Below are 57,671 nucleotides of genomic sequence, written 5' to 3' on the forward strand. Positions count from 1 at the left end.
ACAACTGTCGTGATACGTTGAAAAAGTTAAGTGTTCATGTTCAGCCGGAATAAGTGTTCAACTTCGTCGGAATACGCAATTGTCGGCTATGCGCACTTATCCTTATTTGTTTAGGCATTTAGCTTGATACTAAACTTTCGACTCTAGCTGCCACTCATGCTGAGGATCAGGTATAAATGTTGTGCCACTGCCTTGATAGGTAGCACCCCACCACGTTATGAATAGCCAGCCTCCATGTACTTTCGCTCTCCAAGCATCCCGCGGTCCGCCTTCATTCTCAATACGTTCCCACTTTAATGTCCCTACTATTTCTGATTTTGAGAAAAAGCCCATTAATCTTTCCTTTTATGATTCTATTATGCCTAATGCAGTGTAACCCTGTTTTTAAACGAACCTATCAACGACTTCTGGCTGAAGGAAAAACCAAAAAAATGGCGATTATCGCCTGTGTCAGGAAGATGGTTATCATCCTCAATTCCAGGGTGAGAGCATACTAACTTATTCATTCAGATAATAAACACTTAGTATATTTGTTGAACTCAAAATTTTTCATCTTCTCGGCAATTTTCGTAAAAACTGGCCTAGATTTTAAGCTCGTTCACCACTTGAACAAGAAGTGAACGAAGTATGCTCGCGCCCTATCCTCAATTCTATGTTACGCGATGGCGTCTTATGGAATGAAAAATCAGCATGATTTTAACGATTGACGCCATAGTCGTTTGTTAACTGTACTTATGCACCATGACACTTTTTATATTTTTGACCACTACCGCAGTTACAAAGCTCATTTCTAGACTGTTTTAGACTTAATTTTGGATTACGGAGAGAGTCAACTCTCTGCTTTAACGTTGTTACTAACTCACTAGATTTAGGGTCAATACGTAGCATCTCATCGTAATGCGTGATTGCCTTATCATGCTCACCTAAAAACTCTGATAAATGACTTCCCAGAGCCATATGAGCCTCAAGGTAATCGGGGTTTAATTCTATTGCTTTCTCGTAGAGCTCTACAATTTTTAGTTTATTTTGCTTATTATTTTTACCGCGATCTTTATAATAATTAACCAAATTAGCATAGGCTCTAGATTCTGCTGGATTGTAAGATATTATGGCTTCATATTGCTCTTTTGCTTGTTCATAAGCATCAAAACGTCTAGTCAATAAAACCCCTAAATTTAGCCTTGCTTCAGTTAGGTTAGGCATGACTGCTATTGCTTTTTCAAATAACTCTTTAGATTTTTCATGCTCAATATCAAGCCTGTACAATAGAAATCCATAATTATTCAAAGCGTAAGCATTATTTTCATTTACTTCTAAAGCTTTATTAAAATTAATCTCAGCTTTTTTTATGTTTCCTCGCTCTGATGCAATACTAGCTCTGATTGAGTATGCATCAGATGTAGGTTCATAGTCTTCAAACCATTGATCAAGTTCAATCTCTTTTTCATCGACATCGTCGATGAAAGAAATATTCAAAAGCTTTACTAAATGAGTAATATTTACGCCACCTAAGCAATCCAAGATTGAAGAATAGCTTTCTGATTTAAGTTCTTCAAAAGTTAAGTTTTTATTATCGCTAATGTATGTAAGGAAATCATTAATTTGAGATGTAATAGTTTCGACCGTCTTTAGCTCAGAGATTTCGCTAACGACAGATGTGGCCGGTAAAGTGTTGATAACCTCCTTGAGGTTTTCTTGCTCTTCTAACCAATGCCTAGTGTACGATAGTCTACCTGCAGTCGAGTAAATCTCAGTTCCTTTCACAATAACGGGTAAGATCTTATCTTCGTAGTCTCTGTCTTTTAGCAAGTGCAAAACTTCTTTCATGCAATTTTTTGAACGCAAGTAACTATCACTAATTAACAAGATTGCAAAGTCAGAATCACGTATTGATTCCATGAAGTCTGATATGCTGTTTTTATAAGCTAAATCCCTTACATCTCTTCGTAAGTTAAGTTGTAAACGGCTTAAGTCCTCTTCTATTTGATCAGCAATCTTCATGTCTGACCATGAGTACGATAAAAATATATTTTTATTCATTATTACCAACTAATCGTAAAATTACTATTTGACTTCGATGTACAGCTAACGAATGACATGGACTCCCCCTCATCAGGTTTTGCCACACTTGGTAAGTCTTATCCTGTCTACCGGAGGCCACCATGTCTCAATTTGTCTATGGCATTGATTTAGCAAAACATAGCTTTAGTATCCACGGTGAAGATCATCGAGGCAAGGTGTTGATTCACAAACAATAACACGGTCAAAAATCCTCTCGACATTTGCCAATATCTCGCTAATCATTATCGGGATGGAAGCCACTGGAATCTCTCATTACTGGGCCTGAGAACTAATTAAGCTCAGCTATACGCCAAAGATCATGGCATCAAAATACATGGCGCTTTCAGCACAACGAACAGAACAAGAAAAATGGCCGCCACACAGCAAGCGAAGGAACACACTACAGCCGACAGGAAATCATGTAACCAATTGAATTTATTAGCCATACGATAGCTTATGGGCTTACTGCGCCTGATAAAAACAGTCCGCATCGCCGCCTTTTGGCGTTCAACCAAACTGTTTCCATTATAATGCCGCTTCGGGCTTGTCCAACACCCGGATAAAGTGTCGGCTACGCGACATTTTTCCTGATTTATTAGCTTACAGGTTTCCACATCGTTTTTGATTGCTCTTCAAAGCCTAACTTGGCATAAAACTTTTGAGCATTGCTATTGAATGACATAACTTCAAGCCTCATCTGTTCTGCCCCTTGAGACTTTGCCCATTCCGTACATTGAACCATTAACTGTCTTCCAACGCCTGACACTCTGGCATTTTCATCGACAACGATAGTGCCAACTCTACAAATGGGAGTTTTTACCAAGAAAGGAACGGCTTCATTTTGAGTTACCGTCGCAGTAACAAACCCAACCACTTCGCCCAAAACGTCAGCAACCAAAAAGAGCCTAGATAAATCGTTCAGTGCATTTAGAAGGAACTGTCTTTCTTCAGATGAAGGTTTAACAAACGCTTCTGGGGCATTTTCGAAATGCAGAACACCAATTTGTTGATTTAAAAGTAACAGCGAATCTATATCAGATTTAAGAGCTCGCCTAATTTCCATATTATTCCTCTGAAACAGATTGTAAACTAACGCCCGCAGCATGCGCGGCTTTGAAGTGGGGCGAAACCTTAATGGAAAAGACGTCGCCGTGCCTGCGATTGTTAACTGCTTTAGATCCAAACATCATTTTCAGCTGTTTGACTCCCAGTATTCTCACCTGTATTCACAGCTCCCCGCGCCTCAATAAGCAAAACTTTCGCCTCATTTTCCGCAAAAGGCTTGTGTTCAATTCCCTTAGGAACAACGTACATTTCGCCCTCAGAGAGATTCACATACCCATCTCTGAAATCTATTCTGAGACTACCCTCAAGCACGATGAACGTTTCATCTGTATCTTTGTGGTCATGCCACACGAACTCGCCTTGAATTTTAACGACCTTGAACTGATAGTCATTCATCTCAGCAATCACCTTAGGTGACCACTGCTCATTAAAAAGGCCCAACTTGTTTTTGAAATTTACCGCCTGATAGTTCATCCGAACTCCTGTCCGATTGCAGTTAACGCCTTAAGCATGCGGCGTCCTGCTGACTTAACTTGTTGAACCAAGCCGCTGCGCGGCAGAGCTACAGCAGCCCACATACTGATCTCTGAACCCTGCCATCCGGGCAGCGGACTGGAGACCGTATCATGAACGCCCAACAGCAGCGCCATTTCGACGCGCTATACCAGCAACACCTTGATGATCTTATCCTAGAAGGCAAGCACCCGGCGACCGTTGATGCCTACAGCCGTGCGGTACGTCGTGTTTCCGCCTTTTTCGACTGCCCGCCTGACACGCTGACAACCGAGCAGTTACGTGCCTACTTCCGCCAACTCATCCACACTCACTCATGGAGCACCGTCAAACTCGACCGCAACGGCCTGCAGTTCTTCTACCGCTATACCCTCAACAAACAGTGGACATGTCTCAACATCGTCAACTGCCGTGCGGTCGGACGGGGGTACCGGCATTGCAATACCTGTCGCGCTACCTCTACCGGGGCGTCTTGCCCGACAAGGATATTATCCGACTCAATGACCGTCAGGTGACCTTCCGTTATAGCGACAGCCAGACCCGGCAACCGGCAACACGTACCCTGCCGGTCGTGCAGTTCTTGTGGCTGATCTAGCAGCATGTGCTGCCAAAAGGGTTGCAACGGGTGCGGGACTACGGCTTGCTGCATGGCAGCGCACGAACACTGCGGCTCACCATCCAACAGATATTGCTCAGCTTGCCGACATGGCAGTTGTCTGTGAAAACCGAGCCACTGAAAGCAACACGGGACTGCCCAAGCTGCCAGCAAGCAATGCACTGCGTCGGCATCACCCGACCGGGATAGCCGGAAGGCAAACACAATAAGGAGAATGGCGTAGCATCATCAACGAGGAGAAAGCCAACGCAAGACCGAATTCAGGCGGTAACCCATTGAAGTGAAACACACCGTGGTCACTTCCCGGCTGCGCTCGCCCTGAAGAAAACCGCGGGCGCGACCCCCACCGAATCCCAACCGACCAATTTGCTTAATAAGGTTGTCCGGGCTTGTCCAACACCCGGATAGAAGTGTCGGCTGCGCGACACGTATCCTTATTTGTTAGATTTATACCCTGAAATAAAGAAGACTCGACACATATCGAGCCTTCAAATGCTAAAAATGAACAGCTAATCAGCCTATATATACGGAAACTATACTTACGTTACCGATCGCACCACTGTCTAGATTTCCACCCGTAACTTGAGTTATAAAATTAGAGTTATCATTAGTCCAAGTCGATGTGTTTGTCTTACTTCCCCATGGACAATCCCAGTAGTAGTTACCTACGTGCGTGTCATCTCGATATATATCAAAAGAACCTTCAGTTCCAGAAGACGCATCCGAACGACCACATGAAGATATCGTGAATTTTTCACCAGCTTTTACGACTCGACCATCAATATCTTCTGGAGAGATTTCGTGGTCCTTACTTCCTTGATAAAATTTGCCCCAATCACTATGAATATTTTTGATAGTGACGTCATAATTTTTAGGTTCAATTGTAATGCTAATCCATTGTGCATAAGCCATATTATATACCCTTTTCATGAATGATAAGTCTACTTATCTGTTCTCATAGCCAACTTGAGATAAGCAAATTTAAGATAGACCATCAAATATAATGCATCAAGGCTCATAAAAAATATAACATTTTATTCAACGACATGGTTTCACATAACTCTGTCATATAACTCTTTCAATCATAAAAAACTTAAGCGATTGATTATATTGAACTAAATGCGCTTAACCAAATAGATCTATCAGTAGGATACACGACACTATGTCGTGTATCCTACTCAAGCTGCTTCTGTTAACCAACTGATATTTCATACTTTTTTTGTATTTTATGACTAACCCCAAAAATCAGCGACACTTCGTCTTGTGAGAAAAGCGACATCAGTCACTTACCCTGTACAGAGAAGCCATAGAATCGCACTCGCCACATGGATTCCCGCCTGCGCGGAAATGACGCTAAGCAATTGAATTATAGTTAACTTAAATAGATTTTGGCGTGTGCTATAAAGCAGAAATGAGAAGATCGAGGCTTGCCTCTCCCCCAGGGAAAAATTCAGGACGAATTTTTAGGTTGTCGGCGCCGGGAGCGCCTACAACCGACCCGAACCACACCAAAGAACAAAAAGGCATTTCTGGGTACTCTTTTTGCCTCAAAAGAGTATCTGGCGCGCTGAGTACACTGCGAAGGGATGCTTCAGACTCAAGCGCGACATACAAACGAATTCAAAAGTGTTAATGCACCACTTACGTGCGATATAAAACCTTAATCACATGATACCCAAACTTGGTCTTCACCGGGCCAATCGGTTCCAGCACTTTGCCGGTAAACACGGCTTTATCGAAAGCCGGCACCATCATGCCTTTGCGAAATTCACCGAGATCGCCACCGCGCTTGCCGGATGGACAGGTTGAATATTTCTTTGCCAGCGTCTGAAATTTTGCGCCTTTTTTCAGCTGCTGCAAAATATCATCAGCTTGTTCTTTATGCTTCACCAGAATGTGCAGTGCCGCTGCGGTAGAGGCCATAATACCCGCCTTTATTGTCAGAATCTTGATGGGCGGCAAGTGTGCGACAAATCACATCAACTGGCAAGTTCTCGCTTTATTTACGCTCTCTGCACGCCGTCTGTCATGGCCAGAAGATCAGGTTCATCATTCTGAGCACAATAGCCAATATCACGGCGGCCACCCCGGAACGGTAAAACTTGAACTCGATGGCTGTCATGCTGACGCGCTTGTAGAACATCGTCATTACCCCGCCCCAATTACGGGTGCGGCGTCCGTATTGCACCATACTGGTCAAGATCAGGATCACGCCGCTCAGCAGCAATAGCCATTCGGCCGATTTTGATGCCATTTCCAACATACTGACTCCTTGAATAGCGTGGAAAGTGTCTTTTCTCATCACAGTGACGAAAACCCGGTACGCTAACAATTAGACTAAGGTTTGAATGCCTGATAAGCGGGAGCTGGATCACCGAATAACATGCACATAACTGTGCTTTGGTGTACACTCCTGCCCCCAATGTTTATTGCCAGTGATATCGAGTGACCATGGACTTACTAGAAGCCAGACTCAAAAAAATTGACCGTCGTAATTACCGCAGCTATTCCAGCCTGCGGGGTCAGTACAACTTTGTTGATTACGATTTCTTTATCGATATCCCTCAGTCGGATCCTTTCGCGCCTGCGACACGCGTTCGCGCCCGGCGCCAGTGGTCACTCACGGATCTGGCCTGGCTGAAAGACCAGTCGGCAGACTATCAGCGCGCAGCGCGTGATTTTATCGCCCGTCAGTTTGCCGATCTGGCCAGAGAAGTGAACGAGATTCAGATTGACCGTCCGGGTCAGGCCGTTTTGGACCGCACTGCTGTCGTTTTCGACGACGATGCCATTGAACTGCGTTTTCGTGTCGATCTCCCTGCTGACGGCCGTACCATCATTGCCAAGAAAGCGCTCAACCTGCTGACCTTCACGCTGCCGAAAATCATCCGTCGTGCGACGATTGCACGTGAACTGCCGATGGACGATCTGCGCCGCCATTGTGAAACCGTTGAAGATCAGGTGGCACTGCGTTCGCAGCTCAAAGAAAAAAACCTGATTGCCTTCGTGGCCGATCACAGCGTGTTACCACGCCTTGCCGGTAACAGCGAGCAGCCAATGCCTGACGCTGTGCCCTTCATCAGCCCGGACAGCCTGGCTGTTGAATTAAACGCGCCTCACGCTGGCAAACTGCGCGGTATGGGCATCCCCACCGGTATTACCATGATTGTCGGTGGCGGCTTTCACGGTAAATCGACCCTGCTGAATGCGGTCGAGAATGCTGTGTATGATCATGTCCCGGGTGATGGCCGCGAATATGTGGTTGCCGATGAAACTGCCAGCAAAATTCGTGCAGAAGATGGCCGCTGTGTTCACAGCGTCGATTTGTCGCCCTACATCAATAATCTGCCTATGGGTAAAGACACCACCTGCTTTAGCACACAAAATGCCTCCGGTTCGACCTCGCAGGCAGCCTGGTTGCAAGAGTCGCTGGAAGCTGGTGCCCAAACCCTGTTGATCGATGAAGATACGTCCGCTTCAAACTTTATGATCCGTGACGAGCGCATGCAGGCATTGATTGCGAAAGAAGATGAACCGATCACCCCGCTGGTTGATCGTATTGCTTTGCTGCGCAATCACCTGAACGTCTCTGTCATGCTGGTGATGGGCGGCTCAGGGGACTACCTGGATGTCGCTGATACAGTGATCCAGATGCACAACTATGAAGCGGTTGATGTCACCGCTAAAGCGAAAATTGTCGTGCTGTCGCACCCGACGCAGCGCCAGCCGGAAGGCAGCGATACCATTGAGCAACCGCGTGTTCGCCAGCTGAACCGCTCCGGTCTTCAGGCGCAGCTGGAAGAAGGTAAATTCCGTATCCAGGTCAAAAATAAGCAAAGTCTGCGCTTTGGTCGTGAGTTCGTGGATCTGCAGGCCTTAGAGCAAGTTGCCGATGCCAGCCAGCTCCATACTATTGGCTGGTTATGGTGTCAGCTGGCGCAGCTCAAAGGCTGGGAAAAGCAACCCGTGACCGCCTTCCAGAAAATGCTGCAAGATGAATGGTTCCGCACCATGCCAAACTATGGTGATTTAGCCAAACCCCGCGTTGTCGATGTCATGGCCGTCTTGAACCGGATGCGAAAAGCCGAGTTTAAATAATCGGTCCTATACAGAAACAGAAACAGAAACAGAAACAGAAACAGAAACAGAAACAGAAAGGGCATACTCAGGTATGCCCTTTTTAATACTCTTTTACTACCTAAGACCCGGGGCTGTGAAATTTACACCAATGCTGCCAGTGCTTTTTTCACTTTCTCGATGCCTTCGGCAAGGATCTCATCTTCAATCGTCAGGGCAGGCAGGAAGCGGATCACGTTTCCTTTCACGCCACAAGACAACAGAATAACACCTTCTTCCCGCGCCTGAGCCACCAGCGATTTGGTCAGATCAGCCATGGGGGCACCGGACTGAGGATCGACAAACTCAACAGCAATCATCGCGCCCAGATTACGTACCTCACCAATGACAGGGAAATCAGACTGAAGCGCACGGAAATGGCTGGTCATCACTTCGCCAATTTTCAGGGCTTTCTCGCACAGCTGCTCTTCATCAATGATCTTGAGCACTTCCAGACCTGCGACACAACCCAGAGGTGAACCGGCATAAGTCCCGCCCAGACCGCCGGGGCCAGCAGCGTCCATGATATCGGCTTTACCCACCAGGGCTGAGATTGGGAAACCACCTGCAATCCCTTTTGCCATGGTCATCATATCCGGCTCAATACCCAAGTACTCAGTAGCGAACATTTTGCCGGTACGGGCAAAACCGGTTTGAATTTCGTCAGCAATCAGCAGAATACCGTGTTTGTCACATAGTTCACGCAGCGCCTGGGCAAACGCAGGCGGCGCCTGGTAAAAGCCCCCTTCGCCCTGAACCGGCTCAAAGATAATGGCGGCAACACGTGACGGTTCAATATCACAGGCGAACAGATCGTCAATCGCCTGCAGGCTGTCTTCAATACTGATGCCGTGGAACGCATTCGGATAAGGGGCATGATAGATTTCGCCCGGGAAGGGACCGAAACCCGCTTTGTAAGGTGCCACTTTACCGGTCAGCCCCATGGTCATATTGGTCCGGCCGTGGAAACCGCCTTTAAACGCAATCACGCCACTGCGTTTGGTGTGCGCACGGGCAACTTTGATGGCGTTTTCGACCGCTTCTGCACCTGTGGTCAGAAAGACGGCTTTTTTCGCTGTGTTACCAGGGGCGCGTGCTGTCAGTTGTTCCGCCAGTTCCACAAAGGACGTGTACGGCGTCACCATGGCACAGGTATGGGAAAAATTATCCAGCTGCGCTTTGACCGCTTCGACAATACGCGGGTGTGAATGGCCTGTGTTGTTCACCGCGATACCCGAACCAAAATCAATATAGCGATTACCTTCGATATCCCAGATTTCGGCATTCTTTGCAGTTTCTACATACAGCGGATTCAGGTTGCCCATTCCCTGTGCGATCACTTGTTGCTTACGTGCTTGCCATGCTTGATTGCTCATCACTTCCCTTCCTTATGCTTGAATGCCGCCAAAACAGAGGTATTTAATGTCCATGTATTCGTCGATGCCTTGCTTGGCACCTTCACGTCCGATACCGGATTGTTTCACCCCGCCAAACGGGGCCACTTCGGTTGAAATCATGCCTTCATTAATGCCCACCATGCCGTATTCCAGTGCTTCTGCCACTTTCCAGATCCGGTTGATGTTCTGGCTGTAGAAGTAAGAAGCGAGGCCGTAAATGGTATCGTTGGCCATGTCGATCAGCTCGTCATCCGTGCTGAACCGGATGACAGGTGCAATCGGGCCAAAGATTTCTTCCTGCACGATATCCATGTCGTGCGTGACATCCGCCAGAATCGTCGGCTGGACAAACAGGCCGTCAAGCTGCTGCCCGCCCGTCACCAGTGTTGCGCCCTGAGCAACAGTGTGATCGGTCAGGTGCATGATCTTTTCTTTGGCCGACGCATCAATCACAGGACCGATAGTCACGCCGTCATCCAGCCCGTTGCCCACTTTGAGCTTTTCGACTTCAGCTTTGAATTTGGCAACGAAGGCATCGTAAATACCGTCCTGCACGTAGAAGCGGTTGGCACACACGCAGGTTTGGCCGGCATTACGGAATTTAGAGGCCAGCGCGCCTTTGACCGCCAGATCGATATCGGCATCGTCAAACACGATGAATGGCGCGTTGCCGCCCAGCTCCATCGACGTGCGCTTGATGCTGTCGGCACATTGCGCCATCAGCAGGCGACCGACACCGGTGGAGCCGGTAAAGGACAACTTACGGATCAGCGGACTGCCGGTGAACACCTTGCCTACCATGCTGGACGAGGCATTCACGACTAATTGAAGCGCGTCGCGCGGAATACCGGCCTGATAGCCTAATTCCGCCACTGCATAGGCTGACAAAGGCGTCTGATTGGCAGGTTTGCAGATAAAGGTACAACCCGCCGCCAGTGCAGGCGCGGCTTTACGGGTGATCATCGCAATCGGGAAATTCCAGGGAGTGATAGCACAGGCCACACCGATGGGCTGCTTGATCGTCACGATGCGTTTATCTGTCGTCGGGCCAGGAATGGAATCGCCATAGGTACGTTTCGCTTCTTCCGAGAACCACTCAATAAAACTGGCACCGTAGGCCACTTCGCCTTTGGCTTCGGCCAGCGGTTTGCCTTGCTCTAAGGTCATCAGACGGCCGAGATCGTCCTGGTTTTGCATAATCAGATCAAACCAGCGACGCAGGATCACCGCACGCTCTTTAGCGCTGGTTTTCGCCCAGGCCTTTTGCGCGGTATTGGCGCGTTCAATGGCAGAAACAATTTCCGCTTCATTCTGAGTCGGAATATGACACAACACTTCACCGTCAGCCGGATTGGTCACAGCCAGTGAGGTGTCGGATGGCTCGCACACAAAAGCGAGCAAAGTGCGGTTCTTAATTTGCTGCATAATAAAACCTTTTCATTTGACCAGACCTGTCAGCCCTGTTTGCAGGCAAGTGCGTCAGGGATCTGCTGAGTAATACAATGGATATTGCCGCCACCCAGCAGCACTTCCCGGGTCGGTATACCGATAATCTGGTAATCCGGCAGTGCCGCTTGCAGTATATCCATGGCTTGCTGATCACTGGCTGAGTCCAGCAAGGGCAAAAATACGTTTTTGTTGCACATCAGGAAGTTGGCATAAGAGCCACCCAAACGTTCGCCAGCTTCACGTTTCATTCCGCCTGAAGGCTCAATACCGGCCGCTTCCTCTTGTGTTAAATATAGCGGACCCGGGATCGGCAACTTGTGCACCCGGATACGCCGCCCTTTGGCATCGGTGCTGCTCTCCAGTACATCAAGCGCCCGGCGGGAGATCGCATATTGCGGATCCTCAGGATCGTCACACCAGCTCAGGACCACTTCACCCGGCGCAATCACGTGCAGCAGATTATCAACATGGCCATTGGTCTCATCGTTAAACAAGCCCTCCGGCAACCAGATCACCTTGCTGATGGACAGGTAATCGGCCAGATACGCTTCGATCTCTGTTTTACTGAGATGCGGATTCCGTCCGGCAGACAGCAGGCATTCTTCCGTCGTATACAGGGTGCCTTCGCCATCGGTGTGAATGGCTCCCCCTTCCAGCACGAAAGGTGCGCGATAGTAATCCAGCCCGAGGTGGTCGCAAATGGTCGCCGCCACCTGATCGTCGTCATTCCAGGGCGCATACAGACCATCGACTTCTCCGCCCCATGCATTGAACTGCCAGCTGATCCCACGGCGCTCACCGTGATGGTTCACCACAACGGTCGGGCCGATGTCTCTCATCCAGGCGTCATTGAGCGGCATTTCAACAATCTCAATGTCTTCCGGCAACATGAGTGCTGCCGTCAGATACTGACTGGGGCTGACTGCCGCGCAGACTTTGGTATGTTGGCTGATGGCCGTCGCAACCTGAGTAAAAGCGTGCTGCGCTGGCTTCGCAGACTCACGCCAGTTATCAGACCGCTCCGGCCATGCCAGCCAAACCTGTTCCTGCGGCGCAAACTCCGCAGGGAAATAATAGCCGTGCTCTGAAGGGGTGCCCTGTCGTTCCATGGCAGACTTCCTTTATTGAATCCGTGTGAATTACTTGCCCGTCAGGGAATTGATACGTGTGTACAGATCCGGACGACGGTCACGGAACAGCCCCCAGCTGTAGCGGGCTTTGGCTGTTGCTTCCAGATCGATGGTGGCATAAATGATGGTTTCTTCATCACGCCCCGCTTCGGCCAGTTTCTTGCCGGTATGATCGGTAATAAATGATGAGCCATAGAAGGTGGTTTCAATGCCATCGTCGGTTTCCACGCCGGTGCGGTTGGCGGCGATCACAGGTATCAGGTTGGCAGCAGAGTGGCCCTGCATAGTGCGCTGCCAGTGATCGCGTGAGTCCAGCGTTGGATCCTGAGGCTCAGAGCCAATGGCGGTCGGATAGAAAATCGCTTCTGCGCCTGCCAGCGCCAGACAACGTGCCAGCTCCGGGAACCACTGATCCCAGCAGATCCCTACCCCAAACTTGCCAAATTGGGTTTGCCAGACTTTGAAGCCGGTATCACCAGGGCTGAAGTAGAATTTCTCGCTGTAACCCGGACCATCAGGAATGTGTGATTTACGGTAGTTGTCCATCACAGTGCCGTCAGCGTCGATCATCACCAGAGAGTTAAAAAAGCTGTTGCCTGCACGCTCGAAGTAACTCACCGGAATCACGACATTAAATTCACGCGCCAGCTGGCTCATGTGAGCAATTAACGGGCTGTTATCGGTTTCTTCTGCCAGATCGAAATACCTGGCTACCTGTTCTTTACAGAAGTAAGGAGCAGCAAAGAGTTCTTGCAGCACCACAACGTTCGCGCCATTGTCAGCGGCTTCTTTCACCGCCTGGCTGATCTTTTTCAGGTTATTATCGATATCCCACGACATCGAAAGCTGCACTGAAGCAAAAGTCACTGTCTTTGACATTGTTCTCTTCCTTTTCCGATCCTTAGATAGCGAGCTTGTCGCGTAAGTTGTAGTAAGCGGCCCCAAGCGCCGTAAACGGCACCTGGAAATGGCGCCCGCCCGGGAAGGCGTAATGACGCAGAGACGCAAATGCATCAAAACGCTCAGCATGTCCGGTCAGCGCTTCAGCCAGCAGTTTGCCGGCAAGATGCGTACAGGTAATGCCATGGCCGCTGTATCCTTGCAGGTAGTATATGTTGTCAGCAAAACTGCCAAATTGCGGCATACGTGAATAGGTCAGCAGGAAGTTACCGGTCCAGGCAAAATCCAGTTTCACGCCTTTTAACTGAGGGAAGACTTTTTCCATCTTCGGACGGATCAGTTTCTCTACGTTGGCCGGATCACGTGCGCCGTACACCACACCGCCGCCAAACAGCATCCGGTTGTCGCCGGTAATGCGGAAGTAATCCAGCAGGTAATTGCAGTCTTCTACGCAGTAACGTTGCGGCAGCAGCTCATCGCACAGTGCATCTGACAGTGGTTCTGTCGTCACCACCTGTGTGCCGCATGGAATGGCTTTATTGCTGATATTCGGCGCCAGACCACCCAGATAAGCATTGCCGGCCAGTACCATATATTGCGCTTTGACTGAGCCCTGGCTGGTGTGAGCAACAGGTTTGGCGCCTTTTTCAATCCGGGTAACGGCTGACTGTTCAAAAATCTGTCCGCCCATCTGAATAATGGCTTCGGCTTCGCCCAGCGCCAGGTTCAGTGAATGAATATGGCCGCCACGCATGTCCAGCAAACCGCCTTCGTAAACGTCAGTGCCCACCATAGTTTGCAGCTCAGCTTTATCGAGCAGTGTCAGATCTTTATTGCCGTAGCGCTCCCAGTTGGCTTTATGGTGTTTCAGCCCTTCTAACTGTTTGTTGTTCACCGCAGTGAACAAACCGCCCTGACGATGATCACAGTCAATATTAAATTCTTCAATCAGGCCGCGAATAATATCGCCGCCTTCAAAAATCATGCTGCACAGCACATCCGAGGTTTTTTTGTCGTAACGTTTCTCGATGACATCGACATCACGACTGTAGCTGTTGACGATTTGGCCGCCGTTACGGCCCGTTGCGCCAAAGCCCACTTTGGCACTTTCGAGAACCACCACTTTAAAGCCTTTTTTCGCCAGGTGCAGCGCCGATGACAGACCGCTGAAACCCGCCCCCACGATACACACATCGCACTCGATGTTATCGGTCAGGGTTGGAAACTCGCGCGTATAGTTCGCCGTAGCGGCGTAGAAAGAACCGGTATGATTAATCACAGTAAACTCCTTTTAGTACGACTCAAGACGAAGCCAAGTGGTTTTCACCTCTGTGAACTTCTCCAGGGCATGCAGTGATTTATCCCGACCATTGCCGCTTTGTTTAAAGCCGCCAAACGGAACTGTCATGTCACCTTCGTTGTAGTTATTAATCCAGACCGAACCTGCCTGAAGCTGACGGGCGACCCGGTGCGCACGGTCCAGATCGGACGTCCATAGCGCGGCACCCAGCCCGTAGGGGGAATCGTTGGCGATCGCAATCGCTTCTTCTTCTGTGCTGAACGGAATCACGCACAACACAGGACCAAAAATTTCTTCACGGGCAACCGCCATGTCATTGCTGACATCACCCAGCACCACGGGGGCAACAAAGGCGCCTTGCCCTGCAACATCACCGCCGCACAGCACTTTGGCGCCGGCCGCTTGCCCTTTGGCGACATAGTCCAGCACTTTGGCTTTGTGCTCCTGATCGATCAGTGCGCCCATCGACGAAGCAGGATCGAGCGGATCTTTCGGGGTAAAGGCGTTTGATGCCGCGATAACTTTGGCGACAAACGCATCTTTGATGCTTTCATGTACCAGCAAGCGGGTGGCTGCCACGCACACTTCGCCCTGGTTATAGAAACAGCCCGCTGCGGTTTCCGCCGCGGCCTTGTCCAGGTTTTTGTAATCGGCGAACACGATATTGGCATTTTTACCGCCCGCTTCGGCCCAGACACGCTTCATATTGGATTCACCCGAACACACCATCAGTTGGCGGGCTACCCGGGTTGAGCCGGTGAAGGTAATGCAATCCACATCGTCATGACGGGCGAGCGCATCGCCCACTTCATGGCCGAAACCCGGCAATACCTGGAATACGCCGTCCGGAATACCGGCTTGTTTGGCCAGTTTGCCAAGGTGGATCGCGGTTAACGGGGATTTTTCAGAGGGCTTGAGAATCACGCTGTTTCCGGCCGCCAGTGCTGGCCCTAATTTCCAGCACGCGAGCCAGAGCGGAAAGTTCCAGGGCACTATGGCAGCAACGACGCCAATGGGCTGATGCGTGATATAGGCATGCACATTGACTTCAGTGGGCGCCACTTCGCCATAGGTTTTATCAATTGCTTCGGCGTACCAGCGAATAGCTGCGGCAGCGCCGGGAATATCAGTACTGAAACTGTGACTGATAGGTTTACCGGTATCCAGGGTTTCCAGCAGGGCCACGGTTTCCCGATCCTGATCGATCAGGTCGGCGAACGCCAGTAACACCTTTTTTCTCTGTGCAGGGCTCTGATCTTGCCAGTCTCCGCGGTTAAAGGCACTTCTGGCCATCTCAACAGCAATTGCTGCATCCTTTGCGTCACAGCGGGCAACATCAGCAAGATGCTCGTCTGTCGCCGGGTTGATCACCGCAAAGGTGTTACCGCTCTGGGCATGCTGGTATTCACCGTGAATGAATGCCCTGGCTTCAATGTCTATCTGCTGTTTTAGTGCTGTCCATTGCTGTTGAGTGTTCATACGCCTTCCTTTTGGGTGTGGACGTCAGAAACTAGCCGGGGTATGTGCGCTGACAATCCGGCAAAGTTTGTCCGTTCTGTTGGTAAACTTGTGAGGAATACTGGTATCAAACAGGTAACTTTCGCCTTCGCCGATGACATAGGTTTTGTCACCCAGCGCCAGTTCTATTTCACCTTCCAGTACCGTTCCGCTTTCCTCACCTTCGTGTTTGATGCTAATCAGTCCTGTGCTCGAATGAGGCTGGTATACCTCAATCAGAAAGCCCATTTGTCTGTCTTTGCGGCCGTCGCAGACCAGTTTCATTGAGACCTGTTCATTGCCCATTTCAATCAGCTGTTCAGGTTTAATCACCACCGGACGCTCATCAAATGCCTGATCTTGTGTAAAAAACTCAGACAAGGACATATCGAACACTTTCACTATCTTGTGTAATGAACTGACCGACGGACTCACCTTGCTGTTCTCGATTGATGAGATAGCGCTGTGGGTGATATCGGCTTTTTCTGCCAGTTCACGCTGAGACAATTTGTATTCTTTTCTTAGCTGTGCGATTTTTTTACCAATTGAGTCAGTTTCCATCATGGAGGCTCCTTCGTTTTGAAGCCGATATCATAAACTGATCAAACAAAATTCGTGAAAAATGGTTTTCAGTCGCTTGCCATTCTGGGTGCCACTGCACACCAATAAAAAATGGATGCGCCTGTAAACTAAAGGCTTCAATCAAACCATCCGGTGCAACCGCTTCCACAGTAAGACCCGGCGCCAATTGATTCACACCCTGGCCGTGCAATGAGTTCACTTCAATGTTGTCCAGCGGCGCCAGCCAGTCGGCAAAGGTGCCGTTGTCAGAAATATTTACCGGATGAGCCGTTGAATACTTGATGATCATGTCATTGAGCGGGCTTTCCCTGTGGTCGTTAAAGCCTTCCACTTCATGCACTTTCGGGTGCAGTGATCCGCCAAGCGCAACATTCATCTCCTGAAATCCGCGGCAGATACCGAGAATTGGCACGTTCTCTTTGATACAGGTGTCTATCAGTGCAAATGACAAGGCATCACGGCCTTCATCTTTTTTCGGTTCATCATGCTCTGCACCGTAACGGGCAGGTGCAACGTTTGAATGGCTGCCGGTCAGCAGCACGCCGTCGACCAATCCAATCAGTTGCTTAATTTCCTCAGCCGTAGAGCCAGACGGAAACAGAACCGGGTTGGCACCAAACTGCTTGATCGCATGGAGATAGAACTCATTAACACTTTGAATGCCATAGCCTTCCAGTGATTTTTTGCAGCATACAACGCCAATTACCGGTCCAGCTTTTGTTGAGTTCATCATGGTCTCTCCTGCCATCAGTGTTCGATTTATTGAACAAACCTAGCTTAGAGCACTAAGGGAAATCAACCTGCAATTTACAAAAATGTTACTAAAATTTGATCGACGTTCGATATTTCGAACATTTTGAACACAATTATTGCCATTTTGCGTTCATCTGTTAAATATAAGTTACAGGATGTATCCACACGAGGTGTTTCGTGAATGAACGGATTTAAAGAAGAAGTTAAAAATTTTAAACAAAAGTGGCCTGAGATCCGGTTCGTTGATTTGCTCTTTACCGACATCAACGCAACCCCGAGAGGCAAACGTATTCCAGTCGAAGCGGTTGAAAAAATTGAGAAAGGCGTTTACTTACCTCTCTCTACTATCTCGCTGAGCATTGAAGGGAATGTGGTTGAAGAAGCGGGACTCGGCGAGGCACTGGGTGAACCAGACCATATCTGTTACCCGGTACCGGGCACACTGACCACCACCTTTAATCCTGAAGTCGGCCAGGTCATGCTGACCATGATGGATGAGTATGGCAGCCAGCCGACAGACCTTTGTATACGCTCTGTTCTGGTGAACCTGCTTGAGCAGCTTCACCAACGCGAGCAGTTTCCGGTTGTCGCCATTGAGCTTGAGTTTTATCTGCTGGATAAAAACCGCGGGGTTAAGGGCGCTATCCAGCCGCCTCTCAACCCCATCCACCATGACAGAGAGTACCGTTCAGACGTGTACAACGTAGAGAATCTTGATGATTATTCCGCGTTTTTGCGCGATCTCAATGACGCTGCGGTTGCCCAGGGACTGAATACCTCAGGCGCACTGTCTGAATCGGCACCAGGTCAGTTCGAGATCAACTTTAACCACCAGCAAGATGTTATTAATGCCTGCGATCAGGTCATTCTGGCTAAGCGGTTGATTCGCCAGGTTGCTCAGGCCCATGATTTCGATGTCACTTTCATGGCCAAACCCTATGCTGACGAAGCCGGTAACGGCAAACACATGCATCTGAGCGTGGTAGATAAAGATGGCAAGAACCTATTTTCCGATAAGGAAGGCGAAGCCAGCCCCTTCTATTACCAGACGCTGGCTGCCATGCTGTCCATGATGCCGGATTCCATGGCACTGCTTTGCCCGAACGTGAATTCATACCGCCGCTTCTCGGCTTCTATGTACACGCCCACCCATGCCAACTGGGGAGAAAACCACCGCGGGGTTGCACTCAGAATCCCAATGAGTGACAGCCACAACCGCCGTATTGAACATCGTATCGCTGGAGCAGATGTCAACCCGTATGTGCTTGCTTCAGTACTCTTGGCTGGCTTGCTTGCCAGCGAACGTTTTACTTTTGAGCAATGCCCGCCACAACTGGCCGACAATGCGGTAGAGTTACCTCTTCGCATGCCGGACGCACTAATAAAGCTTGCATCAAGCGAGCTAATGTCGATGTACCTACCGCAATCATTTATCTCGCTTTATCTAGCATGCAAGCAACGTGAACTGGCGGATTTTGAAAAAGCCGTCACGCCACTGGAAATTGAGTGGATGCTTCATTCAGCGTAACTGAAAGATAGGAAAGGAATTCTTGTATGACAGTGAAAACACCTGCATTAGATGCGCCGCAGAAGCCTAATGCGAAGAGCATGTCGGTTATTCTGGCAATTGCCGGGATCATCGGGACTTTTGCCATTATTGGTAACACCCATGAAACAGGGACGCCCTATGGCTGGTACAGTTTGTTACCGACCATTTTCGTTCTGGCCGTGGCGTTGTTAACTCACCGAACCGTCGAGGCCCTGTTCAGTGGCGCTATCGTCGGCCTGATCATGATAGATCCTCAGCAGATCGTCGGGAATGTCGTCGATGTGTCGATGACAGTCATGATGGATGAAACCATTGCCTGGCTGATTCTGGTCTGCGGCTTGATGGGCGGATTGATCACCATACTGGAAAAAGGCGGCAGTATCCTGAGTTTCAGTGAAGCTCTGGTCACTAAAGTCAAAAGCAAACGCCAGTCAATGGTGCTGACCTTCGTGCTGGGTATTCTGGTCTTCATTGATGACTACCTGAATGCAATTGCGATTTCATCATCGATGAAGCGCATTACAGACAGCTACAACATCTCTCGTGAGAAACTGGCTTATCTGGTCGACTCCACCGCCGCACCGGTTTGTATCCTGCTGCCTATTTCCACCTGGGCCATTTTCTTCAGCTCGCTGCTGGAAGATAACGACATTGCCGCATCCGGCAAAGGGATCAGTGCCTATATTGATGCGATTCCTTATATGGCATACGGCTGGGTAACACTGCTGGTTGTGTTCCTGGTAGCCACTGGAAAAATCCCTGATCTGGGTGCGATGAAAGCGGCAGAGAAACGGGCACAGAATGGTCAGGTGCAGCCTGACGGTGGTGTTGACATTGCACTGGGTGAAGATGTGAAAGCGCATCCAAACTCAACCATTGGTGTGCTGAACTTTGCCCTGCCTATGATAGTGCTGGTTGCCGCAAGCTGGTATTTCGATATTGATTTGCTGGCTGGTGTCTTCGTTGCCATGATTTTCACCATGTTCCTGTACGGCGTACAACGTCTGATGCCGGTGAACACCATGTTTGAGGCTGTCTATGACGGTATCAAAATCATGATGCTGCCTCTGGCAACCGTCATCGCCGGTTTCATGCTGAAAAACGTCAATGACCAGTTGGGCCTGACACAGTATGTTATCGAAACTGTTTCGCCTTACCTGTCGGCGCAGATGTTCCCTGCAATCATCTTCCTTGTGATGGCCGCGCTGGTCTTTGCGACCGCCTCATCCTGGGGATTGTTTGCGGTCGCCATGCCGATTGTATTCCCGCTGGGTGCGCACCTTGGTGTGCCGGTCTCTATCACTATCGGCGCCCTGTTGTCAGCATCGGCGGCCGGCAGTCACTCATGCTTCTTCAGTGACTCCACGGTACTGTCTGCACAAGGTAGTGGCTGTACCGCTATGCAGCACGCTCTGACCCAAATCCCTTATGCACTGATTGGTATTGTTGCAACCGCCCTGTTCTTCCTGTTTATCGCCTGATAACAACGCAACACCTAACTCAAGAAAAACCTAGCCCAAGAAAAACCGCCACCTTGAAAAAGGTGGCGGTTCTTTTTATGGTTCAGCGCGGTGCGAAGAACGGTACAGGAAAAGCCGGATCGTTAACTGACTTTTTCCAGCGATTTCACTTCTTCATCGTCATCCATCAATGCTTCATCAATCAGATGCGGGGAGCTTTTACTGCGTGCTTTCTGTTCCTTACGCTGCTGACGATGAGCACCGAGCGCCAGCATGCAAGGGGTTATCACCAGCGTCAGAACCGTTGCAAACGCCAGCCCACCCGCCACGGCTGTGGCAAGTTGTGCCCACATTTGCGTGGACGGAGCGCCAAATTCCACTTTGCGCTGTATCAGATCCACATTCACCATCAGTACCATTGGCATCAAGCCTAAAATGGTGGTGACTGTGGTCATCATGACAGGACGCAAGCGCTGGGCACCGGTGCGAAGAATCGCCTCAATCGGCTCCATGCCCTGGTTTCTGAGTACGTTATAGGTATCAATCAGAACGATATTGTTATTCACGACTATCCCGGCCAGCGAGATGATCCCAATCCCGGACATCACTATGCCGAACGGCTGATTGAATACCAGCATCCCAAGCAGTACGCCGACCGTTGAGAACAAGACCGCAGTCAGGATCAGAAAAGCCTGATAGAAAGAGTTAAACTGGGTCACCAGAATAATCGCCATCACAGCCATCGCAATCAGGAAGGCTTTGCTCAGGAAAGCCGACGCTTTCTCCTGCTCTTCGTTTTCCCCTCGGAGCGTAATCTGAACCCTGGGATCCAGCCCCAGCTCGGGTAAACGTGCCATGACTTCAGGAATGACTTTACTCAGATTGTAACCGGGTGCCATGTCAGCCGTTACCGACAGCGCCTGGCGTCCATCCACTTTCTTGATGGTATCCAGCTTGTTGGCGGCCTCTAAGGTACTGAAGTTACTGAGCGGAATCTGCCCCTGCGCTGTTTTCAGCCGCAGCTCTTCAAGGCGGGTAATATGCCGGTACTGTTCCGGGAACCGCACACGGATATCCATTTCATCATCAACGTCGTCAGCCCGGTATTCGCCGAGCGTTAACCCTGTGGTGACAAACTGGACATTATTGCCGACCAAGGTGGCGTCTGCGCCAAATCGCGCGGCATCGGCCCGATCCACTTTTATCTGCCATTCGATACCCGGTTTAGGGCCGGTATCATCAATGTTGGTAAAGGCAGGGTTGGATTCCAGTTCCTTACGGACTTTCGCGACTGAGTCTTTCAGCAGTGCAGGAAAGCGTGAGCTGATTTGCAGGTTGACATCTTTATCACCGGTTGGTGGGCCAGCCTGATCCTGCCGCACTTCAATTTCCAGCCCGGCAAGCCCGGCGGTGCGCTGCTTAATCTCTTCAATCGTTTCCGCCGCCGGACGTCTGTCTTGCCAGTCGATCAGGTTAACCCTGAGCATACCAATCCGGTCATCGCCTCCCGAGCGCGCATACAGGGTTTCTACCTCAGGCAAGTTCAATAACTGGCGTTCCACCTCTTGAATCAGATGATCTTTCTCTTCAATGGATAAATCGCCCTGCGACCGAACAACGATATTAAACCCTTCCGGCTCAACCTCAGGGAAAAATTCCGTCCCGTTACCGGCTTTGCCGTACAGCAGGATAACCGCCAGCGAGAACACTAACGCGCCGAATAACACCTTCCATGGCCGCTTCACCGCCGCTTTCAGTACCCGGACATAATTACCGGTGAAACCTGGCAGGTGCTCAATATCGCCCTCTTCGGCTTCAATCAGTTGCTGACGTTTTTCGGCAGAGATGGGACGCGGCTTACCAAACAAACCACCTAATGTCGGCACAAAAATCAACGCCATCGCCAAAGAGGCGACTAAGGTCATGATCAGCGTCAATGGCAGGAATTTCATGAACTCGCCCATGATACCCGGCCAGAAGAGTAACGGGCCAAAAGCGGCCAGCGTTGTTGCCGTGGAAGCAATGATCGGCCAGGCCATACGCTTTGAGGCTTTTTTGTAAGCTTCATAGCGTGGCGTGCCTTCACTCATTTCACGGTCGGCGTATTCAGTAACCACTATGGCGCCGTCAACCAGCATGCCAACGGCCATGATCAGGGCAAATAGCACCACCATGTTGACCGTATAGCCTAGCACCGCCAATGCCAGTATCCCGGTCAGAAACGAGCCGGGAATGGCAATCCCCACCAGCAAGGCCGTACGCGCACCAAGAATAGCTATAATCACAATGACCACCAGCAAAATGGCAGACAGCACGTTATTTTGCAGGTCGTTCAACATGGTTTTGACATGTTTTGACTGATCGCCGGTGTAATCCACCGCAATGGTTGGCGGCCAGAATTCGCTCTCTTTTTCAATCAGTGCTTTCACGCCTTCGACTGTCTGGATGATATTTTCCCCAGGCCGCTTTTTGACTTCCAGCGATACCGCAGGTTTACCGTTCACCCGGGCATAAGACTCGGCATCCTGAAACGTCCTGCGAACGGTAGCGACATCACCAAAGGTAATTACTTTATCGCCAGACACCTTAACCGGCATTTCCATGACGTCTTTAATATTGTCGAAGACAGAAGGCAGCTTGATCGGGAAACGCCCCTGCCCGCTGTCGAGTGTCCCTGCCGCCACAAGCCGGTTATTACGGGATATCAGGTTATAAATATCTTGCTGATCCAGGTCATAGCTTTCCATCAGCAGCGGATCAACCAGAATCTCAATCATGTCTTCCCGATCACCACCAATATCGACTTCCAGCACTTCGCGCATGCTTTCCAGCTTATCTTTAAGATCACGCGCGATGGTAATCAGCGCCCTCTCTGGCGCAGTGCCCGACAACATAACTGTGATAGCCGGGTTTTCAGAAGCCATAGTGACTTCATTCACCGTCGGCTCGTCTGTGCCGTCCGGTAATTTCGCCTTAGCCAGACTCACTTTCTCGCGCACATCCGCTAAGGCACTGCTCGTATCGGCCCCGGCCACAAATTCCAGTAACACCGAACCATGGCCTTCACTGGCGGTTGAGGTCATTTCTTTCACGCCATCTATGCCACGCAATTCCTTCTCCATGGGCCGCAGCAACAAGCGTTCAGCATCTTCCGGTGAAATACCGCTATGGGAAATCGAGACGTAAATAAAAGGAATGGTAATATCCGGTTCCGCTTCTTTAGGAATGCTCTGGTAACTCATGTACCCGGCAACCAAAAGAAGCAGCAGAATAAGGACAACGGTACGGGTACGATGCAATGCGGCATCTATCATCCCAAGCATTCTCAGTTCTCCATCCTGATAGCTTCCACACGATCACCCGGCCGGACGAAACCCTGACCAACGGTGATCACATCCACCATGCCTGAAAATCCACCCAGCCAGGTACCGTCACCATCACTTTTCACGACGCGCACCGGCGTAAAGACCACATGATCTTTCTCTACGGTTTTAACACCGAGATTCCCGGCCTCATCCAGAGCCAGTACGGCAGGCGTGACTTTAATGGCTTCCGTTTCTTCAATCGGTACCACCAGCTCAGCGCTGGTCCCTGCCAGCAAGTTCAGCTGATCATTGTCGAAAGCGACCTCAATACGGAACGTATTCGTGGTTTCATTGGCCACTTTCGAAAGGTAGCGAACCTTGCCTGTGGCAGCATGATTTCCTACCAATCTTGCCTCCGCTTCCTGACCCAAACGAATATGCTGAATATCCGTTTCAGTGACATCAGCCCGGACTATCAGCGGATCGATATCCGCAATATTGCCGACCGGATCGCCCACCTGGACATAATCGCCCACTTCTACCATCCGCTCATTCAAGATACCGCTCAGTGGTGCCCGGATGGTGGTTTTTTCCAGCTTCAGCGTCAGGGTCGCTATAGTCGTCTGTGCATCAACAAGATCGGCTTCGGTTTGAGCTAACAGAACACGCCCCTGAAAGCCTTTTTCATTCAGTCGCTTCGCACCGTCGTATTCAATCTGCCGCTGTTTGAGCACGGCCTTTGCCCGCTTTAACTGCTCCGGCCAGTCATCCTGAGCCAGGCGGGCAATGATTTGTCCTTCTTTCACTAACGAGCCACGCTGCGCAATCACCTCAATCACTCGCCCAGCCACTTCGGCTTTGATTGTCGCCTGGCGGCTGGGTTCTGTTTTACCGTATAAGGTCAGACTACGAAATACAGGCTCGGCTGCGAAGGTGGTGATTCTGACTTTAGGTACCGGCGCCTTATCCTGAGTCTGAGCCTGAACAGGCACACTGTTTTCATTACCCGACGACTGCATTGCGGCGCTGTCCTCCTGAGACTGACCACCAGACAGCATCCAGCCAAGAATCAGAACGGTAATACCAATGGCATAGATATAAGGCCTGGCCGCCAACCACCGTAACACGGTGTGTAGTCCTCTCATCATATTCTCCTTTTTTATGACGAAACGTCACCAAACGCTACCACTCAAGTCTAATGCAATTTTTCTGGATTCATTTTGTTATTGGCCCATAAAATGAAACTGCAACTGTGAGCTTTAACATTTAAAAGTAACGAATAATTCACGCTGAATTCTACTTATGTGTGTGTGAGATAAAAAGCAGAGCTTACTTGTTTCAACTGTATTGTTCTGAATATGTTAACTCTGATGAAAAACGGGATTATTAACCTGTCTGCATTTAATGAATTAACCCATTTGCAATATACCTTATTCATAGTCGGTACACGCATATAGCAAATCACATACCAAAAAATATTTACGCTATAATTCAATCACCTACAGAAAAACCAAACTCAGAGCATGGCGAAAACAACCAATATCTGGCGAATTGTTTACTTTTTTATTCACACGGTTATGCAATTCACTACACCGGCTGGGGGTTAATTTATCTGCTGTTAACTCTATATATAAGCAGACTTTTCTCTGATACACTCCGCCGAAAATACAGGTGGTGCTTTAAGGAATAAAGCGATGATCGAATGGAGTAAAGATCGAATCTGGTATCAGGATATGCCGTGGAAGCGTTATGGCGTGCCTGTTGGCTGCCGCATGACAGTGATACGGCTCAAAAACGATAATCTTCTTATTCATTCACCGGTTCAGCTCACTACTGGCATTCAGCTCCAGTTAGCTAAACTCGGCCGTGTCACAGCCATAGTGACACCTAACCTGAATCATCATCTTTTTTTGTCCGAGTGGTGGCTCGCCTACTCCCAGGCGACCTTTTTTGCCCCTCCGGGGCTTCAGCTCAAGCGCACAGATCTGGTCTTTGATGATGCGCTGGGTGCTGAAACGCCTGCGCTGTGGCGAGGACAATTATTACAGACGCTATTAAGAGGCAGCGATCGTGTTGAAGAAGTGGTGTTCTGCGATCCCGAATCACAAACCCTGATCCTTGGCGATGCCATGGCCTGGCTGCGAAACAGTCACAACCCGGCCACCGTGGCCTTAGCCTTAGCCAATGGCTGCTATTTTCATCCGGCAATGCCACTCTACTGGCGCCATAGCTTCCACAACAAAACCCGGTTACGCCAGTCCTTGCAGGAAATTCTGACCTGGCCGTTTGACAAAATCCTGTTTGCCCATGGGCAAGTGATACCCGAGAACGGCAAACATATCTTTTCTCAGGCTTTTCGCTGGGCACTGGCCTAGAACAATAACGCGCTCAGTTGCAATAAAGCTGTCAGCTTTTCACTCCACTATGAACCATGATAAGTGTATACCTAAACTACTTGATGATGCAGGTAGGCGGCAAGTGAATGAATCCCCATGAACATAGCTGAACTATGTGATTGGGCCGGGCTGGCGTTCCAGTGAATGAATGTAGCCAACACCGCTGCAGCTTCAAGTAGGACAGGGATAGTGATGATGAAAACAGGGATTCAATGTGACTATTACCGAGCGTTTGCCTGAACTGATACAACTTGAAGCACTGATTGAAAGCGAAGCGAAAATCAAGAACCGCATTAGCCTGCAGGCCAGTGAGTTAATCCGGTTACCTTTTCATGATCAGCATCTCCCCATTTATGAGTGCCGTTTAGGCAACCCCGCTCCCGGCCTGCCCTGCCTGTTTCTGGTTGGCGGAGTGCATGGCCTTGAGCGCATTGGGACCCAGGTTTTGCTCTCACTGCTGACCAGCCTTTGTCAGCGCCTGGCTTGGGATAATAACCTGCAACGCACGCTCGAAAAGATGCAGATAGTGGCTATTCCGCTGCTCAATCCGGTGGGTATGGCCATGCAACGCCGCTCGAACGCCAGGCATGTTGATTTGATGCGCAATGCCCCTGTCGAAAGCCAGGAACGCACAGCCTGGCTGGTCGGTGGTCACAGAATCAGTCCCCGTTTGCCCTGGTATCGCGGTCCGGCAGGGCGCCCAATGGAAGCTGAAGCACAGCTGCTGGTTGATCAGGTACTAAAGCAGACCCGGCAGAGCCCGTTTACCATGGCGCTGGATTGCCATTCTGGCTTCGGGCTCAGAGACAGGATCTGGTTCCCTTACGCCAAAAGTACCCGCCAGCCTGTTTCGCGACTCGGCAGTCTGTTTCGGGTGCGGGAAATGTTTTTTCAGGCTTACCCTCATCAAAACTATGTTTTCGAACCACAGACAAAACACTACACCTGCCACGGTGACTTGTGGGACTTTTTGTATGATGAAGCAGAAGCCCAGGGAAATACCCTGCTACCGCTCACGCTGGAAATGGGCTCCTGGCTGTGGGTGAGAAAAAACCCGTTACAACTCTGGCATCCGCTCGGATTATTTCATCCCATTAAAAAGCACAGAGTGCAACGGACACTCCGCAAACATCTCGTTCTGTTAGACTTTCTGATAAATGCGACCGAAGCTTATACCAATTGGTTCAGTCACAGCGAAGATACGGCCGACTGGCACCAGGCGATGTTGCTCTGGTATTCATCAAACCATCAGGATAACTGCTCATGACTCACTGCCAACGACCTATTATCCTTTTGCGGGGATTACTTCGCGAGCAAAGACACTGGGGCAATTTCACCCAACAGTTAAGATCGCACTTTCCTTTCCGTAAGGTGATCGCTTTGGATCTGGCCGGTAATGGCCAGCGGTTTCTCGAGACATCCCCCTCCACCGTCAGCGCCATGGTTGATGACCTCCATCAGCAGTTACATTTTTTACACGCCCGGGAACTTGAGACAGAAAATAAAATAGAAGCAGGAACCTATGATCTGCTGGCGATTTCTATGGGGGGAATGATTGCGCTTGAGTGGGCAAGATTGTACCCGGAGGAAGTGAAATCACTGGTGCTGCTCAATACCAGTGATGGCAAACAATCCCCCTTTTATAAGCGATTACGCTGGCGGCAGTACCCCAATATCATCAGATTGCTGATGAGCCAACCTGAAGAGCAGGAAAAGCACATTCTTCGTATGACCTCAAACATGTACCCCGAAGACCCTGACATACTGAAAACATGGATTCGATGGCGCAAAGAGTGTCCTATCCAAAGGAGTAATCTGTTCCGGCAACTGAACGCCGCCTTGAGCTTCCGGTATAAAGATGTTCCGGATAAACCCGTACTGCTGCTTGCTTCGCAATATGACGAGCTGGTCGATGTTTCTTGCAGCCGTACGCTTGCCCATTACTGGCAGTGCCCCATACACATTCACCCCAGTGCCGGCCATGACTTACCACTTGATGATCCCGACTGGGTTTGCCGTTACTCGCTGGCATTCTGGCAGGATGTGAAATGAAGCCAGCTTGATAGCGAAATTTACTCAGCAGCCAGGCTATTCAGCTTATTGTAAAACCACACACTTATTCGTTGAGACAAGAAGAAGTCTGTGACGTCTCAGTGTTGATACGTCACAAAAGAAGCATTACCGATATTCTCAAAGATGACATTGCATACGTTGAGATTTATGCAGGTGCATAATCATCGTAGGAGAATTTTCATGTCTTACAATCGCAGCATTTTTATCACATCGGTTACCGTTCTGGGCCTGATTTTACTGCAGGGCTGCAGTTCCGGTGACGATGAAACCAGCACACAAGCCCCCACGGCTTCGCCCATCGATAAGACGATGAACATCTATTTACCGGCAAGAACGGATAAAAAACCCAACACTAAAAATCCGGTCTTCCAGTTCACCAATGTGGCCTATTTCCGTGAAAATTTAGAGTATGACAACCCTGCTCAGTTTACGATCTTTGATGATGGCACTTGGGAATTTTATGCCGAGCGTATCATTAACAACAAAGTGACAGGTGGTGAAGACAATTCCGGCGGCGCATGGACCCAGACGTTTTATGTGAAGTATTACAGTGACTGGGATCAGTATAAAAAAACCTGTGCTGGCTCTATACTCCATTCCAACAACTATGATTTAGCCACAGCCAAATACAATGTTGAACTGAGAAATTATAAACAAAGCGGCTTCGATAATGTGCTAAAACAAAAACTTCCTCAGATTCGCTGCATTGATGCTTACCAGCAATGGCATCAATAACATCCTAAGATAGCGCTAAACTTTGCCCGGCAACCACCAGGCAAAGTTTGGCTTAAGCTCTGAGCTTACTTCGGCGAGGCAAACACTTGGGTCCAGTAAATGCCGTAGGTACTGCCTGAGTTGGTGTCAGACGCAGCGCCCATCTGCGTGAAGCTGCCGTTCATGATGTTTTTGCAATGTCCCGGACTTTCCAACCAGCCCTGCATCACAGCAGATACCGTTTTCTGGCCTGCCGCAATATTCTCACCGACTGTTTTCCAGCTGTAACCTTGTTCGGTTACACGCTGACTCGGTGATGAGCCATCCAAACCTGTATGGCTGAAGTAATCATAATTGGCCATATCGCTCGAGTGCAGAAATGCCGTTTGTTCTAAAGTGGCATCCCATGTCAGAGGAGCAACTGCTGGCATCCAGGTGCCGCCGCAAGTCTGTCCCTGTGCCCGCGCAGCGTTTACCGCTGTCAGCATTTCATCAGCCATAGATTGATTTGAGCTGCCAGAATCGGCCTGGTCTGAACCACCTGTGTTTGAACCAGTGCCTGTTCCTGTTGAACCTGATCCGGTAGAACCCGAGCCCGAAGAACCACCTGTAGTCTGACCGCCATCTTCAGTCGTTGGACGCTCTGAAGAACCGCCATTCGATACTGAAGAGCCGTTATGAGAAGTAGAGCTGTTACCTGAACCACCGTCTGAACCGCCACACCCGACAAGGGCAAACATAGATAGAATCAATACTGTAAGAATTCGCATGGGTACATCCACTTAATAATAATAAGATCCTGATTTATAACGCAGAGGCCAGAATAATCAGTAGCCAGGGATAAGTCTCTGCAATGTGCAACCTTTACAGCTGCAAAGATAAAATCAGCCAACAACGGGAGAGGAATATACTGACTGCGAACATCTGCTAGCAATAGCTGACGTTTAAAAAATGCACATCCTGACAATCATTTGACACAAAAATATGCCAGTTTTTGAGCACACGGCGGAACTTAATCTCAATGAAACAAGCAGATAAACCACCCGCACATTGTTCAAAATATGCACAGCCCGATCAGGTTATTTTTTGTTCGATTCTGACAAAAGTCGCACACGGTAAAATGGGTGCTAGCAATATATCAACAAGGGGAATGAGAAGAAGGTTAGGACACCAAGGAGTTGGTCACTCAGGCCAAATCCTGCTGGCTCAGGCTTACGCCTTTGATTTGCGCATACAGGTTATCGCCGACATTGAGGTTCAGTTCATCTGCTGCCCAGGGCGTGATATTGGCCGTCAGGATTGACGTGCCAACAGCTAAACGGAGCACCACGATATCAGAGTGATATTTATGCTGCTCTATGCCTTCGACGGTCGCGGGCAACACATTCCGTATACTGGTCTGCGCGGGTTTGATTCGGGTGACGGAAATGTCATTCGCGTGAATTCTCACCCTGACCATTTCCCCGACTGGCCGCCGCACTCTGCTGACCCACAACGGCAGATCTGGCCCGATACAAAGCTGGGTCAACGGATAGGAAGGATGGTGTTCAGTAACTATTAGCTGCAACACTGAGCTTTGTTCTCTGGCGCTGAGCCAGGGACGCATCACAGAGGAGGCCCACACATCTGTCAGCGCGCCATTTCCAATCACCTTCCCCTGATCCAGCACCACCATGTGATCCGCCAGGCGAAGTATTTCATCCAGACTGTGACTGACATAAAGCACAGGAATACTGACACTTTTAGCTAACGATTCCAGATAAGGCATCAGCTCTTGCTTGCGCGGTAAATCCAGTGAGGCCAATGGTTCATCCATCAACAACATATCGGGTTTACTCAGCAACGCGCGGCCAATGGCAACACGCTGCTTCTCACCGCCAGATAAACTGGCAGGATAACGACCTAGTAAATGCGATATATCCAGAAGCTGAACGACTTCACTGAACAATTCCGGGTCAGGCTTGCTGTGGTTTCCGTACAGCAGATTACCTTTCACCTTATAATGCGGAAACAATCTGGCATCCTGAAAAACATAGCCGATACGGCGCTTTTCCGGTGGTAAATTAATGCCCTGCCAAGTATCACAAAGCACATGCTCGCCGAAAGCGATGTGGCCTTCATCCGGCTTACTTAACCCGCTGACGATATTAATAAAAGAGGTTTTCCCTGCACCTGATCGGCCAAAAATGGCAGTGATACCCGACGCAGGTAAGCGCACGTCGACATTCAGTCGCATTTGTCCAAGTTGCTTGACAAAATTCAGCTCTAACATCAATTACCCAGCCTGTTTCGTGCAATGCGAGCCAGCCACTCTGCGATCACCAGAGACAGCAAAGCAATAATAATGGCTATCACGCACAAGCGGGCAGCTTCCACTTCGGCTCCCGGTGTCTCTATGAATGAGAACATGGCCAGAGGGATAGTCTGCGTTTCGCCCGGTATATTCGAGACAAAGGTGATGGTGGCGCCGAATTCGCCCAGCGCCCGGGCGAAGGCCAGTACGGTACCCGTGAGTATACCGGGTAACATAAGCGGTAATGTGATGGTAAAAAAGACTTTAACCGGGCTGGCCCCGAGTGTGCGGGCAGCCTGTTCCAGCTTAGGATCGACATTTTCCAGTGCAAGCCGTATCGATCTTACCATTAACGGAAAAGCCACCACAGCGACAGCCAGAACAGCACCACGCCAGCTAAAGCCAAACGTGATGCCAAACCAATCGTACAGATAAGCACCAATCATTCCCTGGCGCCCCATCATAACCAACAGCAGATAGCCGACCACAACAGGAGGCAGGACCAGCGGCAGATGTACCAGGCCATCCAACAGGGATTTGCCCCAAAACTGCCCTCTTGCCAGCAACCAGGCGCAGCCAATTCCTGCCGGCAGACTGACAATCACTGCAGTGAGTGCGACTTTCAAACTCAGCTGCAGTGCGGTGACTTCATAGTCGGTTAAAGTAAAGGTATCCATGGGAATACTCAGAATGACACGCTTCCCTTTGGTTAATTGACTGAAAAGCCGTAGCGCTCGAACACTTTGGTTGCATCAGACGACTGGAGATAATCATAAAATCCCTGTGCCGCTTTCGATGGGGCCTGCCGGGTTAGTGTAACCGGATAGGTAATGGGCTGATGGCTTTGCTCAGGGAACTGGGCAACAATTTTGACGTCTTGTGCTACCTGAGCATCTGTCTGGTAAACAATACCAAACTTCGCTTCCTGTCTTTCCACCAGCAAAAGCGCAGCACGAACATTGTTTGCTCTCGCCAGCAAAGGCTCTGCCTGTTGCCAAAGTCCCAGAGATTCCAATGCCTCTTTGGCATAAATGCCTGCCGGTACATGATTCGGATCGCCAACGGCCAGTCGGCTGCCGTTTAATGCCTTAGCGATATCCCATGAACCATTTAGCGGTACTGAATTCACCGATTCCGATTGATGGGTAACCAAGACTAACCGATTGTGCAGTAAATTTTTGCGTGATTCGGTATGGATCACTTTCTGCTCTGCCGCATAATCCATCCATTTTGTATTTGCTGATAAATACAAATCTGCTGGTGCCCCTTGTGCTAACTGGCGGGCAAGCGTTGACGACGACGCAAACGAAAGTACCACCTCATTGCCACTGGCATGCTCATAACTTTCCGCCAATTCATTCAGCGCATTGGTGAGCGAAGACGCAGCAAAAACCAGCACTTTTTCCTGTGCAGTGGCCTGAGGCAGGTTAAACAGACACAGGGAAAACAACACGAACCAAAGCTTTTTCATTACCAGACTCCGTTCCAATCAATGAGTCAGAGATAGTAAATCAGATGACTATACCTGACAATTATTTTCTGACCCTTGAGTCAGAAAATAAAACTTACCAAAAAAGAGTCCTGGGCAATCATGCTTACATTAAGCAGCGATTGGCCAGGACTCTCGTCCTCCGTGCTTTGCCTTGCGCTGAAAACTGCCTTTGCCTTTTCGGGCTTTTTCAACTCGGCTGCGGAAGACTTTACTGGTGACGACCGCTTTGAGAGCATTGTCCATGATTGTTCCGCGACCATGATCGGTTTCAAAACCAGTCTGTGTGACCTGCTCTGTGTGCTGACAGCACTTTTTCTTTGCCATGATATGCTCCTTGGTTAATCAGTTATTACCGGCAAATTTCAAGCGAAGTGTACGCCTGACAGTTAAAAATACAAGAGATTGCCAAGATAAATTTTAGTGATCAGATTTCAAAAAAGCGCTTTAATTTCCTGATGTTGCTACTTCGTCACCAGAAACACCAGGGTCAATATAGCGTTTATACAAATCCAGGAATTCTAATACGACTTCTCTTGCCACATCTGTTTCGCAATTGGTCAAAAAAACCATACCTGTCTGTGTGACCGGGTTAAAAACCATTTCTGTTCTTATCCCTTTAACCCAGCCACCGTGATGGACAAACCCGGTAATCCCCTGATAGTCAAATGTTCGCCACCCTAGTCCGTAATACACATTACTCAGCTTCGCCCGGTATCGGTACTGATTGGCCCGGATCAACGGCTTATGTAACAGAGTGAGATTGTCTTCACTGAGTACCTCAGGATACTGGCCAAACTGAGCCAGCATCCACTGCGCAAGATCCTGCGCGCTGGCATTGACGCCAGCCGCCGCTGGAACGCCGTAATAGTAAGGAGCAGGCTTAACGGCCGCATAGCCTGATTTGGTTCTGACATGCGGGACAACTCTGTCATCGGCATTCAGAAAGCTCTCCAGGCCAAAAGTTGCGCTGTGCATATGAAGCGGAATAAAAATATGCTCTGTCACAAACTGGCTGTAATCCATACCAGATGCCAGTGAAATCATGTCGGCACTCAGGTTATAGACAATATTCTGGTATCCGTAACATTCACCGGGATCACAAACAAACTTGACCCGGTTTAATATTGAAAGAATCCGCTGATAACTCACATCATTTTCAAGCAGATCAGAGTACGCCTGAGGAACCAGCCCTGTGGTATGAGACAGGACATTTCGCAATGTGACAACTTTACCTAAATCCGGATCGCTGAATTTGACATCTTCAAGATACGGGACAACGTGTGTATCCCATTCAATCAGGCCACGGTCAACCAGCAGCGCCGTTGCTGCTGAAGCAAACGTTTTAGAAATGGACGCCAGCGGGAACACGGTTGCAGAATCAATCTTTTTATCGCCTCCTACTTTAGTGACACCGTAACCACGTAATAAGCGGATCTCGCCGTTTACGAGTACAGCCAACGACGCACCAGGGATTGAGCTTGTCACGGCTTGATTCACAAATTTATCCAGCGCAAAAACAATTTCATCACCAGGAGCGGCACATGCACCCCGAATGCCTAAGATGAAAATACAGCACCACAACCAGGTTCGACAGCACACAACCCCACCTGACACCCTGTCCCCTGCTAAAGCAGGTAATAGGGTAGGTATAATCTAAGAAGTTAAAAACAGGTATCAATCGCACACTATTCACTTCTTTTTCCTGCGACAATCTATACTCACAGGGATGACAAAAGGGCTGGTTGCCATCAGTCAGATTAAGTGTCACTGAGCAATCTGCACCAGAACCTGCAGCCATGAAGCTAGCTGAAGTCAGGACGAATCTTCACATCACAACAAGGTGATCAAGATCACACTTTGATGCTAAAGTATGATTTGACGCACACTTTACAGTGACGGCATCAATTTGATTTATAATAATGAGAACTCATCCGATGAGTTATTTGAGATCAAGGGCACATTTTAATCCCGTTGCTGCTAAGCCAGGATTCAATATGCCGCCTCAATCATACTAAGAAAAAACGATAAAGGTTGGTAAGCATGAAAGTGGTCGACTTTCTCAAACAGAAAAGTGAAATTTTGGCCAAGCATCCATTTGAGCTGAAAGATTGGCTGTCGCCGTCAATTCGTGACTATTGGATTGAATTCCTGAATAAGGCTCATGTCACGGGTTGGGTTAAAGCTGAGAATATTGCCTCGAATGGTGAATCTGTACAGAAAACGGCAGCGATCGAGATTCATCCTGAAGCCGCCAAACTCATGGAAGAACTGCTCGCATCGCTGGGTGAAGAGATTCACGTTGGTAACTGGCTGACTGTCGATCAGGATCGCATTAACCGATTTGCCGATGTCACGGATGATCATCAGTGGATCCACACAGATCCGGAGCGCGCTGAGCTTGAGTCACCGTTTAAAACAACAATTGCGCACGGATTTCTTACGCTGTCGCTGCTCTCTGTGCTGACAGATAGCGTCGATCCCGACAACCAGAAATTTCCGACCGCAAAAATGACGGTTAATTACGGTTTAAATCAGGTACGTTTCCCCTACCCGGTTAAAGAAGGTAGCCGGGTGCGAGCCCGTACAAAAATCCAGTCTGTCACGCCTGTAAAACGTGGCCTGGAAATTGTGCAGGAAATTTCCGTTGAAATCGAAGGCTGCCGCCGCCCTGGCTGTGTAGCTGAATCAGTCGTTCGACTGTATTTCTGATCGCTATCTCATGCCCTACCGCTCAAACTTTCACTCAGTTTGAGCGGCATAGCGCAACACCGCCGTTTTTCCTTTCAGTAGCCAACGCCAGACAGTGACAAGGCTACAAGGCGGGCAATATTCCCCTGCATTGACACATATCTATTTCGTATATTCCCTTAATATCAGGGGCTTTTTGTTGTTCAAGATCCCAACCTTAAACTCTATCAGTTTAATTTAGGTGTCATTTCCAGTTTGATGTTCGTCAGTTTGTTTGGCCATTCACGTATGAGTGGCATCCCACATTGGGACTGATTTTTAGGGAGAGTCACTATGATTAAATCCAACCCATTTACTGACACTGACAAGGATCGCGCTGCTATCTGGGATATGCTTGTAACGCGTGATATCAAAGCTTACTGCGAGGCAGACTGGTCACAGGTTGCTGAAGACTTCGTTGAAGATGAGTTTTATGCCATCAATGCCAACAAGTCAGAAAACCCGGCAGCATGGACTTTTGCTTTTTCCTCCCTGGCGGACTATCAGGAAGAGTGGCTGCGTCAGGCAAAGGTCGCGCAAGAAACTGCGTACAGCGAACCGTTAGAGCTGGCGGTTCATGCTGCGACCAGCTTGAATGAAATTACCATCGAGAATGGACGTGCGATTGCCCGTAAACAGTTTTGCGGCAGCATCCAACGTGCTGATGGCGGTGTTGATGAACTGTTATGGCAGTCGCTCTACTACCTGAAACACACAGGTGCAGGCTGGAAAATCTGTGGCTTTACCGGTTATCTGCCGTATTCCGCATAAATTCTCCGTCAATGCTATCGCTGCCCGCCGTGAAGCGGGTAGCTTCTCAGTTAAATACCGATAATAAAATGCAGGCGAGTAAAGGAAATAGCCCCGACAAAAAGAAGATAAACCCAAAATGGTAGTTCGCTTTTATTTCTCTTTGCCTATCTGCTTCTATCTCATGATCCGACAACATGGATACCGCTTTGATGGCAGCGCGATCATCATCAAAAAATTGACTCTCTTTGCCGCCATTCCAGACCATGCCGGCCAGTGCCCATTGAAGAGCGAACATATAAAACAGAACATCTCCACTAACACTGAATGGCTGCTCGAAAAATTTATGGCCAACCCATACGGCACCAGCGGCCAGCAAATTGCTCAGCAATACGTATTTCAGAAAATTCAGCATCTTCTCGTTAAGTTATTCGACATGAAAAAACGGTTTATTTCGTTGCGAGCCCACTTTAATGCCTTTGTATTAATATGCAAGTGCATTCATTTATTTACGTTGGAATAAATGCCAGATACTCAGCAACAAAAAACGACGCAATGCGCCGTTTTTATCTCTGCTGTCATGTCTGGCACTTAACTGTCCATATCACGCAATTGATTCAGATACTTTATCCAACTTTGTGACGCTTTTGACGATTGTAAATTATCTGCTTTCTTTGCATGCACAATCGCCTGTTCAAGGTTTTGTAATTTGTAATAAGCACGCACTTTAGCCAGCTCAATATCCGCTTGCTTATTTTTTATCTGTAGTTTATCCAGTTCATTGAGCGCAAGTTGATAATGACCTTCCTGTAATAAAAGCGTAGAAAGCTGCCAGCGATACTGAGTATCTAACTCAACGGCTTTTCGCCACGTTTCTATCGCCTGATCCCACTCTTTCGCCATTTGCCAGTAGGTTGCCTGAGAGATCAATAAATCAAGATTATTGTCGCTGTTTTCCAATGAAGCAAAAACGCGAGCGGCTTTCTCAGGAATTCCCTCCTGGGCGTAAAGCTGGCCCAGGGTTTTCAGATCCTGCTGAGATAAAGCAACGCCCTGGCGCTTTGCCAGCGCTAACGTTTCAATCGCCTGTTTTCTTCTCTCCAACCGCATTTCAATGCCCGCCAGCTGTCGCCACCACATGACTTTTTGCGGCTCCAGCGTAATAAGGCTGCTTAAGGTCGGAAGCGCTGACTTATACTGCTGCAGCTGTAACTGAGCACCCAGCTTTAGTGATAAAGGCTGCACTTCTTTTTGTTTATGAACACGCTCATACTGCTGAATGGCTGACAGCACCGAGCGCCATTCTTCAAGCTGATAATTGGCCTGGGCGATTCTCAGCCAGAGCTCATCGGCTTTTTCCGTTGCGGGAATCGATTTACTGAGTGGATAATAGTAGTTCAGTGCTTTTTGATATTGCGCCTGGGATAACAATATATCGGCCAGCATACGTTGTGTGGATCTCAGATACTCGTCATCAAGCTGCCCGCTTTCAATGGCCTGAGTCAACCGCTGAATAGATAAAGCCGGCTTGCCGTCCTGCCAGTAATACACACCCAGCATACGGTTAACAAACGCTTTATCATAGGCACGGGAAATATCCATCTCCGTGAGCAAGACAATGGCTGCACTGACTTTGTCTTCCAATTGAAGTTTCTGTGCCTGCTGCACTTTCCCGGCGGTGTACTGAGACAGTTGTGCCGACAGCGCGACAGGCGCAAACAGGATCGCCACTATAAAAGCTAATGTTTTCATCACTTACTCAGATTAAATTCCACTTTTACTTGCTGACCATGCTGGGATAGCGCTTTACCACCTTCAATCTTTGGTTGGTATTTCCAATTCTTTAAAGCACGTATCGCTTCACGGTCAAATACACGATTAGGCTGCGCATCAACAATCTTGATATCCGTTGGCCTGCCTTGCGGGTCAATCGTAAACGACAGCACCACATATCCTTCAATGCTTCTTTTTAAGGCCCGGGCAGGATATTTGGGCTCAACGCGATAGAGCGGCATGGCCTGCTGATCCCTTCCCACATCTGAAACGGCCGGCAAGCTGATTGCCAGGCCTTTCACGGAAGCATCCATAGCAATTGACGGCATAGTCGGTGAAACCAAAGGCATCACAGCACTTGCCTGGGCGCTTTTCGGCATGGCCTGCGGTGGCGGCTCAGGTGTTTCCGGTTTCTCAGGCACTGTGCGTTGCCGACGCTGCGCTTCACGTTCCTGCTCAACCATCACCATATTAAACGCCAGCGATTCTTTTGCTTCCGGTAACTGACGGTTGCCGTCATCAACCATCCAGGCCATAAAAGTAAACAAGCCCCCCGTAATCAGCAGTGCTAACGGAGCGGCTACTATGAGCCTGAACATCAGCGTTTCTCCGCCGCCAAGGCAATATTTTTGACTCCGGCACCTTTGGCTGCATCCATAACTTTTACCACAGTACCGCTGTAAGCGTGCTCATCAGCCTGAATAACCAGAGAGGCATCAGGCTGATCCAGCAGCAAGGTTTCCAGTGTTGCCTGTACGCGTTCAACATCAACAACACGCTTATCGATATACACATCATTTGCCGAAGTGATCGCCACAAAGATGCCGGCATCTTTCTGACTGACCACATTACTGGCTTGGGGACGATTCACTTCAACGCCGGACTCACGAACAAAAGAGCTGGTCACGATGAAAAAAATCAACATGATAAACACGATATCCAGCATAGAAGTCAGATCAATCTGAGCTTCTTCCCGAGCGACAGATGGGCGACTTAACCTCATCGTTGACTCCTCATCAATTTTTCTAGTTTTTGTTCACGCATCTTGCACGCTTTTGCAAGACGAGCATGAATAAACATGCCTGCCAGTGCGGCAACCATACCCGCCATTGTTGGCAAGGTAGCGAGCGAGATACCCGAAGCCATCAGTTTTGGCTGACTGCTGCCCTGGTTGGCCATCACATCAAATACTGAAATCATGCCGGTCACTGTTCCCAGCAGTCCCAGCATCGGACAAATTGCCACCAGGACTTTAATCACATTCAGATTCTGAGATAAGGCAAGATGCGCTTCACTGAGCCAGCCGGCCCGTATGGCATGGGCATACCAGGAGGTTTGATCTTCTCTGGCGTACCACATTGCCAGCCACTGCTGCTTTTGCTTGGGATAGGTGAACGCCAGATACAGCAGGCGTTCAGCGACCAGCAACCAGGAGAACAACACCACAACGGCCAGCCACCACAGTATCTGTCCTCCCTGTTGCATGAACTGCTGCAGGGAGATCCACCAGGTTTCGGCAAATTCGCTACCGAACAGTGTCAGATCCATTACGCAGTGCTTCCCGTTTTCTCAGCTTCTGCTGCGACAAGACTGATCCCCTGCTTCTCAAGAATGCTGCGGATCGCATCTGCCTGCGCGCTCAGCAGATTATGTGCAAGCAGCAAAGGCATTGCTGATATCAGGCCCAATACGGTTGTCACCAGTGCCATGGATATCCCTCCCGCCATCACTTTAGGATCGCCATTACCAAACTGAGTAATCACCTGGAAGGTTTCAATCATACCGGTTACTGTTCCCAGCAGGCCCAGCATAGGGGCCAGCGCCGCGAGAAGTTTCAGCATGGATAAACCACGTTCCAGCCCTTGCTGTTCATCAACAATGGTTTCCAGCAGTCGCAATTCCAACGCTTCAACAGAGCGTTTTTGATCGGTGTCGTAAACACTCAGAACACGACCAAGTGGATTATTGCCTGGGTTTTCCGGTTTCTTCAGCTGGGCATTAATTTGTTGGCGGATCCAGATCAATTTGCAGCCGCGGTACAAGGCGATGATGCCGCCGATCGCCAGCAGTCCAAGAATAATTTTACCCACCACCCCGCCTTGGGACAGACGTTCTGCCAGGGAGGGCGCATGCGCCAACTGCTCCAGCATTTTGCCGCGAGACGGGTCAACAACAGCCATTTGCAAACCTGCTTGCTGCAACGATGCTATCTGACTGGCTACCGGACCATTTTCTGGCTGCTTCAAATACGGTGTTGCCACTTGGCGAAGACCATTCCAGGCCAGATACCCCTGCTCGCCAATCAAACCAATGCTGCCAAGACGGTAAGCATCGACAGTGGATTGATACCCTTCTCCGTTAATATAAGAGACAGACACTTTTCGCATTTCCGAGCTGGCCGTGATTTGCTCGTTCATCCCCTGCCACAGCCCGTTCAGCTGCTTAAGCGAAGGTAATGCCTTAGCATCAACGATATCGTTCACAACAGCGGTATACTGATGACGATCAGCGCTGGTGACTGACGTTTCCAGCTCCGCCTGCAAGTCTTTTGCGGTCTGGCGTACTACGCCAAACAATTCGCCCAAGCTGCCAGACTCAAGCCTTAACTCTTCTTCCAGTTGAGCCAGCGATTTTTCATTTGTACTAAAAGTACTGCTCAGGTTATCGATCTCTGTATTCAGCGATTCACGCTTTGCCAACAGCGCATCTTTTTGTGCACGTATCTCTGCTTCTGTTTGCTTAAACCCGGCTTCGCGGGCTTGATTGTGGGCTTGCTCGGATTTTTGATCCTGCCGGGTCTTTTCCACCAGGCCATCAACAGCCAGAACGGAAGTCGATACTGAAACCAGGGTAAGTGCGAGTGCTAACGTTTTAAACTTCATATCAGTTAGCCTCCAGATTGACAGACACAGGAAGAGAAATCAGACCGGGGGCGATTTGTTTCGACGCCATTGCAAAGGCTTTATCCAGCTCAGTACCAGCCTGAGGCTCTAATGATTGCCATTGATGCGCACCGTCATTCCAGGCCCAGTAGCGCTGACCGTCAAGGCTTCGCGCCACGAAAGCCACACGCCCGAGATACAGCAGATCGGCTTCAATATTTTCTGTGGCACTCAGGGCCAATTTACCCTGATAGACACCCAGCTTAGTACCGTAGTCCATTTCAATCTGGTAAGCCTCCAGAATGCGGCGATACTTTTCGGCATCACTGATATCGGCCTGAGCCATCATGAACTCCAGTTTGGCAATCCGTGCCAACCGTTGATCACGTTTGATTGGCTTATCATCTTCTACCACGGATTTCAGGCCATCTATCATCTTATACATCAATGGCACCACACCCTGGCGAGTTTCTTTGATGCCTGAAATCTGTTCACTTAAGCTGCTTTTTTCTGATTCCTGACTATCAACCAGGCGAGCCAGATGATCCCGATAGACAACGAGGTTTTTCACTTCTTCCTGAAGGGCTTCAATTTCAGCCTTCATTGACAGCGTTGTATCTGCACTTTTATCAATCTTATTCTGGCTTTGTTCGGCAGACTGATTGATTTTGCTCTCAATATTGCGGGCCGCATCAAGTGTATTGGCCCCCGCATTTATGCTCAGACCGAGTGCAATCACGGTCAGACTGGATTTCATCATGTTCATCTTGGAGCAGTTACCTTAAGCATCTGTTCAAAAAGCAAGCCATTGAGCCAACTTCCCATAACTAGTCAATTACTCATTAAGCTGAGTGACTGGTCACACATCTTAGTTGAAAACAAATCTCATTTAAACTATAAAATCCGGAAATTTTGCTTCCGCTAATCCCATAGCAGCACGGCTCAGATCAGGCCGAATCACGCATTAAGGACAATACGAATCGAAGACAGTGACCTGAAGAAACGGGGAAGATATAATGCGCCGGATTATCAGTTATTCGGAAAGTAAAGTGTCCAATCTCTCCATTGAATCGATTCAACAACAACTGTCTGACTTAGGCTTCCGCCCGGAAGGGATCAGAATCGTGACGGTTTCAGCGATGACCCCAGAGTTATTAGAAACTTGCACAACCCAAGAAAACGAATGTTTCTATAACTCTTACATGAATGTCATTTATGGCAAGGGAGAGCGCTACGTGCTTGGATTTCGCTGTGAAGATCCGATCGTCGATCATGCGATCATTCGTTCAGGGGATGTGTATTACGACCCGACGTTACAGGCAAATGGCGACTTCACTTCCTATCAGTTTGCGATACTCACAGAGTTTACTGTCTTCGACATGATGAACCACGCAAAGTCTAATAAAGACTTTCCGCCAGATGTTGACTATCTCTTCAGTAAAGCAAGCAAGTTCAAAAACGTTATCGCTGCCAAATAATATGACGAGTTGGCCTGCTCTGGTGCCGATCTCTCCTTTCCCTGTTCAGTGAATATTCAATAAAACTTTGAGCTAATGCTCAAAGTTTTATTATTCACCTGACTTTTTAACGTTAACCCATGAGATTTTGTGCGTTGTGTGGCATAAATGTGCTTTGCGGCTCAGCTTGCCTGCATCTGCGTATAGGCTAGTTTTTAGATATTTATCAACTGTTAACGATTAATAGGAAGGAATAAAGCATGAAGCCTTTGGTTTACAGTCTGATCGGTTTGTCCCTGGCTGGATGTAGCAAGGGCGTACTGGTATCTATTCCTGAAAACTTACAATCTACCGAACCACCGGATACCGGTTTTTTAGTGGGTAGCATTGGCGCATCGACTATCTGGCCGTCTACAGGTGAAAACTTAAAAACAACACTGTATTTTAGTCGAGCCGACACAGAGCAAGATATCACTGTGTCTAACAGCAATGATTCCAGTGATTTTCGCAGCCCTACTACGGCAAGCTCTTTGTTTTCTGTGCCATTGCCGTCAGGAGACTATCTGCTTCATACCATTACCTTTATTGGCACTGACGGCCGAAAAACTGTCCACACCCAAACCGATAAACGGCTGGACTTAACGTTTTCTATCCAGCCAGGTGAAGTCACTTACCTGGGTGAGTTTATTGCCAGCAGTAAAGTGTCCAGAAGCTCACTCTGGAACACTAATTATCCCAACGGAAGGGGTTATCTGACACATAGCTATGCGATAGAAAGAGACCGTAACTTTTTTTACGAGCGTCACCCCGAACTCTCCGGAAAACATTTCAACACTGCAACTTTAAAAGTAAGCCATTCTCAGCTGTTAAAATTGCAACCGCTGTCCGGGCCTGAAAGCTGAGCCTTACTTGCGACCTCTTTCCCTTTAAAATAATTATTTTCTTTAAATACAATGGATTACTTGTAAAATCTTGCTCATGTACAGGACAAAAAATTACCACAAAAATCCCACATTGAATGCTTGACATTGGCCAAGACGATACAGGTTCTGGGGTCTGGCCATTTCCCACAGAGTTATGCACAGCTTTTGTGGATAACGACTCGAAATTTAAACATCAAGTATTTACAGTGCATCCTTTCAAACCAAACTGGTACAAAAAGGCCAGACGTCGTGTCTGGCCTTCGTGTTCATTATCCGCAATTAGGTTTATTCAATTGCTGAGCATTCTGCATCTTCAATGCTCAAATTCGAGTTCAGACCAAATTGATCAAGATACTGCACCGCTGTTGGGTAGAAACCGGCATTGATTGCATCTTCAATACTGCTTAAATCAATTTTATACGTCTTCAGGCCAATCTCTGTAAGTTCAGTGGGAAGGCAGCTGGATGTATCGCCTTCTTTAAAACAGACTCCCGATGTTTCCGGAATTTTTGCACAACCGGAGTCAGTCACATCTCCAACAGCATTGACCAGATCATCACGAGTGCCAAAAGGTGCATTCGCAGGTAAATCTACATTGAGATCTTGCAGCTCTGCCCATGTGTGGTAACCATCAGGCACACCGGTCAGGTTTGTCGTGCTGGCACTATGAATCGTAAAAACTTCGACCTTACCCTCAACCAAATTTTCAATTGTCTCTTCATCACAACCAGCCAGGGCCAGTAATGAGCATAAAAGTACTGCTGCTCTTGTCATTTTATTATCCTTTGTCGTATCAGGTTGTTGCCGGGAGAGTATCTTCTACAGATGAGCGGAAATCCACTTGTAATCGCGAAACTGATAGCTGGCTGCCATTTTTACAAGGCGACTGATTTGTTACCTGAATGGATTTAAATGTTACCTGTAAGTTGTCGCTTTTATTAACCGCATGTTGCTAGTGCCATGATGAAATGAACATGCAACACAGTTTGTTAAGCATTAAAACCGTTAAACATCCCCGAATACCACTATGATTTTGCAGAAAATTTGCCCCACTTCATATGTCGGAATGATAACTTTGCTGAATGCATCTCTCATCGGCTTGATAAGAGTGTTCAATATTTTATAGCGCGCAATAACCACTAATCACACTGTCATCTCCACTGCCAGAAATGCCCTGCCGAAACAGTCAATGTTTCCCGCTTCGCTTAAATTACAATCTCCATCACGAACAATTGTTCATTTTATGCACAATAAGTATGCTTTGTTAGGCATCACTGCCAGTTTTACTATATTTTTTTGAATTAACTACTATTGATATTTTTATCAGTCAGATCTTATGGTTAGGCTGAAATTGTTTATTTCGCTCATCAAAAAAAGGAACCTAAGATGATAAAAACGTCAGTATTAGCACTTGCATTGTCAGCTGTCTTTGCTGCACCTGCGATGGCTATTCCTGCTGCAGACCTGGACCAGCTTGGTCAGGGGTTGGATGTGACTTACACCGTTTTGGATAACACTCAGGATGACTGGGTCACTTTCCGCGCTAAAATCGATTTCACAAACCAAAGCAGTAAAACATTACCAGCGACGGGTTGGTCAATTTACTTCAGCCATATCCGTATGGTTGAAAGTGTCTTAACCGACCAGGTGAAAATCAGCCATGTCAATGGTGATATGTTCAAGATCGAGCCAACCGCAAACTTTGTCCCTCTGGCTCCTGGACAGTCGCTTGCCATTGAGTTTGACGCTGCAAACTGGCAGGTAGCAAAAACGGACGTGATGCCGAACTGGTATTTTGTGTCTGAAGATCAGGGTCAGACCATCACGTCGCTGATCACCAGTACCAGTAACCGTGTGAATGGTCTGGTACCTACCAAGCCATCAGAAGAACTCCCATTCGTGGCTGATTTTTCAACGCCACAGCAATGGAAACGTTATGGCAGTGCTGCCATAACCGACTTCTACGATCCTTTTACCGCACAAGACAGATACCAGCGTAATGCTGATCTCAATGTCATCAACAATGCCAGCGGTGTTATTCCTACTCCAGCCGAAATGACGCTCGGCGCCGGTGATGTCACACTGGATTCAACCTGGGTTATCGTCTACGGCAATGGTTACGAAGATCAGGCCATGTTCCTGGCCAATCAGTTAGGTGTAACCGCTGTGCCCTGGTCGCCCACAACGCAAAAACGTATCAATATGGGCTGGAGCCAGGTCAACATCAATAGCGTACAAAAATGGGAAGAGGCTTACAGCCTTAACGTCGACGCCGCTAACGAGATCATCACCATAGGGGCAGCGGATGCAGCAGGCGCACTGTATGCTTCCCAGTCTTTATTGCAATTAGTCGAGGGTAATAAAGTCCCTGAGGTGCAGATCACCGATGCACCCCGCTTTGCTTACCGTGGTTTTTCCGTCGATGCCGTCCGAAATTTCCGAACTAAAGATGCGATTATCCAGCTGCTTGATCAAATGGCCGCATTCAAGCTAAACAAACTCCATCTGCGTCTGGCTGACGACGAAGGCTGGCGCATAGAAATTCCAGGTCTGCCTGAACTGACAGATGTTGGCGCAACACGCTGCCATGATCCGGAAGAGAAAGCCTGTATTTTACCTTTCCTGGGTGCAGGCCCGGATGGTTCACCTGAATCCAACGGCTATTACACTGCCACGGACTATCAGGACATTCTTAGCCATGCCGCTGCCCTCAATATTGAAGTCGTGCCTGAGATCGACATTCCCGGCCATGCACACGCCGCAATCAAGGCGATGGAAGCCCGCTATGATCACTACGCGGCTCAGGGGAACATGGCAGAAGCGAACAAATACCTCCTGACCGATTTTAACGATACCACTCAGTATCTGTCGGTTCAGATGTTCACAGACAACGCCATCAATGTGTGTATGGAATCGTCTTATAACTTTGTTGATGCAGTGGTTAGCGGCCTCGTCAACCTGCATCAGGGCGTTCAGCCACTCAAAACGTTCCACTTCGGCGGTGACGAAATTGCAGGTGCATGGATTAACTCCCTGGCCTGTCTGGATTTCATTGCCAATAATACTGATGGTGTCAACAGCGTATCGGATCTGAGCCGTTACTTTGTCGAACGTATTTCTGTGATAACTGCCAACTATGGTCTGGATATGGCTGGCTGGGAAGACGGGCTGATGCACGATGGTCAGGTTTACCCACGCTCACAAATGGCAAACAACCAGCTGTGGGGCAACGCATGGCAAAATATCTGGGAATGGGGCGTTGCAGATAGGGCATATAATCTGGCCAATAACGACTATAAAGTCGTCTATAACCATGCGAGCCACCTGTACTTTGACCACCCGTATGAGCCCGATCCAAACGAGCGTGGCTACTACTGGGCGCCACGTTTTACCGACACCCGTAAAACCTTTGGTTTCATGCCAGACGACGTCTTCGCCAATGCTGACTTCACCCGTGCCGGTGCACCGATTACCAAAGCAGAAGTGGTCGCATTAGCTGGCGTGAAAAAGCTGCTCAAACCGGAGAATGTTCTGGGCCTTCAGGGATCGCTCTGGGCCGAAACAGTCCGTACCGAAGACCAGTTTGAAGGGATGATCTTCCCTCGCGTACTGGGTCTGGCTGAACGTGCCTGGCACACTGCAACATGGGAAGCCAATGACAACGCAGGCATTGCGCTGGATGAAACCGGACGTAACGCCGATTACAACCAGTTCGCCAATCTGCTGGGTCAGAAAGTGCTGCCCAAACTGGAGCAAGCCGGTATCGCGTTTAACCTGCCGGTTCCAGGCGGTGTTATTGAGAATGGTGTACTTCAAGCCAATTCGACTTTCCCTGGCCTGACTATTGAGTACTCAACGGATCAGGGCACGAGCTGGCAGTCGTACGACCATCTCAACCCACCCGCTGTCGCGGCAGGTGTCCAGCTGAGAACCGTTTCAGGTCAGCGAACCAGCCGGGTAACAACGGTTAACTAAGACCATACAACCGACTTACAGAGCTCCTGCGGGAGCTCTGTTTCATTTAATGCTGACGCTCTGACCCTAATCTTATTCCGACCATACCGCCAGTTCATTACCGCTTGGCTCAGTGAAGTGAAAACGTCTGCCGCCCGGAAATGAAAAAATCGGCTTCACAATCACCCCGCCCGCGGCGATCACCGCCTGTTCGGTGGCTTCTAAATTGTCGCTGTAAATCACAATCAGCGCGCTGCCTTTCTCAACCTGAGAAGACAACGGCGCGGCATAAAATCCTCCATCCAGCCCCTGTTCTGAAAATGCGGCATATTCATCACCATAATCCATGAATGACCAGCCAAAAACGCGCTCAAAAAATGCCTTGGTCTTGGGTATATGACTGGCGGGAAATTCAACATAGTTGATTTGATGGTGCTTTTTCACTGGCTCTGCTCCTTAATGGCTGATTCAACATACATAATCTACAACGAAATCTTAGCTGAGTTTGCATCTGTCAACTTGTCAGTCATCAAATTGGTGTAATTCTTTTGCTTTCTGAGAAACAACAAGGTTAGAATGGCCAGCGCGAAAAAGTGCTTAAGTGTCAAGCTTCAGCACATCGCATCAGATTTAGAGATACGTTAGTCGGGGAGCCGTAAGGCTGAGACCACACTGTGGGACCCGTTGAACCTGATCCAGTTAATACTGGCGTAGGGAACTAGCAGAATTGCCTGTCACCTTCTCATCCTGACCAGGATGCTCCGAAGTGTAATCCGGCGACTGTTCGTCACCCCTGCGTAATCAAGCGATGATTTTGATAGCAAGGGATGCCGATGAACACGTCCACAATAACCAAACCTTCTCAGTCAGATAGCCCTGCTCGTACTCCGATTACACTGACCATTGCCGGTTCAGACAGCGGCGGCGGTGCGGGCATTCAGGCAGACATTAAAGCGATTTCCGCAACAGGTGGCTATGCCTGCTCCGTTATTACTGCACTGACGGCGCAAAATACACTGGGTGTATCCGGCATCTTTCCTGTCAGCCCGGCATTCGTTGAACAGCAATTGGATGCCGTTTTCAGTGATCTCGACATCCGGGCCGTCAAAATAGGTATGCTGAGCGATGCTGGCATCATCCAGGCCGTCGCAAAGAAACTTCGCCAGTACCAGCCTGAATTTATCGTTCTGGATCCTGTCATGGTAGCCACCAGCGGGGATCTTTTACTGGAAGAAGACGCGATCAGTACCCTCAAAAATGAACTGATCCCTTTAGCCACTCTGATAACCCCCAACCTGCCAGAAGCTGTCACACTCACCCGCTCCACTGGCCGGCATATCGATCCATCAGCCCTGCAGCATACCAATAAAGAATGGCTTATCGAGCAACTCAAAACCATCAGCAGCAATGCTGTATTGCTCAAAGGCGGACACTGGGAACAGGACACATTCAGTACCGATTATCTGATCACAAACAGTGACACCATCACTATTTCTGCCAAGCGCATCGCCACCCGAAACACCCATGGAACAGGGTGCACTTTATCCGCCGCGATCGCCTCCTACCTAGCACAAGGCTGCCCCCTCTCTGAGGCTGTCCATAAAGGTAAAGAGTACCTAACCCAAGCACTGTGCCATGCCGATCAGCTCCGCATTGGTCAGGGACACGGGCCAGTCCATCACTTCTACGCACTTCATCCGTCAAGGAATAAACGATGAATACAGTGAAGCCCTCGCCCGACACTCAGCCTCATTGTTTAGGTGTCAGCGTAAAACAGCTGACATTGTCCTTTTCAGGTCAAGCTGCCCCTTTATTCAGTCAGCTGGATTTAACACTTCAGGCCGGAGAATGGCATTGCATTCTTGGGCGGAGTGGCTGCGGTAAAACCACTCTGTTGCGGCTTCTCGCCGATCTGTTACCGAAAGATGTGGCATGGCAGGGTGAGCTGTCTACGTCGGATGCCCGGGGTATGAGTGATCGCGTCGCCTATATGGCGCAACAGGATCTGCTGCTGCCCTGGTTAAATGTACTGGACAATGTCTGTTTCAGTTTCAGGCTCAAACAAGGTAAAGCCAGTGAAGCCGTGCAGGAACGTGCCATTCAGCTTCTCCAACAGGTCGGGTTAGGTGAAAAATTGCACGCCCGTCCATCACAACTGTCCGGAGGAATGCGACAGCGCGTCGCGCTTGTGCGTACCTTAATTCAGGACAAACCGCTGGTTTTAATGGATGAACCGTTTTCCGCCCTGGACGCCGTGACAAGATATAAACTCCAGGATCTCGCCGCTGAATTGCTGGCTCAGCGTACTGTACTGCTTATTACTCATGATCCTCAGGAAGCACTAAGGCTGGGTCATCACCTCTTTTTAATGCAAGGCAAACCGGGCCGGTTAGCGCGCTTGTCCGTTCCCGAAGGCACACCGCCGAGAACCATCAATGCAGAGCTGGCTGTAAAACAACAGGCCATTATCGAGCAACTTTCCGGTCTGGGTGAGCACTATGTCTAAAGAACTCGCAGAAAAACCTGCTGTCACAACAATGAATTTCCGCCCCTTTTTTCATCATTCCCTGAGTCGTCTGGCGATCAGCTCGGTGTTTCTGATCGGTTTCTGGCAGGGTATTGTCAGCCTGTTTCAGCTTCCCGGCTTTATTCTTCCAGAGCCGCTCGCCGTATTTCGCAAATTAATTCAGCGCCATGATGTCCTGCTCAGCCATGCCAGTGTCACTATCAGCGAAATTGTCCTGGGGTTAGCCTTCGGCCTTGGCATTGGTCTTATCTGCGCGCTATTGATGCTGCTTTTTAATCCGGTTAAACGCTGGCTGCTACCTCTGCTGATCGCCAGTCAGGCCGTTCCCGTTTTTGCCATCGCCCCTATTCTTATGCTCTGGCTGGGCTATGGCATTGCATCCAAAGTGGTGATGGCGGCCATTATTATTTTCTTTCCGGTCACCACTTGCTGCTATGACGGTTTGCGGCACACGCCCCAGGGCTATTTAGATCTCGCAAAGACTATGAATGCCACAACATGGCAAATGTTATGGCATATCAGGCTGCCGGCGGCTCTGCCTGCCCTGGCTTCGGGTATACGGGTTGCCGTTGTTGTCGCCCCCATTGGCGCTGTTGTCGGTGAATGGGTTGGCGCCAGCGAAGGGCTCGGCTACCTGATGCTGCAAGCCAACGCCCGCATGATGATCGATGAAATGTTTGCCGCCTTGCTGATTTTAGCCGGGCTCTCTGTGTCGCTGTATTTTGCGACAGATTACCTGCTTAAACGCGCTATCCCCTGGCTGCCAGAGAATGGCCAGTCACAATAAATTTCGTATTAGACAAGGAAAAAAATTAATGACCTACTTACCTGCCCGAAGTGCAATTGCGCTTGCCATTGCCAGTTTTGCCAGCCAGGCTCAGGCAAAAGACATGACCTTAATGCTGGACTGGTTTGTCAACCCGAATCACGGCCCTATCATTATTGCGCAAAAAAACGGCTTGTTTGAAGAGCAAGGTTTAAACATTAAGATTCAGGAGCCCGCAGACCCTTCCATGCCAGCCAAACTGGTGGCGGCAGGAAAAGTGGATTTGGCGATATCTTACCAAACCAGTCTGACGATTGATGTGGCTGCAGGGCTGCCGCTGATCAGGGCGTCGACTTTAATCGCAACGCCGCTGAACACCCTGATGGTGCTTGATAATAACAAGATCAATACCATGGCTGATTTGAAGGGGAAAACGATTGGTATCGCCATTGCCGGCAATGAAGAGGCAACCGTCGGCACTATGCTGAAAACAGCAGGCGTCAGCTTCACTGACGTTAAGATCGTTAACGTCGGATGGGCGCTTTCCTCATCACTCGCCTCCGGTAAAGTTGACGCCATATGGGGCGGATTACGCAATTTTGAATCTAACCAGCTGGCGCTGGAAGGATATAAAGCAAAATCATTCTTCCCGGAAGAACATGGCGTGCCTCCCTACGACGAGCTGGTGGTGGTTGCCAATAAAAACCAGTACAACGCAGAAGATCTGAAAAAGTTTAATCTCGCCATAGAGAAAGCCACACAATATCTCATCAATCACCCGGATAAAGCCTGGCAAACTTTCATTTCCTATTCTCCCGACACACTGAATAACGAATTAAACAAACTGGCCTGGCGCGATACGTTACCTCGCTTTGCCCTCCGCCCTGCTGCCGTGGATCAGGAACGCTACAACCAGTTCTCCGCGTTTATGTATAAACACAAGATTATCGACAATGCACCGGCAGCAAAAGACTTTGTGCCCACCTTTTGATTCAGCCTTTACCCAACGTTGACAGGGATGGAATAACAGATGACATATCAAGATTTAATTCAAGCCTGCCAGGATGACTGGCAAGCATACACTCACCACCACTTCGTGGCACAACTGGCACAAGGGTCGTTAGATTCGGCGGCCTATCTGCATTATTTGAAACAGGACTTCCTGTTCCTGAAACATTATGCCCGCGCTTATGCCCTTGCCATTTATAAAGCAACCACACTGGAAGAAATGCGCCGTCCGCTGCCCAGTTTACAGGCGCTTATCGGCAGTGAAATGCATCACCATGTGACCTATTGCCAGCAGTGGGGGTTAACTGAATCGGACATGGAAGCCGAGGCTGAAGATGTCGGAACCGTGGCCTATACGCGGTATGTATTAGACACAGGTATGGCCGGTGATCTTACTGATCTATTTACTGCGCTGGCCCCATGCGCGATCGGTTATGCCATGATCGGTGAAAGGCTGATTCAAGCGCCAGACACCCGTATTCAGGACAACCCTTACGCCAGCTGGATTCAGTTATATGGCGGCGACAGCTTCCAGCAAGATGTACAAACCAGTATCCGGCACCTGAACGAGCTGCTTGAGCCAGTATCACTGTCAAGTCTACGAGGCCGGCAGCTCATCAACATTTTCCGAACGGCTACCCGGATGGAAATTGCTTTCTGGCAACAGGGGCTGGACGCGGCTTAATTTGGTTTGTGGAAGGGATTGGTATTGATCCCTTTTTCATGACCACGTGTGAAGGATATTCGGTTTCGCGACAATTTCTCTTTTAAATTCAGATTACAAGACGGCTGGATTCACAGATCTGGCCTATCTTGTATACATGCTTTGTTTCCGTAAACACACTATTTGCAGGGCAGCAGCATGGCAGCAGAAAGTAAGCAAGTCGCCGTCATCGGGTTAGGCCGCTTTGGTATGGCACTTTGCCTTGAACTCAATCAGCAAGGTGCTGAGGTTCTGGCTATCGACATTAATGAAGATCTCGTGCGTAAAGCCGCTGAGCATGTCACTCAAGCTATCGTCGCTGATTGCTCTAATGAAGATACAGTGTCTGAGCTCAAGCTGGATGATTACGATATCGCCATGGTGGCTATTGGCGATAACGTTAACGCCAGTATTCTGACCACCCTGATTCTGAAAGAATCTGGCGTTAAGCAGGTTTGGGTCAAAGCAAAAGACAGGTATCACGCAAAAATACTGCATAAAATTGGCGCAGATCGTGTCGTTATGCCGGAAACAGAAATGGGGCAACGCATTGCCCGTATAATGCTTGATACCCGTATTTTCCATTATCTCGAATTGGGCAGCGGACTGGCCATTGCCGAAGTTGTGGTGCTAACCACTATGATGGGTAACCCGCTTTCTTCCCACCCCTGCTGCCAGGGACAACACACTCACCTTTTAGCATTAAAACGCGGACCAGAACTTCGCCCTCAGCCAGAAAAAGACACCAGAATGGAAATCGGCGATATTCTGATCATCGCTGGTCCGGAATCAGAACTCAGCGAATTGTTTAAACGCATATGAAAGGTTTCGTTGGCAAAGGCGGAATTTTTCACCTTAAAACACCGCATAAGCAATCACCTTGGTCTGAACCGAAAATAATCATTGTCAGCTTTCTTTCTATCCTGTTACCTGCTTCGGTATTGCTGACCTTGCCCCTCTTTTCTCAGACAGGATTAAGTTTTGTCGATGCGCTGTTTACCGCAACGTCAGCCATCAGTGTCACAGGGTTAGGCGTGGTCGATACCGGTACGCATTTTACGCACAGTGGAAAAGTGCTGCTGATGATTCTGATGCAGATCGGAGGGCTGGGACAGATGACCTTATCAGCCGTGCTGCTTTACCTGTTTGGCGCGCGGCTCAGTCTCAAACAGCAAGCTGTTACTAAAGGTGCTTTAGGGCAAGAGAGCTCGATCAATATTCGTCGTCTGGTCATCCTCATCATGCTGTTTACGTTAGTTGCTGAAACGGTAGGAACCCTCATTCTGGCTATCAGATGGGTGCCTGAATTTGGTTGGTCCGAAGGACTTTTTACTGCGGTATTTCACGCCATCTCTGCGTTTAACAATGCCGGCTTTTCACTGTTTTCTGACAGTATGACAAGGTATCAGGACGATACCCTGCTTCTGATGACTATCTCTGTGCTGTTTATCTGCGGCGGTCTGGGTTTCACTGTGGTTGCTGACTTGTTTAAGTGGTCAAAAACACGACACCACAAACTGCGTTTGCATTCTAAACTCATGCTGGTTGCGACCCCGGCCCTGCTTTTGTCCGGTACTTTGCTGTTTTGGGTACTTGAAAAGAATAATCCCGCCACGCTTGGTCACCTACCAACCGGCTTGCAGTGGATGAATGCATTCTTCCAGTCAGCGACTGCCAGGACAGCCGGCTTTAACTCTGTGGACATCTCGCATTTTTCACAACCAGCACTTTTGGTCATGATGGCCTTGATGTTGATTGGCGCCGGGTCGACATCAACCGGCGGGGGGATCAAAGTATCCACTTTCGTCGTGGCTATTCTGGCGACAATCACCTTTCTGCGTCAGCAGAACAATGTTGTGCTGTTTAAACGAACAATCGCCTGGAGCACGGTGCTCAAATGCCTGGCGATTATTGTTGTCAGCGGCTTAATACTCATACTTGCCATGTTTTTACTAATGCTGACTGAGAAGGCTTCCTTTGATCGGGTAATGTTTGAAACAATTTCTGCTTTCTCAACCGCAGGGTTAAGCGCAGGACTGAGCGGATCACTGTCGGAACCGGGAAAGGTCATCATGGTTGTCGTGATGATAACTGGCCGTATCGGTCCGCTTACGCTGGCTTATCTGCTTGCAAGACCGACAACAACACAACTGAAATACCCGGAAGATAACGTCTATGCGGGTTAATGGTATTTGTTACCCGCCTGATTCTGCAAAGCCAGCAGACCAAGCAGCACACTGACGCCGTTATCAACCAATTCGTACTGTCGGGCTTTACCCAATACACGGATACCCTGCATTTGCATCACCAGAAAATGGCTGAATTGCTTCGCATCTGTGCTCATGCTCCATTCGCCCTGTTCCTGCGCGTTTTGAATAGCAGTCTGAAACCGCCCGGCCAGTGTATTGAACAAGACTCCGCCCGACGCCAATACAGTCTCATCGCAGTGCGCACGTTCGAGTAAGGCATTTTGCATAAAGCAACCGCAAGTCTGCTCGCGCTGCAATGACGCAAACCGCTTCAGATAAGCCACTATGTCCTCATACCCTGCATTTTCATGCAGCAGTTTATGAAGAGGAGGAAATGACACTTTCTTCAGGTAATAATCTAAGGCTTCGCTGAATAAGCTCGCTTTATCTGTATATGTGTTGTAGAGACTGAACCGGTTAATGCCCAGACACTCAACCAAATCTGACACAGATGTATCCGCATAGCCTTTCAGCCAAAAAAGCTCCATTGCCTGAATCAGCTTTTCTTCTCTATCAAAATTTTTGGTCCTAGCCATATTCTTATCTCTCAGGGTGCTATTTTTGTACTGTCACACTTGACGTAAAGCACTTCAATAACTTAGATTTTATTCTAACTGATCATTCCGTTAAAGAGAAAACCATGAAAATCTATGAACTAGCCCCATCGCCAAGTGCTCGCCGTGTCAGTATTTTCCTTGCGGAAATGGGCATTGAAGTTGAACGGATTTCAATCGATATTCGCGGCGGTGAAAACTTGTCGGACGCATTTCAGGCTAAGAGCCAGAATGGACTGATACCTGTTCTTGAACTCGATGACGGCACCACGATTAGCGAGTCTATCGCCATTTGCCGGTACTTCGATGAGACTCATCCCAGCGAACGCTCCTTGTTTGGCAATACCCCGCTGGAAAAAGCGCAAGTGGAGATGTGGCAAAGAATTGTGGAATTCAAAGGCTTATTCGTTGCCATGCAAGCTTTCAGAAATATTACCGGCGTCTACAAAGACAGAGAAAACTGTGTGGAATCATGGGGAGAGGTATCACGTCAGCGGTTAATCGCATTTCTGCCTGTGCTGGATAAACGGCTATCTGAGTCGGCGTTTGTCGCCGGAGAGACATTCACCGTTGCTGACATAACCGCATTTGTTATGTGCAACTTCATGAAAAATTTAGATATAACCTTGGATGACTCCTTACCTCACATACAGGCTTGGTTCCAAACAATGAGTCAGAGACCTTCTGTGAGTCAGCAATAAAAAACACTTATCACTGGGCTTTCTGCCCCCCTGCCCGACTGACAGTCACAAGTTCAGTATCGCTCGGGAAGAGTTGAAATCGAGGTGTAAGATCGTATCTGATCGTATACCAAGCAATGAGTGGCGTGCCACTCATTGCTCGTCAGCAGGTTTATTCCCCGCGCTGCCACCATTGCGGCACGATTGTACAGTTGGCTGTTTCGCTCGACAGCCAGCAGTGCTCACCTTCGATGGTCAGCTGAAGCTGCATGCTTCTCTCTACCATACCCTCCAGGCATTCGAGTACGGCATCATCAATGAACACCACGGAGACATTTTTTAATTGCGCCGCCTTAGATTTCATCGACTGCCACCAGATAGGGGCAGCATTATCACCATAAGCGTAAATGACAACCTGATCTGCTTTCTGCGAGGCACGGCGAAGCCTTTTTTCATCAGGCAGTCCGAGTTCCAGCCAAAGCTCAATGCCGTCATGCAGGTTTTTTAGCCATAGATCGGGTTCATCGGTGTCACATAAGCCTTTAGTAAAAGCCAATGACTCGTCGGCATGTAAACCCCACGCCACTAAGCGCAGCATTAAACGTTGCAGGGTTTCTGAAGGATGACAGGCCAGCGTATGCGAACCGTCCAGATAACGACCCCGGTCGAGATCGGCGACATTGATATGTGCTTTGTAAATGGTGGCTTTTAGAGCCATATTTGGGATTCTCAGTAAAAATCAAAATGGAATATTCAGTATCGCAATGCTGCAAAGCGTTGATTCATCGCTTCAAGGGCATTGGCAACCTGTTGACATTCCAATGTTACACGTTCATCAGAGAATTCACTAAACCCATTTACATAATATTCTTGTGAATTAGCCAGTTTCGATTGCCAGGCGATCAAATCGACTTTAGGTAGTTGCTTTTTCACCACTAACCGCCCGGCCTGAATATATTCTAAGGCAAGGCGAGAATATTCAATGTATTGATGATTAACCTGCATTCGCGTTTGTTCCATGCTGCGGGTACATGCCTGCAACACTGCGTCTTTTAACATAAAAGTCGTGTACAAATTGATTAAACGTTGTGCATTTTCGCCCAGTGGCTGACCAGGTACCGGATGTGCTGTGATACCCGCCGCATGGGCAGGAGCAGTAATGGTTGCCGTCAGCAGGCTGACGCCCAGCAATCGATGATAAATCCATGATGATTTCACGAAAATCCCCTACTTCTACGCAATGACAATAATCTCGGCACGCGCTTAATCAGAGCGCACCAACAAAGTAGTCGGGGAATAACTCAGCAATGGCGATTTGTTCAGCAGCCAGCGCCTCTTTCGTCGATTTAGGCAATTGCTTTATTTTATATTCAAGCTGCATCGCATTGCGTTTATCCCCAACCCGTGAGCACCAGGCAAGTGTCAAGGGGCCTTTTCCTTTAAGGAAACGCGCCCCTTTCTTACCGGATTGGTGTTCGGATAAACGACGGAAAACATCCGTCGTTACTCCACAATATAGGCGATTACAGCGTGTACGTATTAAATAGACAGACCAGATTGGTGCAGGATCACGCTTATTCACATAACTCTCTGATTTTATCTTTCAGTGCTGATACTTCTTCTCTCAATGCGACAACTTCGCTTTCCAGCAACGCCAGCCTGTCTTCCACGGCATCACTGTATGAACTGTCTGACACATGATTAACGCTGTCTGTTACATCAGAAGAGACACCCGCAAAATCATCACCACTGAACAGGTGCATGTACCGGCTATCGCGCTTACCGGCTTCACGTGGCAGCCTCTGAACGAAAGGCCCTTTACCGCCTTCAGCCAGTGCAGTGAGCACATTCTCAGCTTCCTTCACATCAGCAAAGTGGCATAAGCGATTAGTGCGGGTGCGAATTTCTCCTGCCGTCTGCGGGCCTCTCAACAGCAACACACAGATAATGCCCTTTTCTTGTTCAGAGAACTGCAGTGTGCTGAATTCAGTATTGCAAAATCGATGCTGGTACTTAGCCACACGGCTGCCAAACCCTGTGATTTCCTGAATTAATCG

Annotated in this window: 55 protein-coding genes, 3 pseudogenes and 1 riboswitch (1 of these 59 running past the window's edge); of the genes and pseudogenes, 22 read left to right on the forward strand and 36 right to left on the reverse strand. The window is 48.9% G+C overall.

Annotated elements, in window-relative coordinates:
- Positions 1–368 precede the first annotated feature (368 nt).
- Positions 369–497: pseudogene (locus tag P0Y67_RS01835) on the forward strand (IS110 family transposase); the annotation flags it as partial.
- Positions 498–732: 235 nt separating this feature from the next.
- Here P0Y67_RS01835 and P0Y67_RS01840 read toward each other — a convergent pair.
- From P0Y67_RS01840 to P0Y67_RS01850, 3 genes are all read right to left on the reverse strand, one after another.
- Positions 733–2,040, reverse strand: coding sequence for a TIR domain-containing protein (locus P0Y67_RS01840; protein WP_342390497.1), 1,308 nt, complete (start codon positions 2,038–2,040; stop codon positions 733–735).
- A 616-nt stretch (positions 2,041–2,656) separates the two neighbouring features.
- Positions 2,657–3,124 (reverse strand): GNAT family N-acetyltransferase, encoded by a 468-nt coding sequence (locus tag P0Y67_RS01845; protein WP_303460784.1) that lies wholly within the window; start codon positions 3,122–3,124, stop codon positions 2,657–2,659.
- A 110-nt stretch (positions 3,125–3,234) separates the two neighbouring features.
- A complete protein-coding gene (locus P0Y67_RS01850) occupies positions 3,235–3,600 on the reverse strand; it encodes a cupin domain-containing protein (RefSeq protein WP_342390498.1) in 366 nt (121 codons plus the stop codon).
- Positions 3,601–3,752: 152 nt separating this feature from the next.
- Between P0Y67_RS01850 and P0Y67_RS22995 the strand changes: the two are divergent.
- A pseudogene (locus P0Y67_RS22995) lies at positions 3,753–4,444 on the forward strand (transposase).
- A 324-nt stretch (positions 4,445–4,768) separates the two neighbouring features.
- Here P0Y67_RS22995 and P0Y67_RS01865 read toward each other — a convergent pair.
- From P0Y67_RS01865 to P0Y67_RS01875, 3 genes are all read right to left on the reverse strand, one after another.
- Positions 4,769–5,167 carry an aegerolysin family protein gene (locus tag P0Y67_RS01865; RefSeq protein WP_342390499.1) on the reverse strand — a complete coding sequence of 133 codons (399 nt, stop codon included), beginning with the start codon at positions 5,165–5,167 and terminating at the stop codon, positions 4,769–4,771.
- 729 nt (positions 5,168–5,896) lie between these two features.
- Complete coding sequence (gene ppiC / locus P0Y67_RS01870; protein ID WP_027251162.1) at positions 5,897–6,178, reverse strand: peptidylprolyl isomerase PpiC; 282 nt, start codon at positions 6,176–6,178, stop codon at positions 5,897–5,899.
- Positions 6,179–6,281: 103 nt separating this feature from the next.
- Entirely contained in the window at positions 6,282–6,518 is a 237-nt protein-coding gene (locus P0Y67_RS01875; protein ID WP_342390500.1) for a hypothetical protein, read from the reverse strand.
- A 188-nt stretch (positions 6,519–6,706) separates the two neighbouring features.
- Between P0Y67_RS01875 and P0Y67_RS01880 the strand changes: the two genes are divergently transcribed.
- On the forward strand, positions 6,707–8,353 hold the full coding sequence (locus tag P0Y67_RS01880; RefSeq protein WP_342390501.1) for an ABC-ATPase domain-containing protein: 1,647 nt from the start codon (positions 6,707–6,709) through the stop codon (positions 8,351–8,353).
- A gap of 122 nt (positions 8,354–8,475) precedes the next feature.
- Here the strand turns inward: P0Y67_RS01880 and gabT are convergent, their stop codons facing one another.
- From gabT to P0Y67_RS01920, 8 genes are read right to left on the reverse strand one after another with little or no spacing between them, the layout of a single operon-like run.
- Complete coding sequence (gabT, locus tag P0Y67_RS01885) at positions 8,476–9,747, reverse strand: 4-aminobutyrate--2-oxoglutarate transaminase (protein WP_342390502.1); 1,272 nt, start codon at positions 9,745–9,747, stop codon at positions 8,476–8,478.
- Positions 9,748–9,759: 12 nt separating this feature from the next.
- Positions 9,760–11,193 carry an NAD-dependent succinate-semialdehyde dehydrogenase gene (locus P0Y67_RS01890; protein ID WP_342390503.1) on the reverse strand — a complete coding sequence of 478 codons (1,434 nt, stop codon included), beginning with the start codon at positions 11,191–11,193 and terminating at the stop codon, positions 9,760–9,762.
- A 29-nt stretch (positions 11,194–11,222) separates the two neighbouring features.
- On the reverse strand, positions 11,223–12,326 hold the full coding sequence (gene aguA / locus P0Y67_RS01895; RefSeq protein ID WP_342390504.1) for an agmatine deiminase: 1,104 nt from the start codon (positions 12,324–12,326) through the stop codon (positions 11,223–11,225).
- A 30-nt stretch (positions 12,327–12,356) separates the two neighbouring features.
- Entirely contained in the window at positions 12,357–13,226 is an 870-nt protein-coding gene (gene aguB, locus P0Y67_RS01900; protein WP_342390505.1) for an N-carbamoylputrescine amidase, read from the reverse strand.
- A gap of 22 nt (positions 13,227–13,248) precedes the next feature.
- Positions 13,249–14,526 carry an NAD(P)/FAD-dependent oxidoreductase gene (locus P0Y67_RS01905; RefSeq protein WP_342390506.1) on the reverse strand — a complete coding sequence of 426 codons (1,278 nt, stop codon included), beginning with the start codon at positions 14,524–14,526 and terminating at the stop codon, positions 13,249–13,251.
- Between the two features lie 12 nt (positions 14,527–14,538).
- On the reverse strand, positions 14,539–16,026 hold the full coding sequence (locus P0Y67_RS01910) for an aldehyde dehydrogenase (RefSeq protein WP_342390507.1): 1,488 nt from the start codon (positions 16,024–16,026) through the stop codon (positions 14,539–14,541).
- Between the two features lie 24 nt (positions 16,027–16,050).
- A complete protein-coding gene (gene puuR / locus P0Y67_RS01915; protein WP_342390639.1) occupies positions 16,051–16,605 on the reverse strand; it encodes an HTH-type transcriptional regulator PuuR in 555 nt (184 codons plus the stop codon).
- Entirely contained in the window at positions 16,595–17,359 is a 765-nt protein-coding gene (locus P0Y67_RS01920) for a gamma-glutamyl-gamma-aminobutyrate hydrolase family protein (RefSeq protein ID WP_342390508.1), read from the reverse strand. The genes puuR and P0Y67_RS01920 overlap by 11 nt, the downstream gene beginning before the upstream one ends.
- 201 nt (positions 17,360–17,560) lie before the next feature.
- Here P0Y67_RS01920 and P0Y67_RS01925 point away from each other — a divergent pair, with 201 nt between their 5' ends.
- Together P0Y67_RS01925 and P0Y67_RS01930 are read left to right on the forward strand one after the other, a co-directional pair.
- Positions 17,561–18,907, forward strand: a complete 1,347-nt coding sequence (locus tag P0Y67_RS01925) for a glutamine synthetase family protein (RefSeq protein ID WP_342390509.1) — start codon at positions 17,561–17,563, stop codon at positions 18,905–18,907.
- 26 nt (positions 18,908–18,933) lie between these two features.
- Positions 18,934–20,409 (forward strand): Na+/H+ antiporter NhaC family protein, encoded by a 1,476-nt coding sequence (locus P0Y67_RS01930; RefSeq protein WP_342390510.1) that lies wholly within the window; start codon positions 18,934–18,936, stop codon positions 20,407–20,409.
- Positions 20,410–20,531: 122 nt separating this feature from the next.
- Here the strand turns inward: P0Y67_RS01930 and P0Y67_RS01935 are convergent, their stop codons facing one another.
- Both P0Y67_RS01935 and P0Y67_RS01940 read right to left on the reverse strand, forming a co-directional pair.
- On the reverse strand, positions 20,532–23,711 hold the full coding sequence (locus tag P0Y67_RS01935; protein ID WP_342390511.1) for an efflux RND transporter permease subunit: 3,180 nt from the start codon (positions 23,709–23,711) through the stop codon (positions 20,532–20,534).
- Between the two features lie 2 nt (positions 23,712–23,713).
- Complete coding sequence (locus tag P0Y67_RS01940; RefSeq protein ID WP_342390512.1) at positions 23,714–24,838, reverse strand: efflux RND transporter periplasmic adaptor subunit; 1,125 nt, start codon at positions 24,836–24,838, stop codon at positions 23,714–23,716.
- A gap of 549 nt (positions 24,839–25,387) precedes the next feature.
- Between P0Y67_RS01940 and P0Y67_RS01945 the strand changes: the two genes are divergently transcribed.
- From P0Y67_RS01945 to P0Y67_RS01960, 4 genes are all read left to right on the forward strand, one after another.
- Complete coding sequence (locus P0Y67_RS01945) at positions 25,388–26,068, forward strand: DUF4336 domain-containing protein (protein WP_027251146.1); 681 nt, start codon at positions 25,388–25,390, stop codon at positions 26,066–26,068.
- A gap of 235 nt (positions 26,069–26,303) precedes the next feature.
- Positions 26,304–27,356, forward strand: a complete 1,053-nt coding sequence (locus P0Y67_RS01950; protein WP_342390513.1) for a M14 family zinc carboxypeptidase — start codon at positions 26,304–26,306, stop codon at positions 27,354–27,356.
- Entirely contained in the window at positions 27,353–28,141 is a 789-nt protein-coding gene (locus tag P0Y67_RS01955) for an alpha/beta fold hydrolase (protein ID WP_342390514.1), read from the forward strand. The genes P0Y67_RS01950 and P0Y67_RS01955 overlap by 4 nt, the downstream gene beginning before the upstream one ends.
- A gap of 168 nt (positions 28,142–28,309) precedes the next feature.
- Positions 28,310–28,897 carry a hypothetical protein gene (locus P0Y67_RS01960; protein WP_342390515.1) on the forward strand — a complete coding sequence of 196 codons (588 nt, stop codon included), beginning with the start codon at positions 28,310–28,312 and terminating at the stop codon, positions 28,895–28,897.
- Between the two features lie 65 nt (positions 28,898–28,962).
- On the opposite strand, the gene P0Y67_RS01965 is transcribed toward P0Y67_RS01960, so the two are convergent.
- From P0Y67_RS01965 to P0Y67_RS01990, 6 genes are all read right to left on the reverse strand, one after another.
- The gene (locus tag P0Y67_RS01965) at positions 28,963–29,646 is read right to left on the reverse strand and encodes a CAP domain-containing protein (RefSeq protein WP_342390516.1); all 684 of its coding nucleotides are present in this window, start codon (positions 29,644–29,646) and stop codon (positions 28,963–28,965) included.
- Between the two features lie 416 nt (positions 29,647–30,062).
- Positions 30,063–31,148: a molybdenum ABC transporter ATP-binding protein ModC gene (modC, locus tag P0Y67_RS01970; RefSeq protein WP_342390517.1), complete on the reverse strand. Its 1,086-nt coding sequence runs from the start codon at positions 31,146–31,148 to the stop codon at positions 30,063–30,065.
- Positions 31,148–31,846 carry a molybdate ABC transporter permease subunit gene (gene modB / locus P0Y67_RS01975; RefSeq protein WP_342390518.1) on the reverse strand — a complete coding sequence of 233 codons (699 nt, stop codon included), beginning with the start codon at positions 31,844–31,846 and terminating at the stop codon, positions 31,148–31,150. Before modB ends, modC begins: the two co-directional genes overlap by 1 nt.
- Before the next feature lie 32 nt (positions 31,847–31,878).
- On the reverse strand, positions 31,879–32,640 hold the full coding sequence (gene modA, locus P0Y67_RS01980) for a molybdate ABC transporter substrate-binding protein (RefSeq protein WP_342390519.1): 762 nt from the start codon (positions 32,638–32,640) through the stop codon (positions 31,879–31,881).
- A 129-nt stretch (positions 32,641–32,769) separates the two neighbouring features.
- Positions 32,770–32,985, reverse strand: coding sequence for an alternative ribosome-rescue factor A (locus P0Y67_RS01985; RefSeq protein ID WP_027251138.1), 216 nt, complete (start codon positions 32,983–32,985; stop codon positions 32,770–32,772).
- A gap of 120 nt (positions 32,986–33,105) precedes the next feature.
- The gene (locus tag P0Y67_RS01990; protein ID WP_342390520.1) at positions 33,106–34,275 is read right to left on the reverse strand and encodes a serine hydrolase domain-containing protein; all 1,170 of its coding nucleotides are present in this window, start codon (positions 34,273–34,275) and stop codon (positions 33,106–33,108) included.
- A gap of 426 nt (positions 34,276–34,701) precedes the next feature.
- Here P0Y67_RS01990 and P0Y67_RS01995 point away from each other — a divergent pair, with 426 nt between their 5' ends.
- Positions 34,702–35,370, forward strand: coding sequence for a MaoC family dehydratase (locus P0Y67_RS01995; protein ID WP_342390521.1), 669 nt, complete (start codon positions 34,702–34,704; stop codon positions 35,368–35,370).
- Positions 35,371–35,682: 312 nt separating this feature from the next.
- Positions 35,683–36,159 carry a hypothetical protein gene (locus tag P0Y67_RS02000; protein ID WP_342390522.1) on the forward strand — a complete coding sequence of 159 codons (477 nt, stop codon included), beginning with the start codon at positions 35,683–35,685 and terminating at the stop codon, positions 36,157–36,159.
- Positions 36,160–36,205: 46 nt separating this feature from the next.
- Here P0Y67_RS02000 and P0Y67_RS02005 read toward each other — a convergent pair whose 3' ends face one another.
- The 7 genes from P0Y67_RS02005 to P0Y67_RS02035 all read right to left on the reverse strand — a co-directional run bounded on the left by P0Y67_RS02005 (position 36,206) and on the right by P0Y67_RS02035 (position 41,559).
- Positions 36,206–36,553 (reverse strand): hypothetical protein, encoded by a 348-nt coding sequence (locus tag P0Y67_RS02005; RefSeq protein WP_342390523.1) that lies wholly within the window; start codon positions 36,551–36,553, stop codon positions 36,206–36,208.
- A gap of 176 nt (positions 36,554–36,729) precedes the next feature.
- Complete coding sequence (locus P0Y67_RS02010; RefSeq protein ID WP_342390524.1) at positions 36,730–37,890, reverse strand: tetratricopeptide repeat protein; 1,161 nt, start codon at positions 37,888–37,890, stop codon at positions 36,730–36,732.
- Complete coding sequence (locus P0Y67_RS02015; RefSeq protein WP_342390525.1) at positions 37,890–38,510, reverse strand: energy transducer TonB; 621 nt, start codon at positions 38,508–38,510, stop codon at positions 37,890–37,892. The genes P0Y67_RS02010 and P0Y67_RS02015 overlap by 1 nt, the downstream gene beginning before the upstream one ends.
- Positions 38,510–38,914, reverse strand: a complete 405-nt coding sequence (locus P0Y67_RS02020; RefSeq protein ID WP_027251132.1) for an ExbD/TolR family protein — start codon at positions 38,912–38,914, stop codon at positions 38,510–38,512. Before P0Y67_RS02020 ends, P0Y67_RS02015 begins: the two co-directional genes overlap by 1 nt.
- Complete coding sequence (locus P0Y67_RS02025; protein ID WP_342390526.1) at positions 38,911–39,459, reverse strand: MotA/TolQ/ExbB proton channel family protein; 549 nt, start codon at positions 39,457–39,459, stop codon at positions 38,911–38,913. The genes P0Y67_RS02020 and P0Y67_RS02025 overlap by 4 nt, the downstream gene beginning before the upstream one ends.
- On the reverse strand, positions 39,459–40,793 hold the full coding sequence (locus P0Y67_RS02030) for a MotA/TolQ/ExbB proton channel family protein (protein WP_342390527.1): 1,335 nt from the start codon (positions 40,791–40,793) through the stop codon (positions 39,459–39,461). The genes P0Y67_RS02025 and P0Y67_RS02030 overlap by 1 nt, the downstream gene beginning before the upstream one ends.
- A gap of 1 nt (position 40,794) precedes the next feature.
- Positions 40,795–41,559, reverse strand: coding sequence for a DUF3450 domain-containing protein (locus tag P0Y67_RS02035; RefSeq protein ID WP_342390528.1), 765 nt, complete (start codon positions 41,557–41,559; stop codon positions 40,795–40,797).
- 250 nt (positions 41,560–41,809) lie between these two features.
- Between P0Y67_RS02035 and P0Y67_RS02040 the strand changes: the two genes are divergently transcribed.
- Both P0Y67_RS02040 and P0Y67_RS02045 read left to right on the forward strand, forming a co-directional pair.
- On the forward strand, positions 41,810–42,271 hold the full coding sequence (locus tag P0Y67_RS02040; RefSeq protein ID WP_342390529.1) for a hypothetical protein: 462 nt from the start codon (positions 41,810–41,812) through the stop codon (positions 42,269–42,271).
- 239 nt (positions 42,272–42,510) lie between these two features.
- Complete coding sequence (locus tag P0Y67_RS02045) at positions 42,511–43,152, forward strand: hypothetical protein (protein WP_342390530.1); 642 nt, start codon at positions 42,511–42,513, stop codon at positions 43,150–43,152.
- A 306-nt stretch (positions 43,153–43,458) separates the two neighbouring features.
- Here the strand turns inward: P0Y67_RS02045 and P0Y67_RS02050 are convergent, their stop codons facing one another.
- On the reverse strand, positions 43,459–43,947 hold the full coding sequence (locus P0Y67_RS02050; protein WP_342390531.1) for a hypothetical protein: 489 nt from the start codon (positions 43,945–43,947) through the stop codon (positions 43,459–43,461).
- Between the two features lie 612 nt (positions 43,948–44,559).
- Between P0Y67_RS02050 and P0Y67_RS02055 the strand changes: the two genes are divergently transcribed.
- A complete protein-coding gene (locus P0Y67_RS02055; protein WP_342390532.1) occupies positions 44,560–47,148 on the forward strand; it encodes a family 20 glycosylhydrolase in 2,589 nt (862 codons plus the stop codon).
- Positions 47,149–47,220: 72 nt separating this feature from the next.
- Here the strand turns inward: P0Y67_RS02055 and P0Y67_RS02060 are convergent, their stop codons facing one another.
- Positions 47,221–47,571: a VOC family protein gene (locus tag P0Y67_RS02060; RefSeq protein WP_342390533.1), complete on the reverse strand. Its 351-nt coding sequence runs from the start codon at positions 47,569–47,571 to the stop codon at positions 47,221–47,223.
- Between the two features lie 192 nt (positions 47,572–47,763).
- A riboswitch (TPP riboswitch) is annotated at positions 47,764–47,861 on the forward strand.
- A gap of 99 nt (positions 47,862–47,960) precedes the next feature.
- Between P0Y67_RS02060 and thiD the strand changes: the two genes are divergently transcribed.
- The 7 genes and pseudogenes from thiD to P0Y67_RS02095 all read left to right on the forward strand — a co-directional run bounded on the left by thiD (position 47,961) and on the right by P0Y67_RS02095 (position 54,317).
- Positions 47,961–48,845: a bifunctional hydroxymethylpyrimidine kinase/phosphomethylpyrimidine kinase gene (gene thiD / locus P0Y67_RS02065; protein ID WP_342390534.1), complete on the forward strand. Its 885-nt coding sequence runs from the start codon at positions 47,961–47,963 to the stop codon at positions 48,843–48,845.
- Positions 48,842–49,633, forward strand: coding sequence for an ABC transporter ATP-binding protein (locus P0Y67_RS02070; protein ID WP_342390535.1), 792 nt, complete (start codon positions 48,842–48,844; stop codon positions 49,631–49,633). Before thiD ends, P0Y67_RS02070 begins: the two co-directional genes overlap by 4 nt.
- Positions 49,634–49,691: 58 nt before the next feature.
- Positions 49,692–50,441: pseudogene (locus P0Y67_RS02075) on the forward strand (ABC transporter permease); the annotation flags it as partial.
- Positions 50,442–50,469: 28 nt separating this feature from the next.
- Positions 50,470–51,411 (forward strand): ABC transporter substrate-binding protein, encoded by a 942-nt coding sequence (locus tag P0Y67_RS02080; RefSeq protein ID WP_342390536.1) that lies wholly within the window; start codon positions 50,470–50,472, stop codon positions 51,409–51,411.
- A 39-nt stretch (positions 51,412–51,450) separates the two neighbouring features.
- Positions 51,451–52,113 carry a thiaminase II gene (gene tenA / locus P0Y67_RS02085; protein WP_342390537.1) on the forward strand — a complete coding sequence of 221 codons (663 nt, stop codon included), beginning with the start codon at positions 51,451–51,453 and terminating at the stop codon, positions 52,111–52,113.
- 177 nt (positions 52,114–52,290) lie between these two features.
- Complete coding sequence (locus P0Y67_RS02090; protein ID WP_342390538.1) at positions 52,291–52,953, forward strand: potassium channel family protein; 663 nt, start codon at positions 52,291–52,293, stop codon at positions 52,951–52,953.
- Positions 52,950–54,317, forward strand: coding sequence for a TrkH family potassium uptake protein (locus P0Y67_RS02095; protein ID WP_342390539.1), 1,368 nt, complete (start codon positions 52,950–52,952; stop codon positions 54,315–54,317). The genes P0Y67_RS02090 and P0Y67_RS02095 overlap by 4 nt, the downstream gene beginning before the upstream one ends.
- Here P0Y67_RS02095 and P0Y67_RS02100 read toward each other — a convergent pair.
- The gene (locus P0Y67_RS02100) at positions 54,314–54,916 is read right to left on the reverse strand and encodes a TetR/AcrR family transcriptional regulator (RefSeq protein ID WP_342390540.1); all 603 of its coding nucleotides are present in this window, start codon (positions 54,914–54,916) and stop codon (positions 54,314–54,316) included. The two genes, P0Y67_RS02095 and P0Y67_RS02100, sit on opposite strands and share 4 nt — an antisense overlap.
- A 104-nt stretch (positions 54,917–55,020) precedes the next feature.
- Here P0Y67_RS02100 and P0Y67_RS02105 point away from each other — a divergent pair, with 104 nt between their 5' ends.
- Positions 55,021–55,635 carry a glutathione S-transferase gene (locus P0Y67_RS02105; RefSeq protein ID WP_342390541.1) on the forward strand — a complete coding sequence of 205 codons (615 nt, stop codon included), beginning with the start codon at positions 55,021–55,023 and terminating at the stop codon, positions 55,633–55,635.
- Positions 55,636–55,786: 151 nt separating this feature from the next.
- On the opposite strand, the gene P0Y67_RS02110 is transcribed toward P0Y67_RS02105, so the two are convergent.
- The 4 genes in view from P0Y67_RS02110 to P0Y67_RS02125 are tightly spaced (at most 49 nt apart) and all read right to left on the reverse strand, a layout consistent with a single transcriptional unit that may run on beyond the window.
- Positions 55,787–56,332 (reverse strand): YaeQ family protein, encoded by a 546-nt coding sequence (locus P0Y67_RS02110; protein ID WP_342390542.1) that lies wholly within the window; start codon positions 56,330–56,332, stop codon positions 55,787–55,789.
- A gap of 35 nt (positions 56,333–56,367) precedes the next feature.
- Positions 56,368–56,832, reverse strand: a complete 465-nt coding sequence (locus P0Y67_RS02115) for a hypothetical protein (protein ID WP_342390543.1) — start codon at positions 56,830–56,832, stop codon at positions 56,368–56,370.
- Positions 56,833–56,881: 49 nt separating this feature from the next.
- Positions 56,882–57,196: a GIY-YIG nuclease family protein gene (locus tag P0Y67_RS02120; protein WP_342390544.1), complete on the reverse strand. Its 315-nt coding sequence runs from the start codon at positions 57,194–57,196 to the stop codon at positions 56,882–56,884.
- Positions 57,189–57,671, reverse strand: partial view of a YceH family protein gene (locus tag P0Y67_RS02125; protein ID WP_342390545.1) — the 3' portion only. Its footprint extends 195 nt past the window's final position; only the last 483 of its 678 coding nucleotides appear in the window; the start codon falls outside the window, past its right edge; it ends in the stop codon at positions 57,189–57,191. Before P0Y67_RS02125 ends, P0Y67_RS02120 begins: the two co-directional genes overlap by 8 nt.

It is taken from the genome of Photobacterium sp. SP02 (assembly GCF_038519165.1).
Classification (GTDB): Bacteria; Pseudomonadota; Gammaproteobacteria; order Enterobacterales; family Vibrionaceae; genus Photobacterium; species Photobacterium halotolerans.

Coding starts and splice junctions, on each gene's coding strand:
- P0Y67_RS01965 (WP_342390516.1), bottom strand. CDS start 29,646: ATGCGAATTCTTACAGTATTGATTCTATCTATGTTTGCCCTTGTCGGG.
- ppiC (WP_027251162.1), bottom strand. CDS start 6,178: ATGGCCTCTACCGCAGCGGCACTGCACATTCTGGTGAAGCATAAAGAA.
- aguB (WP_342390505.1), bottom strand. CDS start 13,226: ATGTCAAAGACAGTGACTTTTGCTTCAGTGCAGCTTTCGATGTCGTGG.
- P0Y67_RS01910 (WP_342390507.1), bottom strand. CDS start 16,026: ATGAACACTCAACAGCAATGGACAGCACTAAAACAGCAGATAGACATT.
- P0Y67_RS01985 (WP_027251138.1), bottom strand. CDS start 32,985: ATGGCAAAGAAAAAGTGCTGTCAGCACACAGAGCAGGTCACACAGACT.
- P0Y67_RS02010 (WP_342390524.1), bottom strand. CDS start 37,890: ATGAAAACATTAGCTTTTATAGTGGCGATCCTGTTTGCGCCTGTCGCG.
- P0Y67_RS01960 (WP_342390515.1), top strand. CDS start 28,310: ATGCAGGTGCATAATCATCGTAGGAGAATTTTCATGTCTTACAATCGC.
- P0Y67_RS02005 (WP_342390523.1), bottom strand. CDS start 36,553: ATGCTGAATTTTCTGAAATACGTATTGCTGAGCAATTTGCTGGCCGCT.
- P0Y67_RS01850 (WP_342390498.1), bottom strand. CDS start 3,600: ATGAACTATCAGGCGGTAAATTTCAAAAACAAGTTGGGCCTTTTTAAT.
- P0Y67_RS01930 (WP_342390510.1), top strand. CDS start 18,934: ATGACAGTGAAAACACCTGCATTAGATGCGCCGCAGAAGCCTAATGCG.
- P0Y67_RS02015 (WP_342390525.1), bottom strand. CDS start 38,510: ATGTTCAGGCTCATAGTAGCCGCTCCGTTAGCACTGCTGATTACGGGG.
- P0Y67_RS02020 (WP_027251132.1), bottom strand. CDS start 38,914: ATGAGGTTAAGTCGCCCATCTGTCGCTCGGGAAGAAGCTCAGATTGAT.
- P0Y67_RS02035 (WP_342390528.1), bottom strand. CDS start 41,559: ATGAACATGATGAAATCCAGTCTGACCGTGATTGCACTCGGTCTGAGC.
- P0Y67_RS01945 (WP_027251146.1), top strand. CDS start 25,388: ATGATCGAATGGAGTAAAGATCGAATCTGGTATCAGGATATGCCGTGG.
- P0Y67_RS02100 (WP_342390540.1), bottom strand. CDS start 54,916: ATGGCTAGGACCAAAAATTTTGATAGAGAAGAAAAGCTGATTCAGGCA.
- P0Y67_RS02050 (WP_342390531.1), bottom strand. CDS start 43,947: ATGACAAGAGCAGCAGTACTTTTATGCTCATTACTGGCCCTGGCTGGT.
- P0Y67_RS01925 (WP_342390509.1), top strand. CDS start 17,561: ATGAACGGATTTAAAGAAGAAGTTAAAAATTTTAAACAAAAGTGGCCT.
- P0Y67_RS02025 (WP_342390526.1), bottom strand. CDS start 39,459: ATGGATCTGACACTGTTCGGTAGCGAATTTGCCGAAACCTGGTGGATC.
- gabT (WP_342390502.1), bottom strand. CDS start 9,747: ATGAGCAATCAAGCATGGCAAGCACGTAAGCAACAAGTGATCGCACAG.
- P0Y67_RS01880 (WP_342390501.1), top strand. CDS start 6,707: ATGGACTTACTAGAAGCCAGACTCAAAAAAATTGACCGTCGTAATTAC.
- P0Y67_RS02070 (WP_342390535.1), top strand. CDS start 48,842: ATGAATACAGTGAAGCCCTCGCCCGACACTCAGCCTCATTGTTTAGGT.
- P0Y67_RS02095 (WP_342390539.1), top strand. CDS start 52,950: ATGAAAGGTTTCGTTGGCAAAGGCGGAATTTTTCACCTTAAAACACCG.
- P0Y67_RS01940 (WP_342390512.1), bottom strand. CDS start 24,838: ATGAGAGGACTACACACCGTGTTACGGTGGTTGGCGGCCAGGCCTTAT.
- puuR (WP_342390639.1), bottom strand. CDS start 16,605: ATGGAAACTGACTCAATTGGTAAAAAAATCGCACAGCTAAGAAAAGAA.
- P0Y67_RS01955 (WP_342390514.1), top strand. CDS start 27,353: ATGACTCACTGCCAACGACCTATTATCCTTTTGCGGGGATTACTTCGC.
- P0Y67_RS01865 (WP_342390499.1), bottom strand. CDS start 5,167: ATGGCTTATGCACAATGGATTAGCATTACAATTGAACCTAAAAATTAT.
- P0Y67_RS01890 (WP_342390503.1), bottom strand. CDS start 11,193: ATGCAGCAAATTAAGAACCGCACTTTGCTCGCTTTTGTGTGCGAGCCA.
- modC (WP_342390517.1), bottom strand. CDS start 31,148: ATGTTAGAGCTGAATTTTGTCAAGCAACTTGGACAAATGCGACTGAAT.
- aguA (WP_342390504.1), bottom strand. CDS start 12,326: ATGGAACGACAGGGCACCCCTTCAGAGCACGGCTATTATTTCCCTGCG.
- P0Y67_RS02055 (WP_342390532.1), top strand. CDS start 44,560: ATGATAAAAACGTCAGTATTAGCACTTGCATTGTCAGCTGTCTTTGCT.
- P0Y67_RS02045 (WP_342390530.1), top strand. CDS start 42,511: ATGAAGCCTTTGGTTTACAGTCTGATCGGTTTGTCCCTGGCTGGATGT.
- P0Y67_RS02090 (WP_342390538.1), top strand. CDS start 52,291: ATGGCAGCAGAAAGTAAGCAAGTCGCCGTCATCGGGTTAGGCCGCTTT.
- P0Y67_RS01935 (WP_342390511.1), bottom strand. CDS start 23,711: ATGCTTGGGATGATAGATGCCGCATTGCATCGTACCCGTACCGTTGTC.
- tenA (WP_342390537.1), top strand. CDS start 51,451: ATGACATATCAAGATTTAATTCAAGCCTGCCAGGATGACTGGCAAGCA.
- thiD (WP_342390534.1), top strand. CDS start 47,961: ATGAACACGTCCACAATAACCAAACCTTCTCAGTCAGATAGCCCTGCT.
- P0Y67_RS01920 (WP_342390508.1), bottom strand. CDS start 17,359: ATGATGAACTCAACAAAAGCTGGACCGGTAATTGGCGTTGTATGCTGC.
- P0Y67_RS01875 (WP_342390500.1), bottom strand. CDS start 6,518: ATGTTGGAAATGGCATCAAAATCGGCCGAATGGCTATTGCTGCTGAGC.
- P0Y67_RS02040 (WP_342390529.1), top strand. CDS start 41,810: ATGCGCCGGATTATCAGTTATTCGGAAAGTAAAGTGTCCAATCTCTCC.
- P0Y67_RS02000 (WP_342390522.1), top strand. CDS start 35,683: ATGATTAAATCCAACCCATTTACTGACACTGACAAGGATCGCGCTGCT.
- P0Y67_RS01995 (WP_342390521.1), top strand. CDS start 34,702: ATGAAAGTGGTCGACTTTCTCAAACAGAAAAGTGAAATTTTGGCCAAG.
- P0Y67_RS02030 (WP_342390527.1), bottom strand. CDS start 40,793: ATGAAGTTTAAAACGTTAGCACTCGCACTTACCCTGGTTTCAGTATCG.
- P0Y67_RS02110 (WP_342390542.1), bottom strand. CDS start 56,332: ATGGCTCTAAAAGCCACCATTTACAAAGCACATATCAATGTCGCCGAT.
- P0Y67_RS01845 (WP_303460784.1), bottom strand. CDS start 3,124: ATGGAAATTAGGCGAGCTCTTAAATCTGATATAGATTCGCTGTTACTT.
- modB (WP_342390518.1), bottom strand. CDS start 31,846: ATGGATACCTTTACTTTAACCGACTATGAAGTCACCGCACTGCAGCTG.
- modA (WP_342390519.1), bottom strand. CDS start 32,640: ATGAAAAAGCTTTGGTTCGTGTTGTTTTCCCTGTGTCTGTTTAACCTG.
- P0Y67_RS02105 (WP_342390541.1), top strand. CDS start 55,021: ATGAAAATCTATGAACTAGCCCCATCGCCAAGTGCTCGCCGTGTCAGT.
- P0Y67_RS02080 (WP_342390536.1), top strand. CDS start 50,470: ATGACCTACTTACCTGCCCGAAGTGCAATTGCGCTTGCCATTGCCAGT.
- P0Y67_RS01840 (WP_342390497.1), bottom strand. CDS start 2,040: ATGAATAAAAATATATTTTTATCGTACTCATGGTCAGACATGAAGATT.